This is a genomic window from Candidatus Enterovibrio altilux, assembly GCF_002381345.1.
GTDB lineage: Bacteria > Pseudomonadota > Gammaproteobacteria > Enterobacterales > Vibrionaceae > Enterovibrio > Enterovibrio altilux.
Genome location: NZ_CP020660.1, coordinates 1441788 through 1499458, shown reverse-complemented (window position 1 = coordinate 1499458; position 57671 = coordinate 1441788). Strand labels below are relative to the sequence as shown.

General features: G+C 37.3%; 30 protein-coding genes and 23 pseudogenes (2 of these 53 cut by a window edge). 27 read left to right on the top strand and 26 right to left on the bottom strand.

The window, feature by feature from the left end; all coding sequences use genetic code 11:
- Window positions 1-268 carry the 3' portion of a hypothetical protein gene (locus tag BTN50_RS12365; protein ID WP_394336749.1) on the top strand. Its footprint begins 23 nt before the window's first position, so only the last 268 of its 291 coding nucleotides appear in the window; its start codon lies off the left edge, out of view; its stop codon occupies window positions 266-268.
- A 365-nt stretch (window positions 269-633) separates the two neighbouring features.
- Window positions 634-1588 (top strand): annotated as a pseudogene (locus BTN50_RS06335) (IS5 family transposase).
- Here the strand turns inward: BTN50_RS06335 and BTN50_RS11335 are convergent.
- Window positions 1558-1748 (bottom strand): annotated as a pseudogene (locus BTN50_RS11335) (transposase); the annotation flags it as partial. The pseudogenes BTN50_RS06335 and BTN50_RS11335 overlap by 31 nt on opposite strands.
- Before the next feature lie 283 nt (window positions 1749-2031).
- Here BTN50_RS11335 and serC point away from each other — a divergent pair.
- Window positions 2032-3114 (top strand): 3-phosphoserine/phosphohydroxythreonine transaminase, encoded by a 1083-nt coding sequence (serC, locus tag BTN50_RS06330; protein WP_096619443.1) that lies wholly within the window; start codon window positions 2032-2034, stop codon window positions 3112-3114.
- A 432-nt stretch (window positions 3115-3546) separates the two neighbouring features.
- Window positions 3547-3981, top strand: a pseudogene (locus BTN50_RS11330) (transposase); the annotation flags it as partial.
- A gap of 69 nt (window positions 3982-4050) precedes the next feature.
- Here BTN50_RS11330 and BTN50_RS11325 read toward each other — a convergent pair.
- From BTN50_RS11325 to BTN50_RS11320, 3 genes and pseudogenes are all read right to left on the bottom strand, one after another.
- A pseudogene (locus BTN50_RS11325) lies at window positions 4051-4728 on the bottom strand (IS5 family transposase); the annotation flags it as partial.
- Between the two features lie 401 nt (window positions 4729-5129).
- Window positions 5130-7337, bottom strand: coding sequence for a GTP diphosphokinase (gene relA, locus BTN50_RS06320; protein WP_096619441.1), 2208 nt, complete (start codon window positions 7335-7337; stop codon window positions 5130-5132).
- Between the two features lie 607 nt (window positions 7338-7944).
- Window positions 7945-8052: pseudogene (locus tag BTN50_RS11320) on the bottom strand (IS5/IS1182 family transposase); the annotation flags it as partial.
- 520 nt (window positions 8053-8572) lie between these two features.
- Between BTN50_RS11320 and BTN50_RS06315 the strand changes: the two are divergent.
- From BTN50_RS06315 to BTN50_RS06295, 5 genes and pseudogenes are all read left to right on the top strand, one after another.
- Window positions 8573-9934, top strand: coding sequence for an isochorismate synthase (locus tag BTN50_RS06315; RefSeq protein ID WP_096619440.1), 1362 nt, complete (start codon window positions 8573-8575; stop codon window positions 9932-9934).
- Window positions 9931-11682 (top strand): 2-succinyl-5-enolpyruvyl-6-hydroxy-3-cyclohexene-1-carboxylic-acid synthase, encoded by a 1752-nt coding sequence (gene menD / locus BTN50_RS06310; protein WP_096619439.1) that lies wholly within the window; start codon window positions 9931-9933, stop codon window positions 11680-11682. Before BTN50_RS06315 ends, menD begins: the two co-directional genes overlap by 4 nt.
- A gap of 514 nt (window positions 11683-12196) precedes the next feature.
- A complete protein-coding gene (gene aceB, locus BTN50_RS06305) occupies window positions 12197-13804 on the top strand; it encodes a malate synthase A (protein WP_096619438.1) in 1608 nt (535 codons plus the stop codon).
- 72 nt (window positions 13805-13876) lie between these two features.
- Window positions 13877-15181: an isocitrate lyase gene (gene aceA / locus BTN50_RS06300; RefSeq protein WP_096619437.1), complete on the top strand. Its 1305-nt coding sequence runs from the start codon at window positions 13877-13879 to the stop codon at window positions 15179-15181.
- Between the two features lie 264 nt (window positions 15182-15445).
- Window positions 15446-16061, top strand: a pseudogene (locus BTN50_RS06295) (transposase); the annotation flags it as partial.
- Window positions 16062-16413: 352 nt separating this feature from the next.
- On the opposite strand, the gene srmB reads toward BTN50_RS06295, so the two are convergent.
- Complete coding sequence (gene srmB, locus BTN50_RS06290; RefSeq protein WP_096619436.1) at window positions 16414-17637, bottom strand: ATP-dependent RNA helicase SrmB; 1224 nt, start codon at window positions 17635-17637, stop codon at window positions 16414-16416.
- 884 nt (window positions 17638-18521) lie between these two features.
- Window positions 18522-18713: a hypothetical protein gene (locus BTN50_RS06285; protein WP_096619435.1), complete on the bottom strand. Its 192-nt coding sequence runs from the start codon at window positions 18711-18713 to the stop codon at window positions 18522-18524.
- A gap of 42 nt (window positions 18714-18755) precedes the next feature.
- On the opposite strand from BTN50_RS06285, the pseudogene BTN50_RS06280 reads away from it, so the two are divergent.
- Window positions 18756-19672: pseudogene (locus BTN50_RS06280) on the top strand (IS5 family transposase).
- Window positions 19673-19758: 86 nt separating this feature from the next.
- Here the strand turns inward: BTN50_RS06280 and BTN50_RS12360 are convergent.
- The 4 genes and pseudogenes from BTN50_RS12360 to BTN50_RS06260 form a co-directional block, all read right to left on the bottom strand.
- Window positions 19759-19896, bottom strand: a complete 138-nt coding sequence (locus BTN50_RS12360; RefSeq protein ID WP_096619545.1) for a transposase — start codon at window positions 19894-19896, stop codon at window positions 19759-19761.
- A 285-nt stretch (window positions 19897-20181) separates the two neighbouring features.
- Window positions 20182-20511, bottom strand: coding sequence for a YbaB/EbfC family nucleoid-associated protein (locus tag BTN50_RS06270; protein WP_096619434.1), 330 nt, complete (start codon window positions 20509-20511; stop codon window positions 20182-20184).
- 26 nt (window positions 20512-20537) lie between these two features.
- On the bottom strand, window positions 20538-22772 hold the full coding sequence (gene dnaX / locus BTN50_RS06265) for a DNA polymerase III subunit gamma/tau (RefSeq protein WP_096619433.1): 2235 nt from the start codon (window positions 22770-22772) through the stop codon (window positions 20538-20540).
- Window positions 22773-22869: 97 nt separating this feature from the next.
- Window positions 22870-23344: pseudogene (locus BTN50_RS06260) on the bottom strand (adenine phosphoribosyltransferase).
- A 237-nt stretch (window positions 23345-23581) separates the two neighbouring features.
- On the opposite strand from BTN50_RS06260, the pseudogene BTN50_RS06255 reads away from it, so the two are divergent.
- Window positions 23582-24371 (top strand): annotated as a pseudogene (locus tag BTN50_RS06255) (transposase).
- A 63-nt stretch (window positions 24372-24434) separates the two neighbouring features.
- Here the strand turns inward: BTN50_RS06255 and BTN50_RS06250 are convergent.
- The 8 genes and pseudogenes from BTN50_RS06250 to BTN50_RS06215 form a co-directional block, all read right to left on the bottom strand.
- Complete coding sequence (locus BTN50_RS06250) at window positions 24435-25880, bottom strand: AMP-binding protein (RefSeq protein ID WP_096619432.1); 1446 nt, start codon at window positions 25878-25880, stop codon at window positions 24435-24437.
- Window positions 25859-26842, bottom strand: a complete 984-nt coding sequence (gene menC, locus BTN50_RS06245) for an o-succinylbenzoate synthase (RefSeq protein ID WP_096619431.1) — start codon at window positions 26840-26842, stop codon at window positions 25859-25861. Before menC ends, BTN50_RS06250 begins: the two co-directional genes overlap by 22 nt.
- A gap of 11 nt (window positions 26843-26853) precedes the next feature.
- Window positions 26854-27720 carry a 1,4-dihydroxy-2-naphthoyl-CoA synthase gene (gene menB / locus BTN50_RS06240; protein ID WP_096619430.1) on the bottom strand — a complete coding sequence of 289 codons (867 nt, stop codon included), beginning with the start codon at window positions 27718-27720 and terminating at the stop codon, window positions 26854-26856.
- Window positions 27721-28402: 682 nt separating this feature from the next.
- Window positions 28403-29138, bottom strand: a pseudogene (locus BTN50_RS10490) (IS5 family transposase).
- Between the two features lie 625 nt (window positions 29139-29763).
- Window positions 29764-29937 carry a hypothetical protein gene (locus BTN50_RS11310; protein ID WP_235610970.1) on the bottom strand — a complete coding sequence of 58 codons (174 nt, stop codon included), beginning with the start codon at window positions 29935-29937 and terminating at the stop codon, window positions 29764-29766.
- Window positions 29938-30408: 471 nt separating this feature from the next.
- Window positions 30409-30529 (bottom strand): annotated as a pseudogene (locus BTN50_RS12355) (transposase); the annotation flags it as partial.
- 237 nt (window positions 30530-30766) lie between these two features.
- Window positions 30767-32050, bottom strand: coding sequence for a 3-phosphoshikimate 1-carboxyvinyltransferase (gene aroA, locus BTN50_RS06220; RefSeq protein ID WP_096619428.1), 1284 nt, complete (start codon window positions 32048-32050; stop codon window positions 30767-30769).
- A 237-nt stretch (window positions 32051-32287) separates the two neighbouring features.
- A pseudogene (locus BTN50_RS06215) lies at window positions 32288-33135 on the bottom strand (transposase).
- Window positions 33136-33270: 135 nt separating this feature from the next.
- On the opposite strand from BTN50_RS06215, the pseudogene BTN50_RS11305 reads away from it, so the two are divergent.
- Both BTN50_RS11305 and argS read left to right on the top strand, forming a co-directional pair.
- Window positions 33271-33441, top strand: a pseudogene (locus BTN50_RS11305) (IS5/IS1182 family transposase); the annotation flags it as partial.
- 202 nt (window positions 33442-33643) lie between these two features.
- Complete coding sequence (gene argS, locus BTN50_RS06210) at window positions 33644-35374, top strand: arginine--tRNA ligase (protein WP_096619427.1); 1731 nt, start codon at window positions 33644-33646, stop codon at window positions 35372-35374.
- A 62-nt stretch (window positions 35375-35436) separates the two neighbouring features.
- On the opposite strand, the pseudogene BTN50_RS06205 reads toward argS, so the two are convergent.
- Window positions 35437-36147, bottom strand: a pseudogene (locus BTN50_RS06205) (IS5 family transposase).
- Window positions 36148-36346: 199 nt separating this feature from the next.
- Between BTN50_RS06205 and BTN50_RS12350 the strand changes: the two are divergent.
- Window positions 36347-36454, top strand: a pseudogene (locus BTN50_RS12350) (IS5/IS1182 family transposase); the annotation flags it as partial.
- 290 nt (window positions 36455-36744) lie between these two features.
- A complete protein-coding gene (gene queA, locus BTN50_RS06200) occupies window positions 36745-37800 on the top strand; it encodes a tRNA preQ1(34) S-adenosylmethionine ribosyltransferase-isomerase QueA (RefSeq protein ID WP_096619426.1) in 1056 nt (351 codons plus the stop codon).
- A gap of 74 nt (window positions 37801-37874) precedes the next feature.
- Here the strand turns inward: queA and BTN50_RS11295 are convergent.
- Window positions 37875-38370 (bottom strand): annotated as a pseudogene (locus tag BTN50_RS11295) (transposase); the annotation flags it as partial.
- A gap of 230 nt (window positions 38371-38600) precedes the next feature.
- Between BTN50_RS11295 and BTN50_RS12345 the strand changes: the two are divergent.
- Together BTN50_RS12345 and BTN50_RS11805 are read left to right on the top strand one after the other, a co-directional pair.
- Window positions 38601-38867 (top strand): transposase, encoded by a 267-nt coding sequence (locus tag BTN50_RS12345; RefSeq protein WP_096619425.1) that lies wholly within the window; start codon window positions 38601-38603, stop codon window positions 38865-38867.
- Between the two features lie 66 nt (window positions 38868-38933).
- Window positions 38934-39056, top strand: a complete 123-nt coding sequence (locus BTN50_RS11805; RefSeq protein WP_256386968.1) for a hypothetical protein — start codon at window positions 38934-38936, stop codon at window positions 39054-39056.
- 189 nt (window positions 39057-39245) lie between these two features.
- Here the strand turns inward: BTN50_RS11805 and BTN50_RS12665 are convergent, their stop codons facing one another.
- Both BTN50_RS12665 and BTN50_RS11290 read right to left on the bottom strand, forming a co-directional pair.
- Entirely contained in the window at window positions 39246-39437 is a 192-nt protein-coding gene (locus tag BTN50_RS12665) for a hypothetical protein (protein ID WP_150137090.1), read from the bottom strand.
- Window positions 39418-39788 (bottom strand): annotated as a pseudogene (locus tag BTN50_RS11290) (transposase); the annotation flags it as partial. The pseudogene BTN50_RS11290 and the gene BTN50_RS12665, both read right to left, overlap by 20 nt.
- A 615-nt stretch (window positions 39789-40403) precedes the next feature.
- Between BTN50_RS11290 and BTN50_RS06190 the strand changes: the two are divergent.
- The 4 genes and pseudogenes from BTN50_RS06190 to cls all read left to right on the top strand — a co-directional run bounded on the left by BTN50_RS06190 (window position 40404) and on the right by cls (window position 45073).
- Window positions 40404-40703 carry a hypothetical protein gene (locus BTN50_RS06190; RefSeq protein ID WP_096619424.1) on the top strand — a complete coding sequence of 100 codons (300 nt, stop codon included), beginning with the start codon at window positions 40404-40406 and terminating at the stop codon, window positions 40701-40703.
- Window positions 40704-42444: 1741 nt separating this feature from the next.
- A pseudogene (locus BTN50_RS12340) lies at window positions 42445-42558 on the top strand (IS5/IS1182 family transposase); the annotation flags it as partial.
- 72 nt (window positions 42559-42630) lie between these two features.
- Window positions 42631-42796 (top strand): annotated as a pseudogene (locus BTN50_RS12660) (IS5/IS1182 family transposase); the annotation flags it as partial.
- Between the two features lie 816 nt (window positions 42797-43612).
- Window positions 43613-45073: a cardiolipin synthase gene (gene cls / locus BTN50_RS06180; protein ID WP_096619422.1), complete on the top strand. Its 1461-nt coding sequence runs from the start codon at window positions 43613-43615 to the stop codon at window positions 45071-45073.
- Between the two features lie 160 nt (window positions 45074-45233).
- Here the strand turns inward: cls and BTN50_RS06175 are convergent, their stop codons facing one another.
- Window positions 45234-45719, bottom strand: coding sequence for a GNAT family N-acetyltransferase (locus BTN50_RS06175; protein WP_096619421.1), 486 nt, complete (start codon window positions 45717-45719; stop codon window positions 45234-45236).
- A gap of 791 nt (window positions 45720-46510) precedes the next feature.
- On the opposite strand from BTN50_RS06175, the gene BTN50_RS11285 reads away from it, so the two are divergent.
- Window positions 46511-46807 (top strand): thioredoxin domain-containing protein, encoded by a 297-nt coding sequence (locus BTN50_RS11285; RefSeq protein WP_223823202.1) that lies wholly within the window; start codon window positions 46511-46513, stop codon window positions 46805-46807.
- Between the two features lie 636 nt (window positions 46808-47443).
- Window positions 47444-47632 (top strand): annotated as a pseudogene (locus BTN50_RS11280) (IS5/IS1182 family transposase); the annotation flags it as partial.
- Between the two features lie 426 nt (window positions 47633-48058).
- Here BTN50_RS11280 and nadK read toward each other — a convergent pair.
- The gene (nadK, locus tag BTN50_RS06165) at window positions 48059-48940 is read right to left on the bottom strand and encodes an NAD(+) kinase (protein ID WP_096619420.1); all 882 of its coding nucleotides are present in this window, start codon (window positions 48938-48940) and stop codon (window positions 48059-48061) included.
- A 345-nt stretch (window positions 48941-49285) separates the two neighbouring features.
- Between nadK and BTN50_RS06160 the strand changes: the two genes are divergently transcribed.
- The 3 genes from BTN50_RS06160 to carB all read left to right on the top strand — a co-directional run bounded on the left by BTN50_RS06160 (window position 49286) and on the right by carB (window position 55396).
- Entirely contained in the window at window positions 49286-50386 is a 1101-nt protein-coding gene (locus BTN50_RS06160; protein ID WP_096619419.1) for a response regulator, read from the top strand.
- 617 nt (window positions 50387-51003) lie between these two features.
- On the top strand, window positions 51004-52143 hold the full coding sequence (gene carA / locus BTN50_RS06155) for a glutamine-hydrolyzing carbamoyl-phosphate synthase small subunit (RefSeq protein WP_096619418.1): 1140 nt from the start codon (window positions 51004-51006) through the stop codon (window positions 52141-52143).
- A gap of 16 nt (window positions 52144-52159) precedes the next feature.
- On the top strand, window positions 52160-55396 hold the full coding sequence (gene carB / locus BTN50_RS06150; RefSeq protein WP_096619417.1) for a carbamoyl-phosphate synthase large subunit: 3237 nt from the start codon (window positions 52160-52162) through the stop codon (window positions 55394-55396).
- 632 nt (window positions 55397-56028) lie between these two features.
- On the opposite strand, the pseudogene BTN50_RS06145 reads toward carB, so the two are convergent.
- Window positions 56029-56884, bottom strand: a pseudogene (locus tag BTN50_RS06145) (IS5 family transposase); the annotation flags it as partial.
- A 60-nt stretch (window positions 56885-56944) separates the two neighbouring features.
- A pseudogene (locus BTN50_RS11275) lies at window positions 56945-57118 on the bottom strand (IS5/IS1182 family transposase); the annotation flags it as partial.
- Window positions 57119-57250: 132 nt separating this feature from the next.
- On the opposite strand from BTN50_RS11275, the pseudogene BTN50_RS06140 reads away from it, so the two are divergent.
- Window positions 57251-57671: pseudogene (locus BTN50_RS06140) on the top strand (IS5 family transposase) (it continues 440 nt past the right edge of the window).

Here is a 57671-nt window from a genome sequence, read left to right as displayed (position 1 = left end):
TTCACATAAAATTATTGCTGCTAAGTTCAATGCATCAAATATAACTGGCGGTGAAGTGCGACCTAACTTACTCAAACAGATCCGTCGAAAAATTAATGAAATATCAGCCTATGGTGCTTACGACACCAGACCATGCTACGAAACCATTCATATTAAACGAGTAGTCCCACTCATACTACCAGAAAAAGTAGCAACTTTTGGGAAGCAAGGTCATCAGCGCAATTTGGCGATTAGTTACCAAAAATTATACGGTTTGAACCAGCATTGAAAACGAGGTATCGTTACCATAAACATTCCCTATTATAAACGACAATGTTTTGAATTATAAAACTAAGCGGAGGGACATTCAGTTTAAAAGATTATAGTGCTCAGATTAGCGAAACTTACCCCGTGACCAAAGCGTGAAATAAGCTGACTAGGCTAAGTATGTCTAACACAAAAGTAATGATTTGATCGTTAATCATGTTGGGATTTGCTATCTGAACTCGAATTAGGCAAAAAAGTCACTTTAGCCGAAAATGTGGGCGTTGTAATCCCTGAGGTCTAATGTCTTTCCGAGTAATTTTATTACTCAAAATATTATCGCCTATGATCTACTTTATTTCCTGTATTAAGGAACTTAATTACCAATCTATGCTCAAAATAACTAAGCTAACTCAAATATTCAGGTCTGTGCATCAATTTTGCTGCAAAACAACTAACTGGAAGCAGTATAATCAAATTTTAATTGATTGGGCTCCCTAATATTTTGAATTAGTGAAGAAGCCATTCAGCTATGGCATCAAACTAAGCAGGGTAATTATGGAAGACCTCATTTATTTAGCAATTTAGTCATTACAGCGATCCTCATAGTTAAACGCGTATCTTCAATACCATTGAGAGGTCTGCAAAGATTCATTAATGTTATTGTCAAGCTTGCTTAACTGCCATTTTCATGCCCTCACTATTCATGAATTAGCAAATGAACCAAAGCGATTAACATCGTAATCAAGAAAAAGACTAAAGGAATCATCTAGCACTTAGCCATTATTCTCAGAGGCTAAAAGCTACGATGGGAACGAATAAAAAGCAAAACAGTATGGTACTAATAAAAAATGGCAAGTTTGGTGCAAGTTGCATTTAACGGTAGCTATAAATATGCATACAATCATTATGGCTGAGTTAAGTGCATCATATGTGACTGACGATACAGTGCTACCTAACTTCCGTAAATAGACCCACCGAAGCATCAATAAAATATCAAGTGATAGAGCTTACGACACCAAAAAATGTTCCGGAACCGTTCGGATTAAACGAGTAGTTCCACTCATACCACTAAGAAAGGAACGATTTTGGGGGAATGAAATCATCTACATCATTTAGCGGTTAGTTATCAGTAATTATGTTATTCAAATAAACATTAGGAAACGAGGTATGGTTATCATAAACCTTCTCTATCAAAGAGGGCAATGTTTCAAGTTAAAAGCTCCTAGGAGGAATATTGAATCTAAGGGAGCACAATGCTCAGATTAGCGAAACCTATGATCTAATAATGAGAGCATGGAAACAGCAGTTAAATAAATTAAAAACAAAATGCATGAATCCTTGAGACCCATCAATGGCATTGAGAATAGACGTTTCACCATGAAAGCCGTCGTAATGGTTAAGTTACTAAATAAACGAGGTCTCTCGTGATAATGCGGCTTAGTTTAATTCCATGATGAAATAGCTTCTTCATCCATTCAAAATATTAGTGAATCACGATTGATTAGCCCTCGATTATACTACGTTCAGTTGTTTTTTGTGGAGTAGCTTACTCATATATCTAAATATTTAAGTGAGCCTAGCTGTTTAAAATATAAATTGATAATTTAGTTTCCTGATTTAAAAATAAAGCTGCATTCTAATATCGAAAGAACACTGATAGAATAAATATTACTTTGAGTAAGGCTCTCTCCATCATACTTAAGGTATTAATCACATTTGAAAATATTAAGTAAAATATTTATATAATTGAAATTTATTACTATAGTAGAGGAATAATTACTCATAATGAAAAAAGTATGCAACTTCTCAGCTGGTCCTTCAATGTTACCACAAAAAGTTTTGGTAAGTATCCAATCAAAATTAGCAAACTGGGATGGAATTGGTTCGTCAGTCATGGAAATATCTCACCGCAGTAAAGAATTTTTGATGATTGTTTCTGATGCAGAAAAAGCTCTCCGTACTTTGCTGTCTATTCCTGATGACTACCATGTTGTGTATTGTCAGGGTGGAGCACGAGCACAATTTGCGGCAGTACCAATGAACCTTCTCGGCAATAACACTAGTGCTGACTATATTGATACTGGTTTTTGGGCTAACAGTGCGGCTCAAGAAGCGAAAAAATACTGTACACCAAACATAGTCAAGGTGCTAGCCACGGTTGATGGAAAGCGCACAGTATTACCAGCTAAAAGTTGGAAGTTGAGCTCGGACGCAGCGTATATCCATTTTTGCTCAAATGAAACGATTGATGGCATCGAAATTCGGGATCTGCCTGAGACTAATAAGCCAATTGTTGCAGATATGTCTTCAACGATTTTGTCTCGTCCAATCGATGTATCTAAGTATGGCGTGATTTATGCTAGTGCTCAGAAGAATATTGGTATTGCAGGCATTACGCTAGTTATTATTCATGATGACTTACTTGGTAAGGCAAAAACATTTCTCCCAAGTGTCTTAAACTATACCACGCTTGTTGATAAAAAGTCAATGTTCAATACTCCTCCTACTTTTAGTTGGTATCTGGCGGGTGAAATTTATAAGTGGCTTCTTGCCCAAGGTGGCGTTGAAGCAATACATATGAAGAATGAAAAAAAAGCAGCTCTACTGTATGATTGTGTTGACACATCAAATTTTTATTTAAATAATATTCATGAAACTAATCGTTCTTTGATGAACATTCCGTTCCAATTGACGAATTCTGAATTAGAATCTAGTTTTTTGGTAAATGCACAAGCACAATACCTTGTCGGATTAAAAGGTCACCGTAACGTGGGTGGAATACGCGCTTCTATCTATAACGCTATGTTGCTGGAAGGAGTTCAATCTCTTGTAGATTACATGAAAACATTTGCAAAGGACCACACCTAATTTCACCGTACATTGCATTTTTATAAAGGCATCTAAAAATAAATTTTTATATTTATCAAAAACCTTTATATTATAAATATGTGGCATTATTTTTTAAGTCAAGGAACTAAATAATTACTTTCTATCTAACTAACTTTATTTACCAATTCGCATTTAGATAGCAAATCCCAACATATCACTATTAGACGATCACTTTCGTGTTAGGCATATCTAACTCTATCAACATCTTTAACATTTTATCATGCCGTTGATTTCACTAATCTGAGTTGCGTAATTCCTTAAGCTTGATGTTCCTACCAGTAGTTTATTGGCTCGAACCATTGCTATTTTTGTTAAGGAACGTTGGTGGTAACCAGCTTTATTTCCTAAATAAAGAAATAAAATTCTCAATCAACACTCTAAATAATTAAGCTCACTTAAATATTCAGGTGTATGAACAATCTTCACTATAAAATAACTAACTGGAAACAATATAATCAAGCTTTAATTGATCATGGCTCACCAATATTACTAGATTAATGAAAAAGTTATTCAGCTATCGAATCAAACTAAACCGGATAATCATGGAAAAACCTCGTTTATTTAGCGGTTTAGCCACTACAATGGCACACATGGTGAAATGCGTATTTACAATGCATTAAGAAGTCTTCAAGGATTTCTTAATTTTGTTTGCAAACTTGCTCAGCTACCATTGTCATACCCTCACCATTAATGCATGCACAAGCGAGCCGAAGCAATGAACGTCACGTTCAAGACGAAGAATAAAAGAAGCAAACAGCACTTAGCCATTAATTTTACGGGGCTCAAAATTTACGGTAAGAAGCATGAAAAATAAAAAGGCATAGTACTGATGGGAAACGGAGAGTCTAGAGCAAATTACATTTAACGGTCAGTTACCAGCAATTATACAGATAATCTCATTCCCATAAAGTTATTTTTTCTTGGTAGGATGAGTAAACCCGCTTTTTTGATATAAAGGGTTTTGTAAGATTGTCTGGTATCATAAGCGCCATCACTTGATATCTTATGGATTCTTCGATAGGTTTATTTTAGCAAGTTAGGCAGCACTTCACCTTCAGCCACACTTGATGCAGTTAACGCAGCAGCAATTATTTCATGCGTATTTATACCTACCGCTAAACATGATTTACGCCAAATTCACGATTCCCCATCAGTGCCATGCTTTTGTACTTTCCCGTCACCCTCTCTATAAATTTTTAGCTCCGTAGAATCAATGACTAAGTGCCGGATGGTTCCTTTAGTCTTAGTCTTAGTCTTAGTCTTAGTCTTAGTCTTAAAGATAACGCCAATCGTTTTAGTTTGCTTGCTAATACATGAATAATGATGGCATGACAACGGTAATGGGGCAAATTTGAAGACAGACCTTATGAATCCTTGCAGTCCTCTTGATGGCAGTGAAAATACACGTTTAACTATGATAACCTTTCGTAATAGCTAAGTCGCTAAATAAGTTAGGTTTCCATCATGATCCTATTCATTTGATTCTATAGTTGCATGGCTTCTTCATCAATTCAGGAGATTAGTAAGCCACTATTGATTAATAGCTTAATTATATTGCTTTCGGTTAGTTATTTTGTAGCGAAATTTGTTCATGTACCTGAATATTTAAGTGAGCCTAGTTGTTTAGAGCATAAATTGGTAATTTAATTCCCTACTGCAGAAAACAAAGTCGGTTACCATAAACATGTCCTAGCAGAAACGGCAGTGTTCTCGAATCGACAAGCTGCTCGGAGAAACATTGAGCCTACAGGATTGTAATGCCCTGACAGATGAAACCTCCGTAACAATAAAAGCTTTAAGTCAGCTGACTAGACTAGTGATGCCTGAAACGAAAGAGATTATTTAATCGTTAATCATGTTGAAATTTGTTATCTACATTTTAATGAGTAAATAAAATCGAGCAATGTCTACACGCATATTTTATTTGAACTAAAATATATGTCATTTTAAAAAAAGAGACGCCAATGCTCTCACTTTATGTATTTTTCCAATGTTCAGTGCAGACGTTTTACCTCATGCACATCTTGCACTCGCTTGAGTCGACCTACTACGCGACTTAAAATTCCCAGGTAACTGAGCTCTAAATCAAAGTCTATGATTGATATTTCTTGCTTATAATGGGCGCGACTTTGCATGCCAAAAATTTGCACTTTTTCAATAGTCAGTGCATTCGTAAGATCTTTGATTAAACCATTTCGTTCAGTCACTAACACGCGCACTCTAATTTGAAAAGTACCATTAAAATTACCTCTCCACACTGTTTCAATAAAACGTTCAGGGACATGATGACGAAGTTCTTTAAGCCTATCGCAATCCGCGCGGTGAACAGAGATACCCCGACTTCGAGTGATATAGCCTGTAATTACATCACCCGAAATAGGCTTACAACAATTGGCTAGGTGCGTCATTATGTTATCGACTCCTTTCACCACTGCATCACGGCGTATTTTTTGTGCAGTTGTCGACGTTTCTGTTCGGTTAAATTTTTTAAAAAGATATGGCTTTACTTTAACTTTGGTAGGTTTATTTACCAAAAAATTAATATAATGTAACACTTGATTGATACGTAAGTCGCCACTACCGACCCCCGCATAAACTTCTTCCAAACTGTTCATGTTAAAGCGTTTCACCACGAGTAATGCATCTTTACTGGTAGCACCAATTTTTGCGAGCTCAGTACCGAGCATTTCTTTGCCTGTAATAGTGTCGTTAACACGTGATTGCTTACGGAACCATGCGTTGATTTTCGCACGAGCACGACCTGAATTGACGAAACCTTGCCTAAAGTTTAGCCAATCACGTGAAGGGTTTGATTCCTTTTGCGTAATAATCTCAACTGTATCACCCATTTGCAGGTGGTATGTGAATGGTACAATGCGCCCTTCCACTTTTGCGCCAATGCAGCGATGACCCACTTCAGAGTGAATGTGATAGGCAAAATCCAAGGGTGTGGCACCAACCGGTAAATTTACAACATCACCACGAGGCGTAAATGCATACACACGATCATCAAAAACTTGGCTACGTAACTCATCCAGCATTGTACTAGAATCAGACATTTCTTCCTGCCACTCAAGTAGTTTACGTAACCAAATGATTCTCTCGTCGCAACAGCTATGGCTTGCAGTGGCACCTTCTTTGTATTTCCAGTGAGCCGCAACCCCTAACTCAGCATTCTCGTGCATTTGTTTGGTGCGTATTTGAATCTCAACTATTTTGCCTTCCAGCCCTAACACAACAGTATGGATGGATTGATAGCCATTCGGTTTAGGATGTGCCACGTAATCATCAAACTCTTTGGGGAGGTGGCAGTACTTGGTGTGTACCACACCTAATGCTGCGTAACAGTCCTGCAGCTGGTTTGCAATGATACGCACGGCACGCACATCAAAAAGCTCACCAAAATTAAGATTTTTTTCCTGCATTTTTTGCCAGATGCTGTAGATGTGCTTTGGCCGACCATACACCTGTGCGTTAATGTTTAAAGCTTCCATTGACTGCTGCAAATCTGTCACAAACACATCAATATATTGCTCGCGATCTATACGCCTTTCAGCCAACTGTTTAGCAATCTGTTTATAGGTAAAAGAATCCTGATAGCGAAAAGCATAATCTTCAATTTCCCATTTAAGCTGGCCAATACCCAAACAATTTGCAAGTGGAACATAGATATTTGCACACTCTTTTGCAACGGTTCGGCGAACTTCATCTGGTTCATTTTTCACTTGTCGTAAATGGGTTATACGTTCGGCAAGCTTAATAACCACACAACGCAAATCATCAACCATCGAGAGTAACATGCGACGGACATTATTGATTTGCGTTGATGCTGCAGCTGCTCCAGTTGTTGCATTTAAATATCGAATTGTTGCCATTTTTTGAACGCCATCAACTATTTTCGCAATGGCATTGCCGTATTTTTCAGTCAATGCTTCGTTGTCTAACAAACCTTCTTCCACAACGGAAAAAAGAAGTGCGGACAATAACGTCTCCTGGTCCATACTCAATGTGACAAGGATCTCAATCATTTCACGCCCACACCAAAGTGGTTGTCCGAGACTATCTTCATTACTCAATGACTGACAATGACGATAAGCATTAATCAATGTCTCAGAAACAATGGTTTCTTGGGCTAAACTATCGACCCAGCTTTTAAGAATAAATTCTTTACTATTAAGGTGCGCGCTACGAATTGCGACCATTTTATTATCCTGTATTTTATATCAATACACTCAAATCATTTCAATATTAAAGAAGGTTCGAGCATAAACCAGCATACCATCCTGATTGTCAGTGTTTTGCAGTCTATGCTGTTGACTAACATTGCCATTGACTCTAAGTACCATATATGATATTTTTTAAGTATCATTGTACATTTAATACATTATGTGATACATTTGATGAAATTAAGTAAAATTTTATTATATTTTCGTTTATCTAGTCTATTTGCTTAGCATCAAGTTCTAGATTGACATAGAAAAGATTACATTGGTTAATTTCCTTACAACTAGCGTTTTTGCTGGGGTGTGTAACCATGGCTGCAGTCCATTTAAACTTCGCCATTTTAATGCTTGTTTTACCAACGGTAAACTCAAGTTTATAAGACTGCATAACAAGTCAAAAATGCGAGCATGCGATGTCGGCATTAGTCACATCAATGCTTTGTGACTATTTATTCATTAATCTAAACACCCACTTGTATAAAATTTCACAGTTCAAAAACTAGCAATAAAGCATTCAACGCAGATGTCGATTATTCAAGGTTTTTTTAATTTAAGTTCAGATAAAACATTTCCACATGGCTAGCTATTAGATGAGCACTTTTGTTTTAGGCATACCTAATCCTATCAGCTTATTTAACGCTTTCATCATTGCGTAAGTTTCACTAATCTGAGAATTGTGATCTCTTAAACTCAATGTCCTCCTGGAAGTTTTTTAACTCAAAACATTGCTTCTAAATGACTATAGTCTCCAAATTAGTAAAATTTATGCCACGATGAAAGCGTTAAATAAGCCTCCAGAGCTGGGCATGCCTAAAATAAAAACGATCATATGATCGTGAAGCATGTTGGAGTTTACTATGTAAACTCGAATTAGGAAACAAAGCCACAAATTACACTAATAATTCAGCATATAATCAGTGACTAATAGTAACAAGTCATACGAACATAGAAATACAATCATTAAATACGGATATGTTAGGATATTAACCTAACATATTCACTTTTCCTCAATATTAATCACCTTATGAAATGTATTTTTTATAAAATATTTAATTGAATTTACTATAAAGTATTTATTTTTTGTCTGGATTGCATCAAAGAATAAAGTGCACAATCAAGAATAAAAATCATAGCAACTAGTCTCGTAGCTGCTAAAGCAAAATATCATGGGATCAGACAAATAGTTTTGGGTTGCAGGTACTAGTGAGGTTAACTTGACCAATTTGAGTCATGCGATTGCCCAACTTAGTGAGGCATTGGTTACCTTGTCTACAACTCAACCGCGGTTAAACATACCTTTGTTACTGCCCGACGGAATTGATCCGATGGAATGGCTGAATGCACAATCGTTGTTTCCTAAGTTCTATTGGCAATCACGTGATGGTCATGAAGAAACCGTTGCACTTGGACAAGTTCATACTTTTTCAAACCCTTTCATCGCAGAATTAGCACTTGTTGAAGGACAAAAAATTTGGGGTGGACGTTCTTTTGATGGCAGAACAGAACATAATCAATGCTGTGCACAATTTTTCTTTTTTCTGCCGCAGATAGAACTATCTCGTATTAACAATATATGGACATTGTCTTTAAATGTAGGTGATGATATCCAAAAATCATACGCTGCAATCACTCAATTGTCTGATGCTGTTATCTCGCTGGGTAACCCAGAATGTAATATTATGAGTATCGAACATTCCCCGGTATTTCCGCAATGGGCGAACATTCTGAACAAAGCATTGGCAGAAATTCACGCCACTGACTTGCAAAAAGTAGTGTTGGCTAGACAAACATCGTTAACTTTAGATCGCAATATTTCAGCACTTCAATTATTAAAAGCTAGCCGATCACAAAACGGGGCTAATTTTCATTTTTTGTTTGCACTTGATGAAAAGCACTGCTTTATTGGGTCCACACCTGAACGTTTGTTTCATCGTCATCATCATAAACTACACACAGAAGCACTGGCAGGGACCATTGGACGGGGAAAAACAGCTCAAGATGATCATGCCTTGGCACAGTGGTTGTTTAGTGATCCCAAGAATATCTACGAAAATCAGTTAGTGGTTAAAGATATCGAAACTCGCCTTGCTAAGTATAGTATTAATCTTGAGGTGGAGGCATCACCGCATCTTATTCGACTTCGCAAAGTGCAACACCTAAAACGTGATATTGCTGCAACATTGAAGAATAATATATCTAGTTCTACCTTGCTTGAAATGCTTCAGCCTACGGCAGCTATTGCAGGCCTTCCTCGTGACAACGCAGTTAAATTTATTACCGACAACGAACCTTTTGCTCGTGGCTGGTACAGTGGTTCGATCGGTTTTTTTGGCCATAATCGCAGCGAATTTTGTGTTGCAATACGGAGCGCATTAATAATGGGAAATACACTACATCTTTTTGCAGGAGCAGGGATTGTGCCTGGTTCTGAGCCAGAAACAGAATGGGAAGAATTAAACAAAAAAATATCAACCCTCATGAACTTGTTAAAACCTGCACCATTACCATGTAAAAATGCAAAACCAATAGCTAAAGCGTCTGGTTTAGATATTGAGATGGAAAAAAGAGCGGGATGAAGCAATCTACTCTCAATCGCATCTGGGCAAAACTAATGCTTATGTCATTACAACGTGCTGGTATAACAGACATCTGCATCGCGCCGGGTTCTCGTTCTACGCCATTAACGCTCGAGGCTGAAATTTTAAGGAAAAGCGATGATTTTTCATTACGGCTTCATACCCATTTTGATGAAAGAGGTCTAGGTTTTCTAGCTCTTGGGTTGGCAAAAGCATCAGATAAACCCATTGCAGTAATCGTAACGTCAGGCACTGCGGTAGCAAATCTTCTTTCTTCGGTTACGGAAAGCCACTTAACTCGCGAGAAACTTATATTGTTAACCGCTGATAGACCTACCGAGTTGATCCAGTGTGGTGCTAATCAGGCGATTAGCCAACTCAACATTTTTGGCGAACATGTGGATTTTAGCTGTAATTTGCCTTCCCCTTCTGAATTGATAAGCCCTGCTTGGCTATTATCGACGTTAGATGAAAAATTGTATGCACAAGCCCAGGCAGGAGGCAGTTTTCACATTAATTGCCCCTTCCCCGAACCTTTATATGGAGAATTGGACATAGCCAATAGTTACCTTCTGCCCGTAACTGCATGGCTTGAAAGTAACGTTCGATATTTAACATTTGTTAAAACAGAAACAAAGAATTTATGGCTGAATACCTCGAGTATCATTATGCATTGGCAAAATGTTCAGTGTAAAAAAGGAATTATCATTACTGGACGCTTATCGCGAAAAGAGCGACGTGTAATTCAGGTTTTGTCGAAAAAGTTAGGTTGGCCACTTCTTTGTGATCCTCAATCTGGAATGGGGTCTGACTTTGCAGGTTTTGATGTTTGGATGCAAAACCAAGCATGCTTTAATTTACTATGTCAAACGGCTGTTATTGTACAATTTGGTAGTCGATTAGTTTCAAAACGCCTAGGGCAGTTTATGGCCAAATTTAAAGGAGATTATTGGTTAGTGGATAATCATCCGGGCCGTCTTGATCCGAGGCATCTACAAGCTTTTCGTATTATTGGAAAGCTAGATTGCATTGCAGAGCAACTTATTATTAACACAGACGACATCATCAGGCCTACATCAGATGTGACTAACTGGTGCCGCGCATTAGCATCGGCCAGTAAACGTTATCAGACGATGATTCAGGAGAAACTTGAAATGTCAGCATCTATTTCTGAACTTGCAATGGCGACGGACTTTACAAATTGGATTGATACTTGCAGTGACCTGTTTATCGGCAACAGTTTAGTAATTCGTCTTCTTGATATGTGTGCGTGTTTACCCGATATAAATGTTTATGCTAATCGCGGCGCTTCAGGCATTGATGGTCTTATTGCGACAACATCTGGGATTCAACGCGCAAATCAACGCTCAATGGTGTGTCTGCTTGGTGATATATCTGCACTTTATGATTTAAATAGTTTTGCGCTCTTATCGCAAAATTCTCACCCTCTTGTTATCATTGTCGTAAACAACAACGGCGGTGGCATATTCGACATGCTACCTGTGCCGCAAGAAAGCAAAGATGCGCTTTACCGTATGCCACATGGTTTCGAATTTTTACATGCAGCCGCTATGTTTGGTTTAGGCTATAGTAGGCCAATAACCTTAGAAGAAGGACGTCGTATTTGTCTTGAAGGTCAAAAAAAACCAGGGACATTGCTTATGGAGATTTGTGTTCCAGCGGGAGAATCCGGTGAGCAACTAAAGACTCTATTCTCTGATGTTGCAAGTGCTACGTTAATTAACTAAATAATAACCGTTGAGATCATGTATTTAATACGGCGATTATGCATTAAAATTTTTACTAAAATCATCGATAAACACAATAAACATTTAAAAAAGCAGGTATTTTACACTACATTTAGTCTAAGGAATACATGATTCACCATTGACATGTAATGAATAAAGGCGACATGCTTGCTGTAAAATTAAAAAAGAAAGTAGAGAAGCCAATACTAGTTTAGGTAACCAATCTTCACATAATTTACTATTAGACAATGCTCAAATTAACGGAACGATCTTTTAATAGTTAATTATACTGGGATTTGCCATCTGAACGCAAATTAGGAAATAAAGCCATTGCAAGTTGAAATGGAAAGGATTAGCTGGTTTTATTTGTGAGTTAGGTACGCTGGGAGGTATTGACCTGTCCTTGTAAATACACCAACGTAATGGTAAGCCTCAATAAATCAGAACAACAGCACAGTAAATGCTATTATTTAATTATTATCATTTAGTTACAAAGGGACTTTGGAGAAATGTTATGGTAGTGCAAACACAATATACATTTAAAGGACTGATGTTTGTTCCACCAGTTACAGTACGAGAATCTGACGTATTAACCGCAGAGGCCATGACTTTCATTGATGCGCTTGTGACACGTTTTGCTGATCATATTCCGTCATTGCTTGAAGCAAGAGATGTTCGCCAAGCTTATTTTGATAGTGGCGAATTGCCAGATTTTTTGTCTGACACGTCTAACATCAGAGACAGTGATTGGACGATTCTAGGTATTCCTTCGGATCTTCAAGATCGACGATTAGAAATCACGGGGCCACCAAAGCGAAAAATGATAATCAATGCACTGAATGCAAACGTAAAGATTTTCATGGCTGATTTCGAAGACTCATTCTCACCAGAATGGAAGTCTGTGTTAGATGGACAACGTAACTTGATGGATGCAATTAATGGCACTATTTCATATAAAAACCTAACCAATGGTAAAAAGTATACGTTGAACGATGATCCTGCGGTATTGATGTGTCGTGTCCGTGGCCTTCATTTGAAAGAGAAACATATACTATATAATGGTAAGGCCATTCCAGGCGCGCTGTTCGACTTTGGTGTATACTTCTTTCACAATCACAAAACGTTGTTAGCTAACGGTTCTGGTCCTTATTTCTACTTACCAAAACTCCAAGGACACAAAGAAGCAGCTTGGTGGAGCGATGTGTTTTATTTTACTGAGGATCAGTTTAATTTACCACATGGCACTATTAAAGTAACAGTATTGATTGAAACCTTACCTGCTGTGTTCGAGATGGACGAAATTCTCTTTAAGCTGAAAGATCATATTGTGGCACTAAACTGTGGACGTTGGGATTACATTTTCAGTTACATCAAAACATTAAAAAATCATCCGGACCGTATTTTACCAGATCGTGAGGTTGTCACAATGGACAAACCTTTCCTAAATGCCTATTCGCGACTGCTCATTAGTACGTGTCACCGCCGAGGCGCAATGGCTCTGGGTGGAATGACCGCCTTTATCCCGTCGAAAGATCCAGAGAAGAACACGCAGGTACTGGATAAACTTCAAACCGATAAGTTACTGGAAGCAAATACTGGTTACGATGGCACATGGGTAGCACATCCTGGCTTGGTTAACACTGCAAAAGCGGTGTTTGATGCAGCATTGGGCGATCGTAAAAATCAACTAGATGTAATGCGTGAACAAGATTCTCCTATTACCGCTAATGAATTGCTTGCGCCTTGTGAAGGTGATCGCACGGAAGATGGAATGCGTCATAATATACGCGTTACGGTGCAATACATCGAAGCGTGGCTTTCCGGTAACGGTTGTGTGCCGATTTATGGCTTGATGGAGGATGCTGCTACGGCTGAGATTGCGCGAGCATCAATTTGGCAGTGGATCCGCCATGAGCAATCACTTAGCAACGGCAAAAAAATGACCACCCATTTCTTCCGTGCCTGTTTGACCGAAGAGATGGGTGCACTAAAAGCAGAATTAGGGAATGATGTATTTAAAAATGGGAAATACCAGCAGGCAGCCAGTATGCTGGAACAGCTGACAACAAGTAATGTGCTAGCTGATTTCTTAACGTTATCTGGATACGAATGGTTAGATTAAGTTAACCAAAGGTAATTGGAGTCCAAGATCTTTCAAGCCAAACTTAGTAAGATATTGAGAGAGGAAATCACAATGACGATGACAAGGCAACAGCAAATTGACGCACTAAATACCGACTGGATAGAGAACTCACGCTGGGAGAATGTAAAACGAACGTATACGGCAGAAGAAGTTGTTACACTGCGTGGTTCTTTTATTCCTGAGCAGACGATTGCTCAACGTGGGGCTAATAAATTATGGAATTTAGTAAATGGTTCTGCAAAAAAAGGATATGTAAACTGTTTGGGCGCATTGACTGGTGGTCAAGCAGTGCAACAGGCAAAAGCCGGTATTGAAGCCGTTTATTTGTCTGGTTGGCAGGTAGCAGCAGATAACAACACCGCATCAAACATGTACCCTGACCAATCTCTTTATCCTGTAGATTCTGTTCCTGCTGTGGTTAAGCGCATTAATAATTCATTCCGTCGTGCAGACCAAATTCAATGGTCCAAAGGTGGCGAACAGGGAGAAGGTACAGATTATTTCCTTCCAATCGTTGCGGATGCAGAGGCTGGCTTTGGTGGTGTGTTAAATGCCTATGAACTAATGCGTTTGATGATTGAAGCAGGTGCGGCAGGTGTTCACTTTGAGGACCAATTAGCAGCCGTAAAAAAATGTGGTCATATGGGTGGAAAAGTCCTCGTTCCTACTCAAGAAGCTATTCAAAAATTAATCGCTGCGCGTCTTGCTGCGGATGTTGCTGGTACTACCACTCTTATCATTGCACGTACCGATGCGAATGCAGCAGATCTTTTAACCTCTGATTGCGATTCATACGATAAAGAGTTCATCGTAGGTGAGCGCACTGCAGAAGGTTTTTATAAAGTACATGCGGGTATTAACCAAGCCATTTCACGTAGTCTAGCATATGCACCGTATGCAGATCTTCTCTGGTGTGAAACAGCAAAACCTGATTTGAATGAAGCTCATCAGTTTGCGGAAGCAATTCATTCTCAGTACCCAGCTCAACTGTTGGCGTACAACTGCTCGCCTTCATTTAACTGGGAGAAAAATTTAGATAAAAATACCATTGCTCGTTTTCAGCAAGAACTGTCAGACATGGGTTATAAATACCAGTTCATTACCCTCGCTGGCATTCATAACATGTGGTTTAATATGTTTGACTTGGCCCACGCTTATGCACAGGGTGAAGGTATGCGCCACTACGTTGAAAAAGTACAGCGTCCCGAGTTTGAAGCAGAAAATTGTGGTTACACCTTCGTGGCACACCAACAGGAAGTGGGCACTGGATATTTCGACACCATGACGAATATCATTCAAGGTGGTCACTCTTCAGTGACCGCTCTTAAGGGGTCTACTGAAGAAGACCAATTTTAATAATACAAAGTAATACTCTTCTTGGTATTCAACATTTAAGCGAGCTCATTCAGTAGCATTTTTGAACGAAATAAAAAGCCAATATAACATAATGAATATCCAAGTATTAGATAACACAAAACAGAGAAACAAGAAAGATAATTATGCTTCAATACCACTACATTATTTTAAGTTCAGTTATATACTAAATAAAAATTAATTTTTAAATTAGGCAATGAAATCATTAAGTACGATCTACAGAAATTCATTTAAATGTTTAGTTTTATGGATAAGCCTTGCTACAAAACAACCCACAGGGGGAGTTTAATCACGCTTTAATAAATTGTGACTCACTGCTATTCTGGATTGATGAAGGTCCTATTCAGCTATGAGATTAAATCAAGCATAGTAATCGTGGGAGACTTCGTTTGTTTAGTGACTTAGCAATTACTACGTCTCTCATAGTCAAACAAATATTTTCAATGCCGTCGCGCGGTCTGTCAGAGTTCATTAGTTTTATTCTAAAGCTCACTGAACTGCCATTATCATATCCTCATTATTCATGCATTAGCAAGCAAGCTAAAATGGTTAATTCGCGTTCAAGGCTAAGACTTACGGAACCGTTTAGCTCTTAGCCATTAATTCTACGGCTCAAAGTTTATTATGAAAGTGCATAAAAAAATAAAAAAGCACAGCACTCATGGGAAACAAAGAATTTGGCTAAAGTTACATTTAACAGTAGATATAAATACACATGAAATCATTTCTGCTGCGCTAGGTGCATCTAATGTTATTGACGGGAAAATACCACTTAATTTACTTAAATAGGCCCACCAAAGAATTAATGAAATATCAGCTGATGGTTCTTATGGTACTAGACAATATTACGAAACTGTTCGTATTACACGGCTAGCACTCAGAAGTTATGCGGTTCAAATCAGCCTTCAAAAATAAGACATGCTGACCATAAATATTCTTTATCAGAAACGGTAATTTTTCGGAGCAAAAAACCGTTTGGAAGAACATTTAAGCCTAAGGGAGCACAACTTTAAGGCTAGCGAAACCTAAGCCATGATGAAAAAACTAAATAAGCTAACTGAGCTAGATATGCCTACCATAAAAGTAATTTTCTAATAATGAATCATGTTAAGGTTAGCAATGTGAACTCAAATTAAAAAACCAAGCTATTAACAGCCTCCTTTTTACTATTACATATGACCTACAGTCAACTTTCAGCCGTTGCATTTAAGTTCTTAACTGCTTTTTTTGTTCTTTTTTAATTTTTTACTAATCTTACATAGCAGTTTTTTCTTTTTCTTTTTGAATAATGGCTTTTTATGTGTAGGTTTCAGACCTTCAATATAGCGCTCTTTCACGTCTTCACCCAAGTAGCGACAGATACGATTCATTATTGATTGATCATGTGCTTCTACTAAAGATACAGCATTGCCTCTGTTACCTGCGCGCGCAGTACGTCCGATTCGGTGCAAATATACATCAGCGGTACGAGGCAGATCGTAGTTAATCACGTGGCTAATGTCAGGTACGTCGATACCACGAGCAGCAACATCAGTCGCTAGTAAAATATTAATTTCTCCGCCGCAGAAGCGTTTGATAGCAGCACTACGTTTTACTTGAGGCATTGCACCTTGTAACCAACCACATTTAATTTGTTGCCGTTCTAGTACAGTACGCAGTGCAGCAAGGCGATCACGTGTTTTAATAAAAATAATCGCACGCTTTGCTTGATATTTAAGAAGAACTTTTAGTATCGCATGCTTGTGACTAAGATCATCACATCGGTGATACCACTGTGTAATTTTTTTGCGTTCTCGGCGCGGGGATTCTATCGTAAGCTTAACTGGGTTAGTAAGGATTGTGGCTTTAAAATTATTAATACCTTTACCTTCCAGTGTCGCTGAAAAAAGCATGCTTTGTTTACGCCAACGGCACTCTTCAGACAGACAGTCAACGATAGCACCGAAGCCCATGTCTAACATGCGGTCAGCCTCATCCAAAATTAGGCTTTCGATTGCGCGGCACTCAAACTGTCCTGCGTTAATGTATTCCATCAAACGCCCAGGGGTTGCCACAATAATATCTTGGGTCTTACCAAGGATTTCAGCATGCTCTTGATAAGAAATACCGCCAGTAATGGTGAAAACCTTTATATCTGTATGTTTGGATAGCCTACATGCTTGAGCGGCAACCTGCATAGTAAGTTCACGTGTTGGAGTTAAGATTAATACACGAGCGGAACCTGCTTTTTGACGAGGAAAATCTAGTAAATGTTGTAGTACTGGAAGTAAAAATGCAGCAGTTTTACCCGTTCCTGTTGGCGCAGATGCCATAATGTCACGGCCGGCTATGCCATGAGGAATCACGTCAGCTTGAATTGCTGTTGGTCTCTCAAAACCCATTTCATCCAACGCCAAAAGCAATGGAAGATCAAGCGCTAATTCAGTAAATGTTTGCATGCGTTATTTCTCCACTCAAAGTTAGAACCGAATTATAGAGATAATGTTCAGTACAATCATCACATCTTGAAGTAAAGTCTTTAATAAGCACAATAAAGTTATTGAAATATTTCTCATTATCTTGAAAAATGGGATATTTTGTCAAAAAATAACAATAAAAGTAACAAGCCGAAAGCTTGTTACTTTTATTGTTATCGTCTGCCAGTAAATAATGCAAATCATATTTGCTAACTCATTCTACCAGTTTATTTACTTTTATATAAATTAAACGTGCCTTGCCAATAGCTTAACCTCCTAATTCAAGTTAGGATGACAAATTTCAACGTGATTGACGATTAAACAATTACTTTTATTTTATGCATACCTAATCTTATCAGCTTATTTAACGCTTGCATCATGACACCAGTTTTACTGATCCTTGAAACTGAATATCCCTCCCAGGAGTTTTTAACTTCAAAACATTACCGTCTTTGCTAAGGAATGTTTATAGTAATGATACCTCGTTTTACAATGCTGATTTGAACCGGATCACTTATAGTAATTAGCCTCTAAATTATGCGGATGATCTCTTTCCTAAACAGTTGATCCTGTTCTTGGTGGGATAAGCGAAACCGCTTGTTTCATACGAACGGTATTGTAAGCACCATAGGCTGATATTTCATCGATTTTACGACTAGTCTATTTGAGCAAGTTAAGTAGCATTTCAACGTCAGTACCATATTTTTTATTTTTCATATTTCTTCATCATACATTTTTAGCCCTGTAAAATATATAACTAAGCGATGAATAATTTTTTGAATTTTGTCTGGGAGGGGCTTTATTTCTTAATTCGAGTTCAGATAGCGAATCCCCACATGCTTCGCTATTAAACAATCGCTTTTGTGTTAGGCATGACCTAGTTTTATCAGTTTATTTAACACTTTTATCATGGTGTAGATTTCGCTAATCTGAGCTGTGTGATTCTTTGGGCTCAATGTCCTTCCCAGTAGTTTTTTGACTCTAATCCTTGCTGCCTCTCCTAGGGAATATTTATGGTAACCAACTTTGTTTTCTAAATCAGGGAACTTAATTTTCAATCAACCCTCTAAACAGCTAGGCTGACTTCCATATTGAGATCTATGCATAAGCTTCACTACAAAGCAACTAACTGGAAGCAATATAATCAAGATTTAATCAATCGTGATTCACTAGCATTCTGGATTGCTGAAGAAGCCATTCAGCTATGGAATCAAACTAAGCCAGGTAATCGTAGAAAACCTCATTTATTTAGCGACTGATCCACTACGACAGACCTCATGGTTAAACGCTTATTTTCAATACCATTGAGAGGTCTGCAAGAATTCATCAATTTTAATTTCAAATTTACTCAACTATCATTGTCATGCCCTTACTATTCATGCATTAACAAGCTAACCAAAACGATTAAAATCACGTTGAAGACACAGAATAAAGGAACCGTCCAGCATTTAGTCATTGACTCTACAAGGCTCAAAATTTACGGTTAATTTGAATAAAAAGTGAAAAAGCATGGCATTGATGGGAAACTGCGAGTCTGCAGCAAGTTACATTAACCGGTAAATATCAATATACATGAAATAATTGAAGCTGAATTAAGTGAATCAAATGTAACTGACGGTGAGGTGCTACTTAGCTTGCTCAAACATACCCGCCACAGGATTCATGAAATATCAGCCGATCGTGCTTACGGCACCCGACAATCTTACGGAACCGTTCGTATTAAATGAACGGTTCCACTCATACCATCAAAAAAGGGAGCAACTTTTAAAAACAAGATCATTATCGTAATTTAGCGGTCAGTTGCCAGAAGCTATACAGTACAAATCAGCATTAAAAAACAAGGCATTGTTACCATAAACGCTACCTATCAAAGACGGCAATATTTCAAATCAAAAAATTACTCAGAAGAACATTTAACTCAAGAGATCATAATGCTCAGATTAGCAGAGCTTACGCAATGACAAAAATGTTACATAAGCTAATAAAAAAGCAAGTGTTTAATAGTAAATCATGTTAAAATTTACTATCTAAATTCGAATTAGGAAAGACAGCATCTAGAAAATGGCGTTACTCGTTTTGACTCGCTTATTAATGCATGAATAGTTAAGTAAGTTTGAAAATAGAATTAATCAATCCTTGCAGCTTTCTCAATAGCATTAAAAATACGTTTTTGACCATGCGAAACGTTGTAATGGCTAAGTCACAAAATAAATGAGACTTCCCTTGATTACCCTCCTGAATTTAATCCCATAGCTAAATAGCTTATTCATTAAGACAAAATGTTTAAGTGAACCACAATTAATTAAATCTTTATTATACTGCTTCCCGTTAGTTGTTGTGTAGCTAAGTTTGTCTATAAACTTGAATATTAAAGACAACTTAACTGTTTAGAGCGTAAATTAATAATGTAGTTCCCTGATTTCAGAAACGGCATGTACTGCGCTACTTTAGAGCCAACATTAAGTAAACACCGTAGAAACTCCATATGCTGTGCAAAAAATTAACTTATTTGCATAGTTAGTTACTTTAAAATGGCATTTTAAAGTCTGGTGGCATATGCATGCCACCAGTTACAGATGCCATTTTTTTTGTTTGAGTTTCTTCAATACGTCGTGTCGCATCATTAAAAGCCGCTGCAATCAGATCTTCCAACATGTCTTGATCGTCTTTCATCAAACTTACATCGATTTCAACCCGGCGAACATTATGGCTGCCCGTGACAGTGATTTTTACAAGACCGGCACCGGCTTCACCAGTCACTTCCATACTTGCTATCTCATCCTGCATTTTCTGCATACGCTCTTGTATTTGCTGCGCTTGCTTCATCAGGTTACCCATTCCGCCTTTACCAAACATATTTTTCTCTCTTTTTACTTTGGTGATTATATTGGTCTAATACTCGCTTCATCCAGTTCAGCTGAAAAATGCTGGCAAATAAAATGAATATTTGAGTCATTATTCAAACTTTTTTCAGCTTGATTGAATTTTTCTGCATAAAGCTTGTCTCGCCATTCTAATGGCGTCACACCATGCTCTCCTAGCTTAACAGACAGTAGTATAGAAGAGCCAATTAATCTGTTAAGCTCATCAGCTAGTTGTTTTTTAGCTTGCTTTTTATTCAAACACGCCTGCTCAGGACGGAGAGTTAAGATGATTTCATCTCCATTCTTTTCCATTGCTGTATTTAACGCCATTTGTTTTACAATACGTGGAACATCCAGTAAGTTTACAATTCGGCACCATTCATTTTGTTTAATTGATTCTTTTTCCAATTTTTCGCGCATTTTGGAGGTTCGTTCATGAGAAAGGACTTTTTTAAATTTTTCTGATGTCATGGTAGGCAATATGACCGACATATCTACCTTCGTTGGCTTCCAACGATATGCCTCATCTTTTGCATTAACATCCGTCGTGACTAAATCCACGCGTTCTAATGTCTCTAGATCTACAGGTTTGTGCTTCGCCACAATCCTGCCAATCACTGATGATGCATGACATTCAGCAATTATTCGGCTATTCTTTTTTGATGCTTTTCCCTCCAGCTCTCGCTTTCTGCTTCGAAGCATATTTCTTGCAGCAAGCAAATTACGAGAAGCTAACCTCTCTCCTAAGGCTGATGAAGAGTATCCAGAAATATTCTGGCGAGAATTTATATTCAATTGTAAATCTACTTTTAAGTTTTCCTCCTCTTCATGACCATATTTCCACTGGACATCTCGTTCCATCGCCGCCATATGTGATAAAAGCAGTGGGTACGGCTCTGTGAATTGATCAGATTTAGGCGCATGACTTGTCAGCGCAAATTGAGATATTATGTTTGCTTGATTACTTGTCGATGATGATACAATTTTTTGTCTTACTGGTGCAGTTTGCATTCGTCCAGACGCCACTGGAATCTTCAACGATGCAATGTTTTCTTGCACTACCAAAGACGTAGATGAAACAGCAGTAGACGACATCGTTGCAATAGTAACTTCATTATGTGGTTCTTTGCTAGGGATCACTATAACCTCTGGTTCAAAATGTGTTAACACAACGGGCCTAAATGCAAGCATACGTAATAACACCATTTCTAGGCCTGCACGACCATCTGGTGCAAACGGTAAATCCTGCCGGCCTTGAAGAACAATTTGATAAAGCAACTGCACATCTTGTGGTGGCATCGTTTTTGAAAGCAACAAAATGCGCTCTGCATCTGGAGAAGATATGTCCATTGATTCAGGCAAAGCTTGAGCCATAGCCACACAATGCAATTGTGATGCTATTTCTTTTAATAGCCCATCCCATTCAACACCAATATCAGCGATCTGAGTCACGCGTTGCATCACCAAACTTGTTTCACCACACGCTAGAACTTCTAACAACAAAAGCGCTTGGTCTGTACTTAATGTACCGAGCATTGAAGTTACTTGTGATTCAAACACTGCACCGTTACCAAGCGCAATAGCTTGATCCGTCAAAGATAAGGCATCACGCATACTACCTTCTGCAGCTCGTGATATCAGCGATAATGCTCGAAGTTCAGCCGAAATACATTCTTCCGAAAGAACATGTTCTAATTGGTGCTTAATTTGAAGGGTATCAAGGTGCTTTAAGTGAAATTGAAGACAACGAGATAAAATAGTTATGGGAAGCTTTTGAGGGTTTGTGGTTGCCAATAAAAACTTTACGTACTCAGGCGGCTCTTCGAGTGTTTTCAACAATGCATTAAAACTATGACGAGACAGCATATGCACTTCATCAATCAGATAAACTTTGTAGCGTCCACGGGCAGGTTTGTATTCCACGTTATCCAGAAGATCGCGAGTGTCTTCCACTTTCGTCCGCGAAGCCGCATCAACCTCTAACAGATCGACAAAACAACCTTGATCAATTTCTTGGCAAGTAGAGCAAACACCACAAGGCACTGATGTAATGCCATGTTCGCAGTTTAATGCTTTTGTGAAAATTCGTGCTATAGTTGTTTTACCTACTCCCCTCGTTCCACTAAACAAATAGGCATGATGAAGACGATTATGATCAAGGGCGTTGGTCAGAGCCATTAAAACATGCGCTTGACCTACCACATCACGAAATTGATGAGGACGCCATTTTCGGGCTAATACTTGATAACTCATACGTTATAAAATCTTCTTATATAGTATTCTTATACTAGCACAGAGACAAAAAGAACGCGACTTTGTCGATCAAGTCCCATGGGTGCCAATGATGCCATTAAAGACTTGTGAATTCACACATACAATAAACGTCTAAACCAAGTATTTTCAAACGTTCTGCACCTCCGATGTCTGGAAGATTAATAATCAAAGCGATATGTGCAACATCACCACCTAAATAACGGATTAATATTGTTATTGCTTCAATCGTACAGCCAATTGCAAGCAAATCATCAACCACCAACACTTTATCGCCATTTTGAATAGAGTCAACGTGAATTTTTAATGCATTTCATCGTATTCTAGCACATAACGGTCACTGATCACCTCACGTGGTAACTTTCCCGATTTACGTACAGGAACAAAACCAACACCAAGCTTAAGTGCTAATGGCGCACCAAACAAAAAACCTCTAGATTCAGTGCCTACAATTTAGTAAAATTTTAATTTCTATACTATTTTATTAATAGAGTAATGGTCAATTTATAACCTTTAGCATTTTTCACTAAACTAGTGATATCATGAAAAATAATTCTACTTTAGGCATACTTAGCACTGTCCGCTTATTTAACTTGTGTATCATTCATAGATTTTGACAATTTTGGTATGCTAATGTCTTAGGCTCAATGTCCTCCAAGTAATTTTTGACTCGTAATATTACCGTCTCTACTAGGGAACATTTATGCTAACTGACTTTATTGCCTAAATAAGAAAACTACATTTTAAAAACCACACTCTCAATTGTTAGACTTACTTAAATATTCAGGCCTATAAATAATCTTTGCTACAAAAGAACTAACTGGAAACAGTATAGTCAAACTTTAATCAATCGTGGCTAATTAACATTCTGAATTGATGAAGCAGCTATTTAGCTATGGGATCAAACTAAGCAAGGTAATTGTGAAAAACCTCGTTTATTTAGTGACTTAGCCATTACGGCAGCCCTCATGGTTAAATACGTATTTTTAATTCCGTTGAACGGTCTGCAAGAACTCATTGATTCTATGGAGCTCAAAATCTGCGATGAAGACGAAGAGAAAATAAAAAAGTATCGCATTGATGGAAAACGGCTAGTCTGGCATAAGTTCCATTTCACGATAGATATACATACGCATGAAGTTATTACTGCTGAATTCAATGCATCAAATGTAACTAAAGGTGAAGTGTTACCTAACTTGCTCAAACAGACACACCAAGGAATCAATGGAATATCAAACAATAGTGCTTACGGCGTCAGACAATGTAACGACATCGTTCGTATTAAACGAATGGCTCTACCTATCCCACCAAAAGTAGAAATAATTTTTGGAAAACGAAGTCATCCGCATAATTTAACGGCCAGTTACCAGCGGTGATACGGTTCCAATCAACATTAAAAAACGTAGAATAGTAACTATACACGTTCTCTGTCAAAGCGATAATATTTCAAGTTAACAGCCTCTCGAAGAAACATTGAACTTAAGGAATCGTAATGATCAGATTAGAAAACGCTACGAAATGATAGAGGCGTTAAATAAGCTGATAGAACCAAGGAAACCTAAAATAAAAGCGATTGTCTAATAGTAAATGATACTGAAATTTATTATTTTTAACTCAAATTAAAAAATAAAGCCAACGAAATACTTAAAATGAAAGTACCTGTTTCGCAAGCCAATCTGCCAATGCTTTTCGCGAAAGCTTGATACCTGATTGACCTATATCCTCTGGCAGTTGCAATGCTAAAACTGGACATTGATATGCAGGCACTTGTGTTTGCGCCCAATGGAGAAAGACGTCAAAATCGATATTTCCTTTAACAATGGCGATAGGAACACTACCCCATCGTCCATCCTCTACAGGTAAAATAATAACTTGTGTGAGCTTAGGATATACAGAAAGCATGCGTTCTACAGCTTCTGGTTGCACATTCTCTCCACCGCATATAAACATATTATCCAATCGACCTATGAGCTGTAGTTCACAAGAAGTTTTGCACCACTGTCCTTTGTCTTTTGTTGCCAACCAGTCAGCATTCAATGCCTGCAATACTCCTCCTACCATATATCCTGGAGACAATGTTTCACCTTTAACCAAGACTTCTCCACTCTCAGTCAAATACAATGCACGATTCGGCAACACATTTCCTACAGTAAAACGTCCATCAGCTCGTTTTGCAGTAATGGTTGATGCCATCTCGGTCATGCCATATCCACACCAACACTGAATACCCTTGTATTCAGCCTCGTCAACCAATGCTTGTGAAATACTCACTCCCCCCAGTAGCACTGAATGTAAAGATGTAGAGAGTTTTGAGTTCAAAACTCGCTGTAACTGCGGTGGCACGAAAGAGGCATGCGTTACGCCCTCAATTGCCGAGATAAGCCTATCGCCTTTAATTTCAGCAATTTTCAACCTAGCACCTATAGAAAGCCAGCGCCAAACAATCGCAAGACCAGATACATGGAATAGCGGCAAAGATAGCAGCCAACAATCATCTGACACATATGGCAAAATATGTAATAATCCAGTTGCACTCGCTAAATGGTGGCGTGCAGAATGCACAACCGCTTTAGGTAAGTCACTTGAACCAGAGGTTAATGTTAACGTCAAAAAGGTATTTTTATCAAATACAGGCTTATACAAAGCAAATTCCTGATTACGTTTATTCTCTATTGCAAAGTGAAGAGGAAAAACGTCAAGAGAAAAAAAAGCATCAATACCAACCTGCTTAAACAGGATCGCACGTTCTGACTGAGACAATGCAGAGTTTAACATTAAGGTTTGCCAACCTTGTTGCCAAGAAGCCAACATAATTATAAAATTTTCGTATCTTCCATCACTATTAATAGCGATACGCTGAATTGACAGAGGAGGATGAGCAGAAGATTCTACCAATCCGACTTGAAGTGCGCATATTTGAAGATGAACAAAGTGATTCACCAACTGTTGCTGTGCTATAGACACATGGTCACATAACTCACGCCACGTGATATTTTGCTGCTCAAGCACAATAGCTGTGGCATTTGGTGACCTTTGTCTCCAATATTGCCACGGCCATAAATCGAAGTTTACAGGTTCGACTGTTGCCATACTATATTGCAATCTGAAAGCGACATAATAGGTAAAGTACAGTTTGGCCAAGGTATTTCAAGTTGAGTGCTAAAAAGATTAATGGTATCTAGACCCGGAATGGTAGCAGGTGTTAGCCATTGCGCTAATCTTGCTAACTGATTCAAACCAATACTTGTTTCTAAACTAGAACTAATAACTACATCAAGTCCCATTTCATGAGCTTTAGTCACTAAAGACTTAACTTCGGAAAGTGAACCAATTAAGGTAGGTTTAATAATTATAGCTTTTAATACACCGTATGGCTTTAAAAAAAAACCATTATCACGCAGGGTTTCATCCCACGCTAGTGCAATGCCTGACCCCTGAGAAAATACTAAACTATCCCTTATAGTCTGGCATGGTTCTTCAATAAACGCAATGCGAGAACGACACTCCATATTCACATGCTTTGCAAACTGCGCAGCTTTAGCTACGGTCCACTGTCGGTTTGCATCTAAGCGAAGTGTCAAATCAGGAATTGCTTTAAGAAACATGTTTACAATCATGCCATCTCGAATAGCTTCATGTAATCCCACTTTAATTTTAGCGACTTTTTGGCCTGACATTTCGGCTAGCACTTGCATCAAATCATCTGGATGACTGTTACAAAGCAGTGCCCCTAAATAATTTCCAGTGAGCGGCAACTCATTAGTCAATTCCGCCAGGGCCATACTCACACCAAAAGCAACTGAGGGATACAATGATGACCAGGCAATTGATTCTCCTGACAGCCAACTCGCTAATATCGTTTTAGCCTGAGCACCCGCTTCATCAGTCACTTCTAGGCTACATCCTGGAAGCGGTGAGATTTCTCCTCGTCCTATTTTATCACTATCGCGCAGCTCTATAATGAAGCCGTCACGATTTACCAAACGGGTATTACGCAATATAACACCACTATCCATTGGGAGTTTATAACGATAAAGCATCGCTTGTTTCACTAAAATTTCCGTCAAGGATTGCGGGGAAATTTATCAAAATTTGGACGCCGTTTTTCATTGAAAGCATTGCGACCTTCTTGACCTTCTTCCGTCATATAAAATAACATAGTTGCATTACCAGATAATTCTTGAAGGCCCGCCTGACCATCACAGTCTGCATTCAGTGCCGCTTTCAAACAACGTAATGCCATTGGGCTATGTTGAAGCATTTCACGACACCAACGTACAGTTTCAACAGTAAGATCCGCATAGGGGACCACATGGTTCACCAAACCCATGCTCAAGGCTTCCTGTGCATCATAGAAACGACATAGGAACCAAATTTCTCGTGCTTTTTTTTGTCCAACAATACGTGCCATGTAAGACGCGCCCCAGCCTCCGTCAAAAGAACCCACTTTTGGACCTGTTTGGCCAAATTGTGCATTATCTGCCGCAATGGTTAGATCACATATCATATGAAGAACATGGCCACCACCTATTGCGTAACCCGCTACTGATGCAATCACCGGTTTTGGACAAGTACGAATTTGACGTTGAAAATCTAACACGTTTAAATGGTGAGTACCTTCCGCATCTCGATAGCCACCATAATCACCACGGATCTTCTGATCACCACCAGAGCAAAACGCATGTGCACCTTGACCGGTCAAAATAATGACACCCACTTTTTCGTCATAGCGGGCGTCAGATAATGCCTTAATCATTTCACTTACGGTTTTAGGACGGAACGCATTATGTACTTCAGGACGATTAATGGTAATGCATGCAATACCTTCAATCGACTTATGATAAAGAATATCCTCATAGCCTTCGGAATAATCCATCCACTCAGCGGGCGCATAAAGTTCTTGCTCGGTTAAACCTGTTGTAATCGCCATAATAATTCCATTAAATTATTAAATAGTTGGTTAGATTTTTACGAGTTAGCTAAATCATTTTAATTGCTCAGTCAGCATAAGCATTGTGTTCAGCGTCAGGGATTACATGATAGGTAATCTAAATTACTCGCCAATCACAGGAAACTGAGGACACCCACATACATAGTGCAATACTACATAATCTTCTCACAAAGGAGTTTAAGTAATCATTATTATGATAATGATGTAGCTACAAAATTATCACTACGCAGAATGATGAAATTTCATTGCATTTTATGTATTAATAATGAAAAATTGGTTATTAGTATCAATTTTAAAGTACGTCGATAATATTTACTAATTCAAACAGTACCAGCTAAAAATTATTATTTTCTCGTTGTGTTTAACGCTCACTGTCAATCGATTTTGTGTGCCCACTCTCGACAATCACACCACACATACTCAATCCGCTTAACGATGCAGATTTGAGTACTTGAAACTAATTCTTTGCTTGAAACATCCAAGACCCTACAATTTTTAAAAAAGTTACCGGAAAAGTGGTTCAATATCCGCTCTAAAACGACGTTTACCTCTAAAGTAAGAGTTATTTTTGGACTGTTCATTCATCAGCCCTAGAGCCGCTCTATAAAGTTGCTTTTTAGGTTCTAATGCATAAGGTAGTAAAATTCAATATGATTCGCTGTTAGATAATCGCTTTCGTGTTAGGCATACTTAGTCCAATTGGCTTATTTATCGCTTTTATTATGCCATAGAGCTCACTGAGTTAAGCATTATAATTCTTTAGGTTTCATGTTCTTCCAGTAGTTTTTTAACTTGAAACATGGCCATCTCTGATAGGGAACGTTGATGGTCACCATACCTAGTTTTTAATGCTGACTGGAACCTTATAACTTCAGGTAACTAGCCGCTAAATTACGCATACAACCTTGATTTCAAAAAATTATTTTTTAGGTGGTATGAATGGAACCACTCGTTTAATACGACGGTTTCACAACATTACTTGGTGTCGTCAGCACCATCAGCTGATATTTCATTGTTTTTTCAACTCATTTGTTTGCATAAGTTAGGTAGAACTTCACCGTCAGTCACATTTGATGCACTTAACTCAGCAGCAATGATTTCATGTGCATTTATATATACCTCTAAATGTAACTTGTGCCAAACTCACCGTTTCCCATAAGTACGATGCTTTTTCTATTTTTCATTTTCCTTCACCGTAGACTTTGAGCCCCATAGAATCAATAGTTCAGTACTGGATACTCCTTTATTCTCCGTCTTGAGCGCGGCGTTAACCGTTTTGGCGCGCTTGCTAATGCATGAATAGCTTTTTAATCAATCCAAAACGTTAGTTAATCACGATTGATTAAAACTTGTTTATATTGTTTCCAGTTAGTTATTTTGTAGCGAAAATTATTCATAGACCTGAATATTTACGTGACCTAACTGCTTGGAACATAAATTAACAATTGAGTCCCTGATTTAAGGAATCAAGCTCGTCAAAGTAGTTATGTATTCAATACATTGATTATACTTTAAAAGTAATAGTTACATTTAATGCATATATTAATGACATTGTCATCCATTGACATTAATTTTGAATATCTTCTATTTTCTTATTCAGTAGTTTCAAATGAATGATGAATGGACAAGTTCTTTTTCTCAATGCGTTAAATATAAAATTTATCAACAATGTGTTTATTCTCGGGAAGAATATCGTATACATTAAAACCATAGGTACACCACGATATAATTTTGAATCCGGATAAATGATTGGAAAGTATATTGCATGTTTTATTCCACAATAGCCAAATAAATACGTAATGATTTTATACAATCTACATTTTCATGCATACCATAACTAACAAAGTTTTGTGCTACTTACGAAGGAGCATTGCTTATAGCAAGTACGACAAAGATCAATTCATCCTAAAGTGAAAGCATATGATCAAGCGTCGAGATAATTTCGTCGTTAGAGCAGTCCATGCAGGTCCCTTTTACAAGAATACCATTAAAATCATTTAACACATGACTAATTAGCACATTTTACATAGGGCTATGCGCTGGTTCCCAAGCACCTTTACATGAACCTAATGATGATACCACAGCTGCTGAAACAGATTCTTCTCCTGCGAAGCAGAAAGAACCAACAGGTGCAATAAGTTCAATAATAGCTTCTGCAAACATATCAGCAGGGTTAACAGCGCCAACAAGAAGCAATACAATTGATAACAGACACCACTAAATGATGTAATAAAATTTTTTTATGATCACTCTTTCACTCCTAACTTTTTATGGCTTTGATAAATTTAAATATTTTTTATACTGCTGGTTCGTTATGTCACACAACTAAGAATAATTGTAAGATAGCAAGATCAACATTTTGATTATGTGTGATCTTGCTATCTCTGCTAGAAAGCATTTCTGATTACCATGTTTCATTTCCCAATGCTTATGTTAACCGCATAACTTCTGATAACTGACCCCTATATTACGCGGTTAGTCTCGCTTTCAAACGGCGCTTTTTTTGATGAATGAATGGAGCCGCTTGTTGAATACGCACTGGTTCGTAACACTTTTTGGTATCGTAAGCACTATCGGCTAATATTTTATTATTTTTTCAACAAGTTTGTTTAAATAAATTAAGTAACACTCTACCGTAGACTTTGAACCCGTAGAATCCATAGCTCAGTCACTAAGTAAACGAGGTCTCCCATGCTTGCCCGGCTTAGTATAATTCCATAGCTGAATAGCTTCTTCATCAATCCAGAATGTTAGCGAGCCACGCTTGATTATACTGCTCCCAGTTAATTGTCTTGTAGCAAAACTATTCATAGCCTGAATATTTAAGTAAGCTTAACTGTTTAAAATGTGACTGAAAATTTAGTTCCCTTATTTAGGAAACTCCGTCCTTTAAAATCCTGCATAAAAATCAATTTCAGGATCCCAAGTCTGTATCTTCAAGTTCATTGAGCATATAGGAGAGTTGAAACAAAAAATAAGTGAGGTATTACCCTGCCTATTTTCAGCATTTAAAAATGATGTTTGATTATCTTTCCGCTAAGCTTTCAAGCTTTTCAAAGTAACCTGGAAAAGTTTTCGATGTGCATGCTGGATCATTGATTGTTACAGGTGTATCACTTAATGCAACTAACGAAAAGCACATCGCCATGCGATGATCATCGTAAGTATTAATGATCGCATGCTTTACATTATCTATAAGTGTGATAGTTATGTAATCTTCGCCTTCTTCAACCACTGCACCCACTTTACGGAGTTCAGTCGCCATCGCAGACAATCGGTCGGTTTCCTTTATACGCCAATTGTAAACATTACGAATAACTGTGGTTCCTTTCGCAAATAATGCAGTGGTAGCCATGGTCATTGCTGCATCAGGAATATGGTTGCAATCTAACTCAACCGCCTTTAACTCTCCACAACGGACCACAATATAATCATCACTCCACTCTATTTTTGCACCCATCTCTGCCAGTGCATCAGCAAATCTCACATCACCTTGGATGCTATTTTTACCAATACCTGTCACTTTAACTTCACCACCTTTAATGGCACCAGCAGCAAGGAAATAAGATGCTGATGATGCATCACCTTCAATGAAGAAACCACCAGGCGCCAAGTAAGTCTGGTTACCTTGCAACTGAAATACTTTGTAATTGTGATTTTCTACGTTAACCCCAAACTGCGCCATGATATGCAGCGTGATATCAATATAAGGTTTTGATACCAAATCACCTTTGACATGGATTTCCGTATCCCCATCAAATAAAGGTGCTGTCATGAGAAAGGCCGTTAAAAATTGACTTGAGATAGAGCCATCAACTTCAATGCTACCCCCAGAAATGCTTTTACCTACAATTTTTAATGATGGGTAATGCTCATTTTCAAGATAGATAACATTAGCCCCTACAGCTTTAAGAGCATCAACCAAATGACCGATTGGCCGTTTTTTCATTCGTGAATCACCAGTGAGAATATACTCACCTTGACCTAGACACAAAATAGCAGTCAGTGGGCGCATAACGGTTCCCGCATTTCCAAGGAATAATTCCATTGACTTGGATGTATTAAATGCACCACCTAAACCTTCAATTTTGCACTCAGTTTTGTCGTCGGAAAGATGGTATTTGACATCCAGCTTTGCCAGTGCTTTCAGCATATGACGAATATCATCACTGTCAAGAAGGTTGGTTAAGCAAGTGGTGCCTTTCGATAGGGCAGCTAATAACAGTGCACGGTTAGAAATACTTTTAGAACCAGGGAGATTAACGGTTCCGTTAACCTTAGAAATGGGTTGTAACGTTAATTGCTCCATCTGACCTTCTGGGATCCTTTATTTTTCGTACTCTAAGAATAACGAAAAAACAACCACGAAACCACCATAAGCTACCTTAATATACGTGTTTAGCACACCTAAACAAAAAGGTTCACGTGTTATTTTTTACAAACACGACAACAAATAATGCAATAGTAAAACTATCAATAGAAGCCTCTGTTGCGGGCTTTGTCTCTCACTTTGCGTTCAGATAACAAATTTCAAAATGATTAAAAATTAAATAATCGCTTTTATTTTAGGCATACCTAACCCTATCAACTTATTTAACGTTTGTATCATACCGGAAGTTTCGCTAATCTAAGCATTGTAATCTCTTAAGCTTAATGCCCCTTCCAGGAGCGTTTTGACTCAAAACATTGCCATCTCTAATAAAGAGAGATTATGGTGACCATACCTCATTTTACGATGCTGATTGGAACTGTATAACTTTTCCGTAACTAATCACTAAATTACACGGATACCTCGTTTCCAAAAGTTGTTCCTTTTCTTGGTGCGATAAGTGAAACCCCGCGTCTAATGCAAACGGGTTCGTAATATTGTCTGATGTCGTAAGATCCATCGCCGGATATTTATTACTTTTTCGACGGGTCTGCTTGAGTAAATTAGATAACACTGCATCGTCAGTTACCTCTTATGCACTTAACTCAACAGCAATGATTTTACACGTAGTTATACCTACGGTTAAGTGTAACTGCGCCAGACTCGTCACTCCCCCTCAATCCATAATTTTTTACTTACTATTCGTCGCCACCACAGACGTTGAACCCCGCAGAGTCAATGGATAAGTACTGTATAGTTCCTTTAGTCTTAGTTTTAAATGCAACATTAACTGTATTACTTAGCTTGCTAGGGCATGACAGTGACAGTTGAGTAAAGTTGGAAATAAAACTGATGAACCCTTGCAGACCTCACAGCGGCATTGAACATGCACATGGCACCATGAAAACCTCCGTCATGGCTAAGCAACTAAATCAACGAGGTCTTCCATGATTACCCAGCTTAATTTGATTCCATAGTTGCATGACTTCTTCATCAATCTAAAATATTAGCGAGCCACAATTGATTAAAACTTAATTATACTACTTCCAGTTAGTTGTTTGTAACAAAATTTTTCATAAAATGAATACTTTAAATAGCCTAGCTGTTTAAAGTATTCATTTAAAATTTAGTTCCCTTACTTAGGAAATAAAGTTAATTCTCATAAATATTTCCTAGCAAAAACAGCAATAGTTAGAGTCAATAAACTACTCGGAGAGACATTGAGCCTAAGAGAGCACAATGCTCAGATTAGTGAAACCTACGCGATGGTAGAAGCGTTAAATAAGCTAACAGGCCTAAGTATACTTAACACGCAAACGATTATCTCATAGTGAATCACGTTAGGATTCTCTGTCCAAATGCGAATGAAAAAACAAAGCTATTTCAAACTACAACCATTTGTGGATACTTTTATATTAATCAATGTACACTATAAAATAGTGTGGAGTACTTAGTGATAAAATCATTCGATAAGCTCACAGTCGTGATTCGATATCACACAGTGGAATCTAGTATCAGAATTAAGGTAAATAAGTGAATATTCAAGCCCTGCTCAATACGAAAGTCTCGGTAGCTATGGTGAAAGCCGGTGCACCAGAAGGCAGCTCAGCTGCTGTTCGTCAATCAGCAAAGCCGCAATTCGGTGATTATCAAGCGAACGGCATCATGGGTATTGCTAAAAAATTTGGTGACAACTCATATAAATTTGCACAAAAAGTGCTAAGCGTATTGGACCTTGATGGAATTGCATCTAAAATTGAAATTGCTGGCCCTGGTTTCATCAATATATTTTTAGATACAGAGTGGTTAGCTTCTCAAGCCGATGCTGCATTAGCAGATAGTCGCTTGGGCGTAACAAAAGTAGAAAAACAAAACATCGTTGTGGATTACTCCGCACCAAATGTAGCAAAAGAAATGCACGTTGGTCACTTGCGTTCAACCATCATTGGTGATGCGGTTGTGCGCACATTAGAATTTTTAGGTCACAATGTTATCCGAGCTAACCACTTAGGTGATTGGGGTACACAGTTTGGCATGTTGATCGCCAACTTGGAGCGTCATGAAGTCCAAGGCATTAATATTTCTATGGATCTCAGTGACATCGAAGGTTTCTACCGCGAGTCTAAAAAGCTCTACAATGAAGATGATGAATTTGCAAAAAAAGCACGTGATTATGTTGTTCGCCTACAAAGCGGTGATGATTACTGCAAAAAAAAATGGAAAACACTAGTTAAGATTACTCTTGAACAAAATCAACGCAACTATGACCGCCTAAACGTATCTTTGACGAATGAAAACACGATGGGTGAAAGCATGTACAATGGCATGCTCACTAATATTGTTTCGGACCTAAAAGAGAAAGGCCTCGCGGTAGAGAGTGACGGGGCATTGGTTGTATTCCTTGAAAAATACAAGAATAAAAATGGCGAGCCTATGGGTGTAATCATTCAAAAGCGCGACGGAGGTTTTCTATACACCACTACAGATATTGCATGTGCTAAATATCGCTACGAGGTACTAAGCGCAGATCGTATTCTTTACTTCATCGATTCTCGTCAACACCAGCACCTGATGCAAGCATGGACAATTGTTCGTCAAGCTGGTTACGTACCAGATTCAGTAAGCCTTGAGCATCACGCATTTGGTATGATGCTAGGTAAGGATGGTCGTCCATTCAAAACCCGAGCTGGTGGCACTATTCGTCTTGCGGATTTATTAGATGAAGCAAAAATCAGAGCGAACAAACTAATGGAAAAAAAAAATTCAGGCTTGTCTGCAGAAGAAAAAGAAAACATTGCGGAAACAGTAGCAATGGCTGCAGTTAAATACTCAGAACTATCTAAGCACCGAGCTACAGATTACATTTTTGACTGGGATAACATGCTGGCATTCGATGGCAACACTGCACCTTACATGCAATACGCTTATACTCGTGTTACTTCTATTTTTAAAAAAGCTAATATTAACCCCAGCGCAATTGAAGGAGACATACAGATAGTTAACGATAAAGAAAAAATTCTTGTTTCTAAACTTCTTCAATTTGAAGAAGCTGTTCAGTCTGTAGCACGCGATGGACAGCCACATATAATGTGTGGTTATTTGCTTGAATTAACTGGTATATTTTCTAGTTTTTATGAAGCTTTTCCTGTGCTTAATGCAGAAGGTGCAATAAAACAAAGCCGCTTAAAACTAGCTGCACTTACCGCGAAAACAATTAAACAAAGTCTAGCTCTGCTTGGGATCAAAACACTTGAGCGTATGTAGTATTACAATGAGCTTGGTTTCCTAATACCAGTGCAGATAGCAGATCCCAATATGGTTAGCTGTTAGACGCTTATTTTCGTGTTAGACATACCTAGCCCTATCAGCTTATTGAATACTTTTATCATAGCGTAAGTTTCACCAATCTGGGTGTTGTGATCCCTTAAGCTCAATGTCCCTCCTAGTAATTGTTTAACTCGACACATTGTCTGGTGTCATAAGTTCCGTTTCCTGATATTTCATTAATTTTTCGGCGGGCTGTTTATGCAGGTTAAGTAGCGCTTCACCTTCAGTCACATTTGATGTACTTAACTCAGCAACAATGATCTCATGCGTACTTATATCTACCGCGAAATGTCACTTGCATCAGACTCGCTGTTTTTCATCAGTGCCATGCTTTTTTCTTCTCCATTCGCCTTCACCGTAGACTTTAAACTCGTAAAATCAATGGCTAAGTACTCAACGATTCCTTTATTCTTCGTCATGAACGTGACGTTAAATTTTGGCTCGCTTGCTAATGCAAGAATAGTGAGGGCATGATAACAGTAGTTGAGCAAGTTTAAAAATAAAATTAATTAATCCTTGCAGACCTCTCGATGGTATTGAGAATATACATTTAACCATCAGTCCCGTCGTAATGGCTGAGTTACTCAATAAATGAAGCCTCCTAGCATTATCTTGCTCCGTTTGATTCCATAGCTGTATGGCGTCTTCATCAATTCAAAATATTAGTAAGCCACGATTGCTAAAATTTGATTATACTGCTTCCAGTTAATTGTTTTATCGGCTAGGCTTCTTCATAGAACTCAATATTTAAGCGCATCTAGCTATTTAGAACGTAACTTAATCATTTAGTTCTCTGATTCAGTAAACAAAACCAATTCAAATCAGCATTTAAAAATGAAAGATAGTTATTAAAAAGCTTCATTGTCAGAGACAACAATGTTTTGAATCAAAAAACTACGCAGATGAACATTGAGTTTAAGAAATTACAATTCTCAGGTTGGTAGAACCTACACCATGGTAAAAGCATCAAATAAGCTGACAGAGTTAAGTATGCCTAACACAAAAGCGATCGTCTAATCGTTCATCATGTAAGGATTGTCTATCTGAACACGGATTAGAAAACCAAACCCCACAAATACTGTAATACCGCTCCATCCGGCTTAATCTGGCAACGATGAAGCCTATACTAGCGAATATTTAAGATTAGGATTATGTATTTAATAGATTCAGTTAATATAATATACTCATTCTCTATGCTGGTAAAAATAATATCTAGTGTCAATGGTAGCTATAATAATATCCCCTAAAAATTGGAATTTTACGCTAAAAATAACCGATTGAATACACAATCAGAATGGAATTTTTCAATGCAAGTATCCGATTTTCATTTTGATCTTCCAGATTCGTTGATCGCACTTTATCCGCAGCCTGAGCGTACCACAAGCCGTCTGCTGCAACTGAATGGTAATACGGGCGAATTAAGCCATAAGCGATTCACCGATATTCTTGATCTTGTTGAGACTGGTGATTTAATGGTGTTTAACAACACCCGAGTTATACCTGCGCGTATGTTTGGCCATAAAGCGTCAGGCGGTAAAATTGAAGTGCTGGTGGAACGCATATTGGATGATAAAATAATTCTTGCACATGTTCGTTCGTCAAAATCACCAAAGTCTGGAACAATATTATTTATGGGTGAAAACAACGCATATGAAGCAGAAATAATAGCACGTCATGACACCTTGTTTGAGATTCAATTCAATGGTGAACAAGTTGTGTTAGATATACTTAACCAAATTGGTCATATTCCCTTGCCACCATATATCAATCGTCTAAACGAAAATGCAGATAAAGAACGTTACCAAACAGTCTACAACGAAAAACCAGGTGCAGTTGCTGCTCCAACTGCAGGTCTCCATTTCGATAACAACATGATGATGGCGCTTAAATCAAAAGGCGTAGACATTGCATTTGTCACGTTACACATTGGAGCGAGCACCTTTCAACCAGTACGTGTCGACAATGTTGATGATCACCTCATGCATGCGGAATATACAGAAGTACCGCAACATGTTGTGAATGCTGTAAATGCTGCAAAAGTTCGCGGTAATCGTGTGATCGCTGTAGGTACAACGTCTGTTCGTTCTCTTGAAAGTGCAGCACAACACTCTAGGAGTGAAGGCACAGAATTAAAGCCGTTTTTTAACGATACTACAATCTTTATCTACCCTGGCTATAAATGGCAACTAGTGAATGCGTTAATAACTAACTTTCATTTGCCGAAATCCACGTTAATCATGTTAGTTTCATCATTTGCGGGTTATGGTAACGTAATGAATGCTTATCAACAAGCAATTGGAAACAACTACCGCTTTTTCAGTTATGGCGATGCAATGTTTGTAACGCGTCAAACCTGGCTGTAATCAAATATCTATGTGCTTAAGTGGCTTTGTTTCCTAATTCAAGTTCATATAGTAAATCCCAACATAATTCACGATTATACAAACGCCTCTGTTTTCAGCATACCCAGCCCGGTCAGCTTATGTAGCGCTTTGATCATGGCGGAGGTTTCTCTAATCTGAGCATCGTGATCCCTTAGGCTCAATGTCCCTCCGAGTAGTTTTTTTAACTCAAAACATTGTCGCCTCTGATAGGGAATGTTTATGGTAGCCATGCCTCATTTTTTAATGCTCACTTGAACCATATAACTTATGGTAATTGACCGCTTAATTACACAGATAATCTCGTTCCCAGAAAGTTATTCCTTTCCTTAGTGGAATGAGCAGAACTGCTCGTTTAATACGTACTATCTCGTAACATTATCTGGTGTCATAAGCACTATCGGCTGATATTTCATTAATTCTTTGATCAGTCTGTTTAAGCAAGTTAGGTAGCATTTCATCATCAGTCACATTTGATGCATTTAACTTAGCAACAATGATTTCATACGTACTTATATCTACCACTCGATGTAACTTTCACCAGACTCGACGGCTAAGTGCTAGATAGTTCCTTTAGTCTTCGTTTTAAACGCGACGTTCACCATTTTAGTTCACTTGCTAATGCATTTATTTTTTTCAATCATGAAACTCAATTATTGATCTACGCTCTAAGCAGCTAAGTTCACGTAAATATTTAGGTTTATAGACAAGCTTAGTACCAAATAACTAACTGGCAGCAGTATAATCAAGCTTTAATCAATCATTGTTCACTAATATTGTAGATTGATGAAGAAGCCATTCAGCTATGGGATCCAGATAGACTAGATAATCATGAAAAACCTCGTTTATTTAGCTATTTAGCCATTACGATAGCTTTCATAATTAAACACGGGTTTTCAATGCTGTGGAAAGGTGCGCAAGAATTCATTAATTTTATTTCTAAACTTACTCAACTGCTGTTGTTATGCCCTTACTATTCATGTATTAGCAAGCCAAAACGGTTAACGTCGCATTCAAAACTCAGACTAAAGGAACCATCCAACACTTAACCAGTGATTTTGCGGTTTAAAAGACTACGATGTAGGCGCATAACAAGCAAAAAGCATGGCCTGACGGTGAAGGGCTACCTACTTGTTCAAACAGTCCCTACCAAAGAGTCAATGAAATATCAGCCGATGGTGCTTACCACACCAGACAATGTCACGAAACCATACGCATTAAACAAGCAATTACATTAATCTCACCCAGACAAGAGCAATTTTCAAAAAACGAGGCTATTCGCGTGATTTAGTGGTGAGTTACCAGAAGCTATATGGTTCAAATAAGCATTGAATTAGGTCTTGTTTCCTAATTCATGTTCAAGTAGCCAATTCCAAAATGATTGATTATTAAACAATCTCTTTTATCATGGCGTAAGTTGCGTTAATCTAAGTATTGTAATCTCTTAAGATCAATATTCTTCTGAGTAGTTTTTTTGACTGAAAACGTCGCCGCCTCTTATAGGGAACGTTTATGGTAACCATGCCTCGTTTTACAATGCTTATTTGAACCATATAACTTCGGATGGCTAACCGCTCAATGCAACTTTCGCCAGACTCATCGTTTTGTATTAGTGTCATGTTTTTTTACTTTCCATTCGCCTCGACCATAGACTTTGCATCCCGCAAAATCAACGACTAAGCACAGGATGGCTCCTTTTTTGTCTTAAACGTAACGTTAACCATTTTGGCCCACTTGCAAATGCATAAATAGTGAGGGCATGACAACAACAATTGAACAAGTTTGAAAACAATATTCATGAATCCCTGCTAGCCTTTCCATAGCATTGAAAATACGCATTTAACCATGCGAACCATCATCATAGCTAAGTCGCTAAATAAACAGGATCTTCCATGATTCTCCGGCTTAGTTTGATCCCGTAGCTGGATGGCTTCTTCATCAATTTAAAATATTGATGATCCGCTATTAATAAAAACTTAATTATACTGCTTCCAGTTGGTTATTCTGTAGAAAACATTTATTCATAGACCTGAATATTTAAGTAAGCCTAGCTGTTTAAAGTGATGATTGAAAAGTTAGTTCCATGATTTAGGAAACAGAGCCCCTTATAGCTCAAATCTTAACTTGATAAAGCGAGTGTGAATGGCGATGAATGCACAGTCCAAGAGACTATTGAAAAATTACAAATTTTTACCTTCCTAATAAGTGACAAGTTTCAGGTTTTTAAACCTGACTCTTTAAGTTGATTAAATATGCGCAGCATATTAAGAGGAATAATTTTACCTCTACACTAGCTTGAAATCACTCCATAGCAAAGCAATCAGATATTCAAAATTAGTAGAAGTGCATAACAAAGTTATTGGTACATTATCGAATGTAAGTATTATCTTTTAGTCCTAATCACTTCATTGACACATGACCCTAAGTTAAGAAACACAGTCTTCATAGAACAATTTTTTAAAATTTTTATTTATGCATGATAGCTTTTTCATACTTTTTCCTCCAAATTTCCTTTTTTTCATGACCTATACGCACACAGTTGTCTACACTTTAAGTCGGATAGATGCTTCAAGAAAAATTACACGTTGGCAAGATATAGAGACTATCAATCAAAAGGCACAAAACAATTCCACGCGCATGTTCAAGTCAACCCTATTAGTTTGGTTGAAGTGAAAATAATTGAAAAAGACCAATGCCACATCTCAGAGTTTAAACATTTACATTTTGAGCAGAGCGGATATGTGACAAATTTAGTTAGTAACCATACTTCAAATAGTAAGCTAGTTCAATGGCAATTACCTTTAGCAAGCGATGACGCTAGAGAACTGCAAAATCTCATTGAGGAAGCAACCGAAGAGTTGGAAATACTAATAAGAAGTCTATGATGCTTTATTTAGTTATGACTATAATCAAAAATGAAGCAAAATACTTTTTAACACATGATTTTTCATGCTTCTGATGCAGCATTTTTTGTTTCCCCACCCACAAAGCATGACAAATCATGCCACGCGTCATCAAAATGTTTTGCATAGCTATTTAGGCGTTAACATTTTTGAAAAATTTGAGTGTTTCGAATAAAATTTATTTAAAAATTTTGATATCATTACAGTAATGAGTTGTTTATCAAGGCACAAACAAGTTTAGAAACTACACTTGAAACTAAGCGTATCTCTGCGGCTTTACTTCCTAATTAGAGCACGGATAAAAAATTTCAACAGGATTCACTATTAGACAATAGCTTTCGTGTTAAGCATACTTAATTTTCAATCAATACTTCAAACAGCGAAACCACTTAAATATTCTGGTCTATGCATAAATTCTACAGAACAACTAACTGGAAGTAGTGTAATAAAGCTTTAATCGATCGTGGCCCACTAACGTTCTAGATTAAGGAATAAGCCATTCAACTATAGAATCAAACTCAGCAGGGTGATCATGGAAGCCTTTGTTTATTCTGTAACCTTAGACATTACGATGTCCCTCATGATTAAATGCATATTTCCAATGTCATTGAAAAATCTGCAAAGACTCGTGAATTTTATTTTTAAATTTACTCAACTACCATTATCATGCATGAGTAAGTAAGTCAAAACAGTTAACATCATAATCAAAAGGCTTTATTTCCTAATTCGAGTTCAAATAGTAAATACCGACATGATTAACGATTAAATAATTGCTTTTATTTTAGACACACCTAGTTCTATCAGCGTATTTAATACTTTTATTATCGTATAAATTTCACTAATCTAAGCATTGTAATCTCTTAAGCTCAATATCCCTACCAGTAGTTTTTTGACTTACAACACTGTCTGGCATCATCAGCACTATTGGCTAATATTTTGCTGATTTTACGGCGGGTCTGTTTAAACAAAGTAGATAATTCTTCTCCGTCAGTCACATGAGATGAAATTTACTCAGCACCAATGATTTCATGTATATTTTTATCTACGTCTAAATGTAACTTGCGCCAGGCTCACCGTTCCCATTAATACCATGTTTTTTACTTTTCATTCTTCTTCATCGTAAACTTTAGGCTCCGTAAAATGAATGACTACATGCTGGATGCTTCCTGCATTTTTCGTTTTGAATGTGACGTCAACCATTTTAACTTGTTTGCTATGCATGAATAATGAGGGCATAACAATGGCAGTTAAATAAGTTTGCAAACAAAATACATAAATCTTTGCAGATCTTTCAATGGCATTGAAAATACGTATTGAACCGCGAGGGCATCGTAATGGCTACGTCACTAAATAAACGAGGGCTCCCAGAATGATCCTGCTTGGTTTGATTCCATAGCTAAATAGCTTCTGCATAAATCCACAATGTCAGTGAACCACTGATTAATTAAAACTCGATTATACTGATTTCAGTTGTTTATTTTGTAGCGAAAATTGTTCATAGACCTAAATATTGAAGTGAGCCTAATTATTTAGTATGTTGCTCGAAAATTTAGCCTCCATATTTAAAAATAAAATAAGTTATTATTAACTTTTTCTAAAAAAACAGCAATGATTCAAGCTAAAAAACTGCTAGAAAGGACATTGAACCTAAGGAATCATCCAACACTTAGCTATTAATTCTACGAGGCTCAAAATCTATAGTGCAAGCGAATAGTTCATTTAACGCAAGTTACATGTAACGGTAGACATAAATACGCATGAAATCATGGCTGCTGAGCTAAGTGCATCAAATGTGACTGAAGATGAAGTGTTACCTAGCTTGCTTAAACAGACTCATTGAAAATCAGCCGATAGCGCTTACGACACCAGACAATCTCACTCATCTCACCAAAAAATTTGAAAACGAGATTATCCGCGTAATTTTGTTGTTAGTTACCAGCAGTTATACGGTTCAAATAAGCAGTGTAAAACGAAGTATGGTTACCATAAACACTCCCCTATCAAAGACGTCAAGGATTCGAATTAAAAAACTACTAGGAGGAACGTCGAGTCTAAGGAATCACAATACTCAACTTAACTAAAACGATACCATGATAAAAATATTAAATAATCTGAAAAAGCTAGGTCTGCCTACAATAAAAACTATTATTTGATCATGTTGAAATCTGTTATTTAAGCTCACATTAAGAAACAAAGTTTATCTCTGCGACTATTTTTTCTTGCCGGAGTGATTTATACATTGTATTAAGTAACTTTGATTAATGTAATCCTAAAACTATAAAATGTAAAATAGACTTCATTTTTGTTCTTTAGGTCATGTTATTTTTTCATTCGAATTCAGATAATTTCTCATGCTAGGATTGACTATCTGAATTCGAATGAAAAAATAAAGCTTTTCTGATGTGCCGTTTAGGTTAATAAACAACATTCTTTCCTCGTTGCTTACGGCTTGTGCTAGGAACCTTCCAAATTTACCGTGTTTTACCTCAAAATTTACGACAGTAAGCATGAATCTTAAACTCGAAGAAAACTATATATGATGCTCTTCTATAAATGATAATGATGATTACCCTTTTCAACACCTGCTGTCTTCCCATAGTATTACTTCTAGTACGATCTATTTTTACAGTCGATATTGCGAGTCAACAAGTTCAATAATAAAAGTTAAATCAAGCATATTATATTTTTCAATATAACAGTAAAATGAATTAAGTTACAATATAATGACGTTCCTTTATAGTATAAAATAAAAGTTATTACCTAATAATCATTATTAATCCTATTATGTAAATACTCATCATTAAATGACCTCAACGTAGAGAACACGAAACATCGTATTCAATGCCTAATGTTTCTAACTATCTATACGAAATTGGACTATTTTGTTTGATATGGAAAAAATTTATCAATTCCTTGTTTTAGCTAGTGTTTTCTTTTATTGGCTCCTTATTGCATCTGTCACAATTCGCGTGGTATTAAAACGTCGCGCTTTGGGTGTGTCTATTGCCTGGTTAATGATCATTTATATCGTTCCGATTGCCGGTATCATCCTCTATTTGCTTGTTGGAGAATTAAATTTAGGAAAAAAACGCGTAGAACGCTTTCGTGCGATGTACGAGCCTTATCGATGTTGGATGACATCGCTCGACGAATACAAAACTGATCATCCACAACATCAAAATCTTTTCTCTAAACCTATTCACAATTTGTGCTTCATGCGAGCGGGTATTCCTGCATTAGTAGGAGACCAATTATCACTGCAAAGCGAAACAGCAACCATACTAAAATCCATTGCAAGTAATATTGAAAATGCCAGTAAGTCAGTAAACATGGTTTTCTATATTTGGCAGCCAGGAGGGCGCGCGGATAATGTAGCAGAAGCCGCTTGTAACGCAGCAAAACGTGGAGTAACAGTGCGTATAATGCTTGATTCTGCTGGCAGCAAAGCATTCTTTAAAAGTCACTGGCCAGATCAAATGCGAAAAGCTGGGGTTGAGTTAATCGAAGCCTTGGCGGTTAGTCCACTACGTATGTTTCTGCGACGCTTAGATATCCGTCAACACCGTAAAATTGTCATTATAGACAATAAAATTGGCTATACAGGTTCAATGAATATGGTAGACCCACGTTTTTTTAAACAGGATTCAGGCGTAGGTCAATGGGTAGATATTATGGTTCAAGCAAAAGGTCCTTCTGTTCCTTTATTGAACAGCATATTTGCTTGGGATTGGGAAGTAGAAACAGGACTACGTTACTTACCTGATTTATCAGAATATTCTTTTATCAAACAACATACCCATGGCAATTATGCAGCACAAATAGCTCCTTCAGGACCTGATATGCCTGATGGTATCATTCAGCAAATACTAATGTTATCTATTCACCAAGCGAAAAAAAGCATTACGATAACAACACCTTACTTAGTTCCAAGTGAGTCATTATTAGATGCACTACAAACCACCGCCCAACGTGGTGTGCCTGTGAACATTATTATTCCAGCGAAAAATGATAGCATAATGGTGGATTGGGCCAGTAAATCATTTTTCACTGATTTATTACGCACTGGTGTAAATATTTATCGATTCCATGGTGGTTTCTTACATACTAAATCTGTAATGATCGATGAATCTTTTTGTCTAATTGGTACCGTAAACTTAGATATGCGTAGCTTATGGTTAAATTTTGAACTAACCATATGTATTGATGCTCCTGATTTTTGTAAAGATTTGATTTCTCTTCAACAAACCTATATAGCTCACTCTACAATAGTTGTACTACAAGAATGGCAAAATCGTTCGGTGTTAAATCGTCCAATTGAACAGTTTTTTTATATGTTTAGTCCGCTATTGTAAAATATATACGGTTTTGTTTTTTAATTCGAGTTCAGATAGCAGATCCCAAGATGATGAACTATTAAATGATTGTTTTCGTATTGATTAAGGTAACTAATATATATTAGTCAGAAAAGTAACCACCTAAGACTGCTAATATAACTACTAGTTGATAGAAAAACTAGGTAATTATTATACCATTATGATTGAGACACTTCGACATAATGAAATGTTGTCTTCTAGGTATGTAATTAAATTGTTCATAGAACTCTCGTGCACCACTGTTACCAATATTCACTTCCAAAGTAATGGCGTGGCAACCTTGTTTTACTGCATGGTCTTCCAGATTAGGCAGTACATGTGAGCCAATGCCTTGGCGCCGCCAATCTTGTGACAAATAAATTTGGTCAATAACGGCAATATGGCCACCAAATTCGATGCTGAAACTATAACATACCACGATAAATCCAATGATTTCGCAAATGTCTTCACTTTCTAACTTAATGAGAAATACTTCACCTTGAGCTGGATGTGAAAGCAGGAAAGTAAAAGCTGATGTCACGTGCTCTACATCGAATGAAAGAGCTTCATAGTCATGCATTTCTTTGGATAGGTCCAAAAGACGAGACATTGAATCAATGGAATGTAGTAACAATGATACGTTCATGGTTTCTTCCCTGATCGATATGTTAAACTGTAACAGATTATAATCACAAATTAGAAGACTTAGAATTAGGCTATTGTTGAACTGTTAAGTTCAACATCTCTTAGTTATACAACGGGGATAACAAAGGTACACTTGCGTGGAACGTTCTTTTCTATCAATTCAAAAAATATTTATAGTTTATAAAACTATCCTAAATTATTACAAAATCAAGCCCCTCCAATACATATTAGTCTGAAATACAATCAATTGAATATGTAACCATAAAATAACTCAGTACCAAAACGTTCAGGTACTCAAAATCAACGGAAATGCATGTCCTGGCTTAAGTGTGGTTCAACTGCTATTAGGGATAGCAACCTTTTAAATACGGAAACTCATACATACGTAGTCACTGAGCACTGAAAATAACTAAATTAAAAGCACTATTTTTGGACAAAATAATATATGAATTACCATTTTTCTGTGTGCATTGAAATTTTTACTTCTTTCTCAGATCTAAGAGAGTAATAATGTGCCTGTAATATGCAAGTACTTTGAATTATGTGAGATAAAACATTATGAAATTTAAACAACTACTTACTGGTGTCATGCTGACTACAATTATATTCTCTCTGTGGGCATAAACTCGAAAAGGATAAACAAACGGACAATCAGTGAGATTATGCCAACAATACCATTTAGAAGTTCAGAGAGTGAAGATTTTTCCAGCTGATAGTCTTTACAGAGTACTAGCCAGTAATAATATTTTTTACACAAATAAAAGCACAACTAACTTTTTTTATGACTAATTATTGTATAATACACTAACTAATTCTATTAATCTAATGGAGATTATCACTTCGAAACGCAATGAAACCGTGTTGGAAGCAGTTAACATTGAAGAGGAACTGATTGTTTACCCTGCGAAAGACGAAAAATATATCATAAATATATTTACTAACACCATATGCGGATACTGCATGAAACTACATAGAGATATGAGACAATATAATGATTTGGACATTACGGTTAATTATCGTGCATTTCCTTCCTCTAGTAAAGTGTACATCAAATATGGGTCAAATAAGTGCCATTTGGTGTGCAGTTGACAGAATGACTGGAATGAATAAAGCAAAAAAGATAATTATAATAAAAACAGTGACCAGTGTACTAACTTAATCCTCCGTCATATGACATTGAGTGATTCTATGAGTGTAACAGGTACACCAACCATGTTACTATAACATTGATCTTTGCTATCTGGTTACTTACCTACTAAACAACTTTTTCAAGTGCTATACTCAATTAATTTGGAGATACAAACTCAAACACCTAAAAGTTATTAGTTATTCTAGACATTAAAAACTTGCAAGCTCTCAAAAAAGCACATTTACAATGTTTTTCATAGTTTTCTGTGCAGTCAACGTTGTTTCTTTCCTATTCATTCATCATTTTTCATAGTTACTATATCACATTAAGATTTGGGCTCATACATTCAAGTAATTAATCGTGATTTAAAAACTATACTCCAGTTCAATTATGTACTAGTAACTTTATCATGTCTTTCCACTAACTTCGAGTACCCGATCATTTTAGACATATTAAATATATTTAAAACTTTGTTTGCTACACCAGGGAACTAAATGATTAATTTACGCTCTAAATAGTGAAGCTTATTTAAATATTCAATCTCTGGATGCACTTAAATAAAAATAACTAATTAAAAGCCATATGATCAAGCTTTAATTAATCAAGACTCACCAACATACTGCATTGATAAAGAAGCCATTCAACTATGACGCCAAACTAAGCGGAGTAATCATAGAAGAGCTCGTTTATTGAGCAACTTAATTACTACAGCTCTCATGGTTAAACGCGTATTTTCAATGCAATTGAAAAGTATACAAAAATTCATTAATTTCATTTTCATGCTTACTCACACAGAGCCCTTAAAACGATTCAACCAAAAAATAATTGAATACTCAAAATCAAAGCAGATGCATAATAAAGTTATGAGTACATTAATTGAATGTAAGTATGACCCTTAAATTACAATCGACTTATTGAGTGCATGATCCCATCGTTGAATCTCAATGATTTCTTAAGTAGAGTCACAACATATTAGCCATGATAATCTGACTGACATTTAATTTTAACACTTTAACAATAACAAAATTTTAAATCATAATATCCGCAAACATATGAAAGAACTGATATTTATGATTACCTGTTGATAAGTAGTGTATACTGTACTCACAAATAATAAAATTATTATATAGCGTATTATTAATAATAAATATCATTAATTTAAAAAAAAGAGCAGACACTATCTGCTCTTTTTGATATATGTTAAGTGATTTTTAAAGTAACTTATTTGACCAGTCTAATTTTGTTCGTAGTGTTTTGTAATAGCTGTAATTTTTAGGATGAATAAGCTTTAAAAATGAAGGGCTGCGGAAGATATGCACCTCATCTCCAGGGTTAACTGGCAATAAAACTTGACTGTCGCAACTGGCTTTAAGCATGCTGCCATTGTCTGGTGAGATGACAAGTTTAATATGACAAGTCGCATCCACCACCAGCGGTCTGCTCGATAGCGTATGCGGGAACATTGGTACGAGAGAAATCGCTTCAAGACCGGGTGATAGAATAGGACCACCACCAGACAAACTATAAGCAGTTGAACCTGTGGGCGTAGCAATAATAAGCCCATCCGAGCGTTGAGAAAAGGCAAAATTATCATCGATATACACATCAAATTCAATCATATGAGCAACTTGTCCTTGATGTAAGACGACCTCATTGAGGGCCGCATTATGACTTTTAACCTTCCCATGACGATGAATTTCAACCTCCAGTAAAAAACGATATTCTTCTATATATTCATTTGCAAGAACAGAAGACAGTAAGGTCTGATAATCGTCCGGATCTATATCGGTAAGAAAACCAAGCTTGCCGCGATTTACACCAATTACAAAAATATTGAAATGCGATAAAACGCGCGCTGCACCAAGCATGTTACCGTCACCACCAATGACAATAGCAAGTTCGGCTTTTTCACCTAACGAAAGTAAATCGTGGAAATCCTGCGCAGGGATATTTACGTCATTATTAAGCCGATTGTCGACTAAGGTTCGATAGCCATGAGCAGTTAGCCAATTATACAGACTTTCATGGGTTGCAACGGATTGTGAATTTCTTGGTTTTCCAACCAGAGCTATTGTTTTAAAACGCTTTGACATTTCATTGACCCTGCACTATTTAGAGACTCGATTATAATTGAATAACAAAAATTTGTCGTACTTTGCTATTAATGAGACCTGAAAACGCAAGCAAGCGTCTAATAGTAAATTATGTTTAAATTTACTCTCTAACTCTGAATTAAGGAACAAAAGGCATGCTAAACACTAGATCGCAGTTTAACTTAACGATATTCAGCCATATCAAAAATTAATGCATTCACATAGTCTAAAAATATATATAAAAACTAACGTATATCTTAATTACATTATCAGGTCTCATTATTGGAACAATGTAAAAAGTAGACCTAGGATTATATAAGTGGAAAATTATTTAGGATCCCTTTGATGCTGTTACCGAAAAGTAATTCAGATAAACGAGCAACGATTCTAATCGTTGACGATACTCCGGAGAATTTAATTTTCGTCAGTGAAATGTTAAAAGACAAGTACGAAGTCAAGGCTGCAACCAACGGCAAAACTGCGTTAGCAATAGTAGAAAAATTTTCTATTGACCTCATATTATTAGATGTTGTAATGCTAGGCATGGACGGGTATGAAGTTTGTCGTAAGATCAAAACACAAAAAATGGCACAAGATATCCCTATAATATTTTTAACATCTAAATCCAAATTAGAAGATCAGGAGTTCGGATTTTCCGTGGGTGCGGCAGACTACATCAAAAAACCAATGAGCCCACCAATAACCATGGCCCGCATCAAGATCCACCTTGCAAATAAAGCGTCTCAAGATTTTCTCCATAATCAAAATGAATTTTTAGAAGCCGAAGTTCAACGCCGAGTCAACGAGTTGAGCGTGATTCAAGATGTAACAATCAATGCGTTAGCAAGCCTAGCGGAAACGCGCGATCAAGAAACCGGGAACCACATTGTTAGAACGCAATACTATGTAAAAATTCTTGCTGATCAACTTTATCTCCGAGGTAAATACACTGAAGTAGTCACGCCTGAATACATTACTATGGTATTTAAAACCGCTCCACTTCATGACATAGGTAAAGTGGGTATTCCAGATGCTATTTTACTTAAACCAGGCAAATTAACAGCAGAGGAATTTGATATCATGAAGTCGCATGTCAAGTTGGGTTACGATGCCATCACGAAAGCAGAAAAAGAGGTGGATGCGGAGTACCCATTTTTAAATACGGCAAAAGAAATTGTACTTGGACATCATGAAAAATGGGACGGTTCTGGGTACCCAAAAGGACTGAGTGAAAAGGATATACCACTCAGTGCACGTTTAATGGCTATCGCAGATGTATTCGATGCACTAGTCAGTAAACGTGTTTACAAAGTGGCAATGTCTCACGATGAAGCATTTGAAATTATCCGCGAAGGACGTACCACTCATTTTGACCCAATGTTAGTTGACCTGGTCTTTGATATGAAAAAGGAATTTATTTATATCGCAAAAATATACGAAGATTAACTGACAATTAACTATATTCCGTTGCCTATCATAAAAATGATAGCGGCCCAATGCATTATTCACACATTACTGCTTTTGTGTAGCTTGGTTCCCTCATTCGAATTCAGATAGCAGGTTCCAGCATGAGTAACTATTAGACTATTGTTTAATTGTTACTCATGCTGGAACCTGCTATCTGAATTCTAGTTAAAAAATAAAATAGATCTAAAATATGCTTTTAAATTACTCAAAAAATCAAGTATTTATACTAATTATAAATATATAATATGCTTATTTTATTATTATGTGGCTCTTAATATTAGTTCAATCAAAACAATATAAACGATTACAAATCAAACGAGATCTTTTATCTACTCTTAAGCCTTACCCTCTTCAAAGAGTTATTTTAATAGACTAAAAATTCATTATTTACACATATTTAATGCTGTTTTTTGTTGCTTCAGCTTATAGCTTGGCTAAAATTCATATTTTTTCAACTATAATGTTGATACGTTAAACGTGGATCTTTAATAAATAAGTAATTTATCAAAATTAAGCCTCATAATAATTTATTAAAAATACGTATAATAAAATGCAGCAATATTATTTTTTGCATTTTTATTGATTTGGAGGTTGTCTTGAGCCAGTCCGCGCTCTTAGTCCTAGAAGATGGAACTATATTTCACGGTGAGTCCATTGGTGCTGATGGTTCTGCTGTTGGTGAAGTTGTTTTCAATACCTCGGTGACAGGATATCAAGAAATTCTCACTGATCCTTCCTATTCTCAACAGATTGTAACATTTACTTACCCTCATATTGGCAACACAGGTACTAATATCGAAGATGAAGAGTCTTCAAAAATTCATGCACAAGGTTTGGTAATTCGTGATATTTCTCTCATTGCTTCCAATTTTCGCAGTCAACAACCACTTTCTGATTATCTGAAATTTCAAAATATCGTTGGCATTGCTGACATTGATACCCGTAAATTAACACGCCTACTTCGTGAAAAAGGTGCTCAAAATGGTTGTATTGCTGCAGGTAATAACTTAAATGCAGCATTAGCATCAGTGAAAATACAGGCATTTTTAGGTCTCACAGGCATAGATTTAGTAAAAAAAGTGACGACAGCACAAGCGTATGAATGGAAACAAGGTTCTTGGACGCTAGAGAATGGTATACCAGAAGCAAAAGACAGCAGCACATTTCCATATCATGTTGTTGTTTATGATTTGGGCGTAAAGCGCAACATTCTATGCATGTTAGTTGATCGGGGTTGCCGTTTAACCGTGGTACCTGCGCAAACATCTGCAGACGATGTGCTGGCAATGAATCCTGATGGTATATTCTTGTCTAATGGTCCCGGTGATCCAGCACCATGTACTTACGCAATTGAAGCAACTACAGTATTACTAGAAACAGGCATTCCAGTTTTTGGTATCTGCTTAGGTCACCAAATTCTTGCTTTAGCGTCTGGTGCACAAACAATGAAAATGAAATTTGGTCACCATGGTACTAATCATCCAGTTAAAGACTTGGACCGCAATGTTGTCATTATTACCTCTCAAAACCACGGTTTTGCAGTAGATGAAATGACATTGCCTGCTAATTTACGAGCTACTCACATATCACTATTTGATAGCTCTTTGCAAGGCATTCACCGCACAGACATACCAGCATTCAGTTTCCAAGGGCATCCAGAAGCAAGCCCTGGTCCGCATGATGCAGCACTATTTTTTAATCATTTTATAGAACTTATTAAGCAACATCGCGCGTAATGCAGAGTAGCAAAGAATGCCAAAACGTACAGACCTGAAAAGTATACTTATTCTAGGTGCTGGTCCAATTGTGATTGGTCAGGCGTGTGAGTTTGACTACTCAGGCGTGCAAGCTTGTAAAGCGTTGGGGGAAGAGGGTTACCGCATTATTTTGGTTAACTCTAACCCCGCAACAATCATGACCGACCCTAAAATGGCAGATGCAACATACATCGAACCTATACAATGGGACGTAGTACGCACCATTATTGAAAAAGAACGTCCAGATGCAGTGTTGCCTACTATGGGTGGTCAAACCGCACTGAATTGCGCATTAGCTCTTGAAAAACACGGCGTTTGTGCAGAATTCGGTGTAGAAATGATCGGAGCCACTGCTGATGCGATTGATAAAGCCGAAAATCGCTCACGCTTTGACAAGGCGATGAAGTCTATTGGCTTTGCATGTCCTAATGCAGATACTGCGAAATCAATGATAGAAGCTTACAAAGTTTTAGATATGGTTGGTTTCCCTTGTATCATTCGTCCTTCGTTCACAATGGGTGGCACAGGAGGTGGGATTGCATATAATAAAGAAGAATTTGAAGAAATCTGTCATTGTGGTTTAGATCTATCTCCAACTAACGAACTATTGATTGATGAATCTCTGATCGGATGGAAAGAATATGAAATGGAAGTTGTTCGTGATAAAAATAATAATTGTATAATCGTTTGTACTATCGAAAACTTTGACGTGATGGGTATTCACACCGGTGATTCCATCACTATTGTGCCAGCTCAGACTCTGACGGATAAAGAATACCAATTAATGCGCAATGCATCTTTCGCGATTCTGCGTGAAATTGGTGTTGAAACAGGTGGTGCAAACGTGCAATTTGGCATCAATCCAAAGAATGGCCGTATGGTTATCATTGAGATGAATCCGCGGGTGTCTCGATCATCAGCATTAGCATCAAAAGCAACAGGCTTCCCTATTGCGAAAATAGCAGCAAAACTGGCTGTTGGTTTTACTCTTGATGAATTGATGAATGATATTACTGGCGGTACAACTCCAGCATCATTTGAACCTACCATAGACTATGTTGTTACAAAGATCCCTCGCTTTAATTTTGAAAAATTTGTGGGTGCAAATGACCGTTTAACCACACAAATGAAATCTATCGGTGAAGTGATGGCGATTGGTCGTAACCAACAAGAATCACTGCAAAAAGCTTTGCGTGGACTAGAAGTTGGCGTAACAGGCTTTGACGAAATGGTTCTTTTGGATGCACCTGATGCACTAACTAAAATTCGTCATGAGCTTAAAGATGCAGGTGCAGAGCGCATTTGGTATATTGCAGATGCATTTCGTGCTGGTATGTCAGTTCCTGATATCTTCAAGTTAACGAATATTGACAGCTGGTTCTTAGTCCAGATTGAAGAAATCGTAAAACTAGAAACAAAAATCAAAAAAAATGGATTTACTGGTCTTAATAAAGATGTATTGCGTAAGCTTAAGCGTAAAGGTTTTGCAGATGCTCGTCTGAGCAAATTACTTGATGTCAGTGAAAGCGAAATACGCAAGCTACGTGACCAATTCAACATTCATCCTGTCTATAAGCGTATAGATACCTATGCAGCTGAATTTCCTTCTAATATTGCTTACATGTACAGTACATACGATGAAGAATGTGAGTCGAACCCAACAGACCAAAATAAGATCATAGTTTTAGGCGGCGGACCAAACCGTATTGGCCAAGGTATAGAATTCGACTATTGCTGTGTTCACGCATCATTAGCGCTTCGTGAGGACGGTTATGAAACTATCATGGTTAACTGTAACCCGGAAACTGTTTCTACTGACTATGATATGTCAGACCGTTTGTACTTCGAGCCGGTAACACTGGAAGATGTACTGGCGATTACACGTGTAGAGAAACCCAAAGGCGTTATCGTTCAATATGGCGGTCAGACCCCACTGAAACTTGCACGAGAACTTGAAATGGCGGGGGTGCCAATCATTGGGACTAGTCCTGACGCAATAGATCGAGCAGAAAATCGTAAACGTTTTCAGACTGCTGTTAACCACCTTGGTTTAAAAACTTCAGAAAACGACACGGCAACTACCGTAGATCAAGCTATTGAAAAATCAAAAAAAATTGGTTTTCCATTGGTGGTGAGGCCGTCTTATGTTCTGGGTGGCCGTGCAATGGAAATTGTGTATGACGAAAACCATCTACGTCATTATTTCATAGAAGAGGTTAGCGCTTCTAATGAATCACCAGTACTGCTAGATCGTTTTCTTGATGATGCGATTGAAGTTGATGTTGATGCTATTTGTGATGGTTACCGTGTTGTGATTGGCGGTATCATGGAGCATATCGAACAAGCTGGTGTTCATTCTGGTGATTCTGCATGTTCACTACCTGCTTATACATTAAGCCAAGTAATTCAGAGTATTATACGTCAACAAGTTAAAAAACTGGCATTTGAATTGGGTGTGCGTGGATTGATGAACACGCAGTTTGCTGTGAAAGATAATGAAGTTTATTTAATCGAGGTAAACCCACGGGCAGCACGCACGATTCCTTTCGTTTCGAAATCAACAGGGGTTCCATTAGCTAAAATTGCCGCACGCGTCATGGTGGGTCAGTCTCTTGAATCTCAAGGTTTTACACAAGAAATTATTCCACCGTATCATTCAGTAAAAGAGGTGGTTCTGCCATTTAATAAATTTCCTGGTGTTGACCCACTATTAGGCCCAGAAATGCGCTCTACTGGTGAAGTGATGGGCGTGGGTGATACTTTCGCGGAAGCTTTTGCTAAAGCCGATTTGGGTTGTGGTAAAAAGTACAGCGCAAAAAATCGAGCACTCTTGTCTGTTCGCAACAATGATAAACAACGTATTGTTGATTTGGCCAAGAAGCTTATCAAACTTGGTTTTAAATTAGATGCAACGCATGGCACCGCAGTCGTTCTGGGTGAAGCTGGTATAAATTTTCGCTTAGTTAACAAGGTACATGAAGGTCGTCCGCATGTTCTGGACCGCATAAAGAACGGTGAGTACAACTACATTGTGAACACAACGGAAGGTCGCCAAGCAATTGAAGATTCAAAAGTGCTTCGTCGAGGTGCTCTTGCTAAAAAAGTGAATTACACCACAACACTAAACGCAGCATTCGCAACCTGTATGGCATATGCAGCAACGAATCTGTCGAAAGTGAACTCTGTACAAGAGCTTCACGAACGCATTGCTAAAAAATACGTAAAAATGTAATTTTTTAAAAACACTGTAAAAAGATAATCAATAAGATTGATAGAGGACTTACTTTGCTAATCATCTTATTACCAGCCATAATAACCGGCTTTTTTGTACCTCTAAATTATTCGGTTACGCTCTAAACAGCTAGATTTACTTGAATAGTTCGGTCTACGGATCCAATTTAATTGTATTGCAATGACATTTTGGATTGATGCAATAGCCATCCAACTATGGCATTAGATTAAGCAAAATAATTATAAATAATCTAGTTTATTTAGCTACTTAGCCATTACGATGGTTTTATAGTAAAACGTGTATTTTTAATGCAATAAGAGGTCTATAAGGATTCCTGAATTCTGTTCTGTCGCTTACTCAACTACCATGATCATGCCTTTATTATTCGAACATTAGTAAGAGAGCTCAAATGATTAATGTCGTGTTCAAGACAAAGATTAATGGAATCATTGCGCCTGATGCAAATTACATTTAGTCGTAGACATAAACCATACATGAAATCATTGCTGCTAGGTTTAATTTATCAAATGTAGATAACACTTTTAACATGATTCACCATTAGACAATTGCTTTCATTTCAGCTATAATAGCTTATTTAATGTTTTTATCATTGCATTGATTAAGTCAATCTAGGCATTATAATCTCTCAAACTCAATGTTCTTCGAGTAGTTTTTAATGTAAAATATTGTTTCCTCTGATAAAGAACGTTTATGATAACTATACCTCGTTTTCCATGGTTTATTTGAACCGTATAACTTCTGGTAACTGACCGTTAAATTATGCATATGACCTTACTCTCAGACAGTTACTCCTTTTCTTAGAAGAATGAATGAAACAACTCGTTTAATACAAACAGTTCCATAATATGGTTTAGTGCCGCAAACTCCTTCGCCTTATATTTTATTGATTTTTCAACGGGATCTGTTTGAGTAAATCAGATAGTCTTTCATCGCCAGTTACATTTAATAAACTTAACTCCGCAGCAATAATCTCATTCACATTCCTATCTACCGCTAAATGTAACTTGCGTTAAGCTCGCTGTTTCTCATCAGTGCCATGCTTTTTTACTTACCATTAACTTTCATCGTAGACTTTTAACCCCGTAGAATCAGTGACTAAGTGATAGATAACTTCTTTAGTCTTCGTTTTAAACTTGATGCTGACCATTTTAGCTCGCTTGTTACTGCATGAATAATGGGGGGTATAATAAGAGCAAGTTAGCAACTTTGAAACATAATCAATGAATTTTTGCAAACCTCTGCTCAGCATTAAAGATACACATTTGACCATGAAAACCATTACAATGGCTCAGTCACTAAATAAACGGGGTCTTCACAATGACTCTGCTTAATTTGATCCCATAGCTGAATGACTTTTTCATTAATTTAAAGTATTAATGAGCCACAATTGATTTAAGCTTAATTATAGGGCTTCCAGTTAGTTATTTTATCGTGAATCCTATTCAAACCTGCACTTTTAATTTGCATTTCTTTGCGGCTTTGTTTCCTAACTCAAGTTAGAATAGAAAATCCCAACATGATTAACGATTAAACAAGCGCTTTTGTTTTAGGCATACCTAGCCCGGTCAACTTATTTAATGCTTTTATCATGGTTTTGGTTTCAATAATCTGAGTTGCGTGCTCCCTTAAGCTCGATGTTCCTCCCAGTAGTTTTTTGACTCTAACCTTTGCTGTCTCTGCTAGGTCACGTTTATGGTAACCAGCTTTATTTCCTACATAAGGGAACTAAATTTTCAATCAACACTCTAAACAGTGAAGTTAACTTAAATATTCAGGTCTATGAACAATCTTCGCTATAAAACAACTAACTGAAAGCGGCATAATAACGCTTAAATCAATCATGGTTCACTTACATTATTAAGTGATGAATAAGCTATTTAGCTATGGCATCAAACGAAACAGAATAATCATGAGAGACCTCGTTTATTTAGCATCTTAGCTACTACGACGTCCTTCATAGTTAAATCCGCATTTTCAATACTATTGAGAAGTCTGCACGAATTCATTACTTCTGTTCGTAAACTTGCTTAACTGTCATTATCATGCCCTCACGATTCATGCCTTAACAAACGAGTCCGACCGATTAACGTCACGTTCAAGATAAAGAATAAAGAAAACGCCCAGCTCTTAGCCATTGGTTATACGGGCTCAAAGCCTACGGTGAAGGAGAATGAAAGGTAAAAAAGCATAGCACTGATAGAAAACGGTAAATCTTCTGCGAGTTACATTTAGTGGTAGATATAAATACGCATGC

Bases quoted from the DNA above. Each gene is read 5' to 3' on its own strand.
- serC (WP_096619443.1), top strand. From the start codon at position 2,032: ATGAAAAAAGTATGCAACTTCTCAGCTGGTCCTTCAATGTTACCACAA.
- relA (WP_096619441.1), bottom strand. From the start codon at position 7,337: ATGGTCGCAATTCGTAGCGCGCACCTTAATAGTAAAGAATTTATTCTT.
- menD (WP_096619439.1), top strand. From the start codon at position 9,931: ATGAAGCAATCTACTCTCAATCGCATCTGGGCAAAACTAATGCTTATG.
- aceB (WP_096619438.1), top strand. From the start codon at position 12,197: ATGGTAGTGCAAACACAATATACATTTAAAGGACTGATGTTTGTTCCA.
- aceA (WP_096619437.1), top strand. From the start codon at position 13,877: ATGACGATGACAAGGCAACAGCAAATTGACGCACTAAATACCGACTGG.
- srmB (WP_096619436.1), bottom strand. From the start codon at position 17,637: ATGCAAACATTTACTGAATTAGCGCTTGATCTTCCATTGCTTTTGGCG.
- BTN50_RS06270 (WP_096619434.1), bottom strand. From the start codon at position 20,511: ATGTTTGGTAAAGGCGGAATGGGTAACCTGATGAAGCAAGCGCAGCAA.
- dnaX (WP_096619433.1), bottom strand. From the start codon at position 22,772: ATGAGTTATCAAGTATTAGCCCGAAAATGGCGTCCTCATCAATTTCGT.
- BTN50_RS06250 (WP_096619432.1), bottom strand. From the start codon at position 25,880: ATGGCAACAGTCGAACCTGTAAACTTCGATTTATGGCCGTGGCAATAT.
- menB (WP_096619430.1), bottom strand. From the start codon at position 27,720: ATGGCGATTACAACAGGTTTAACCGAGCAAGAACTTTATGCGCCCGCT.
- aroA (WP_096619428.1), bottom strand. From the start codon at position 32,050: ATGGAGCAATTAACGTTACAACCCATTTCTAAGGTTAACGGAACCGTT.
- queA (WP_096619426.1), top strand. From the start codon at position 36,745: ATGCAAGTATCCGATTTTCATTTTGATCTTCCAGATTCGTTGATCGCA.
- BTN50_RS12665 (WP_150137090.1), bottom strand. From the start codon at position 39,437: ATGACACTAATACAAAACGATGAGTCTGGCGAAAGTTGCATTGAGCGG.
- cls (WP_096619422.1), top strand. From the start codon at position 43,613: ATGGAAAAAATTTATCAATTCCTTGTTTTAGCTAGTGTTTTCTTTTAT.
- BTN50_RS06175 (WP_096619421.1), bottom strand. From the start codon at position 45,719: ATGAACGTATCATTGTTACTACATTCCATTGATTCAATGTCTCGTCTT.
- nadK (WP_096619420.1), bottom strand. From the start codon at position 48,940: ATGTCAAAGCGTTTTAAAACAATAGCTCTGGTTGGAAAACCAAGAAAT.
- BTN50_RS06160 (WP_096619419.1), top strand. From the start codon at position 49,286: ATGCTGTTACCGAAAAGTAATTCAGATAAACGAGCAACGATTCTAATC.
- carB (WP_096619417.1), top strand. From the start codon at position 52,160: ATGCCAAAACGTACAGACCTGAAAAGTATACTTATTCTAGGTGCTGGT.